The organism is Pyxidicoccus xibeiensis, assembly GCF_024198175.1.
GTDB lineage: Bacteria > Myxococcota > Myxococcia > Myxococcales > Myxococcaceae > Myxococcus > Myxococcus xibeiensis.
Genome location: NZ_JAJVKV010000009.1, coordinates 1 through 57,671, shown reverse-complemented (window position 1 = coordinate 57,671; position 57,671 = coordinate 1). Strand labels below are relative to the sequence as shown.

46 protein-coding genes and 1 rRNA gene are annotated in these 57,671 nt (G+C 70.4%); 20 read left to right on the top strand and 27 right to left on the bottom strand.

From position 1 onward, the window contains the following. Window positions 1–42: 42 nt before the first annotated feature. The 3 genes from LXT23_RS33115 to LXT23_RS33105 are packed head-to-tail and all read left to right on the top strand — an operon-like array spanning window position 43 to window position 2,807. A complete protein-coding gene (locus tag LXT23_RS33115; RefSeq protein ID WP_253984381.1) occupies window positions 43–618 on the top strand; it encodes a hypothetical protein in 576 nt (191 codons plus the stop codon). Window positions 619–636: 18 nt separating this feature from the next. Further along, a complete protein-coding gene (locus LXT23_RS33110) occupies window positions 637–2,019 on the top strand; it encodes a hypothetical protein (protein ID WP_253984380.1) in 1,383 nt (460 codons plus the stop codon). Next, window positions 2,016–2,807 carry a hypothetical protein gene (locus LXT23_RS33105; protein WP_253984379.1) on the top strand — a complete coding sequence of 264 codons (792 nt, stop codon included), beginning with the start codon at window positions 2,016–2,018 and terminating at the stop codon, window positions 2,805–2,807. Before LXT23_RS33110 ends, LXT23_RS33105 begins: the two co-directional genes overlap by 4 nt. 28 nt (window positions 2,808–2,835) lie before the next feature. Here the strand turns inward: LXT23_RS33105 and LXT23_RS33100 are convergent, their stop codons facing one another. From LXT23_RS33100 to LXT23_RS33075, 6 genes are read right to left on the bottom strand one after another with little or no spacing between them, the layout of a single operon-like run. Next, complete coding sequence (locus tag LXT23_RS33100; RefSeq protein WP_253984378.1) at window positions 2,836–3,534, bottom strand: RluA family pseudouridine synthase; 699 nt, start codon at window positions 3,532–3,534, stop codon at window positions 2,836–2,838. Then, window positions 3,531–5,009, bottom strand: coding sequence for a M16 family metallopeptidase (locus LXT23_RS33095; RefSeq protein ID WP_253984377.1), 1,479 nt, complete (start codon window positions 5,007–5,009; stop codon window positions 3,531–3,533). Before LXT23_RS33095 ends, LXT23_RS33100 begins: the two co-directional genes overlap by 4 nt. Window positions 5,010–5,040: 31 nt before the next feature. Next, a complete protein-coding gene (locus LXT23_RS33090; RefSeq protein WP_253984376.1) occupies window positions 5,041–6,354 on the bottom strand; it encodes a M16 family metallopeptidase in 1,314 nt (437 codons plus the stop codon). A 26-nt stretch (window positions 6,355–6,380) separates the two neighbouring features. Further along, window positions 6,381–7,046 (bottom strand): response regulator, encoded by a 666-nt coding sequence (locus LXT23_RS33085; RefSeq protein ID WP_253984375.1) that lies wholly within the window; start codon window positions 7,044–7,046, stop codon window positions 6,381–6,383. A gap of 2 nt (window positions 7,047–7,048) precedes the next feature. Next, window positions 7,049–9,148: a serine/threonine-protein kinase gene (locus LXT23_RS33080; protein ID WP_253984374.1), complete on the bottom strand. Its 2,100-nt coding sequence runs from the start codon at window positions 9,146–9,148 to the stop codon at window positions 7,049–7,051. Continuing rightward, the gene (locus LXT23_RS33075) at window positions 9,145–9,483 is read right to left on the bottom strand and encodes a hypothetical protein (protein WP_253984373.1); all 339 of its coding nucleotides are present in this window, start codon (window positions 9,481–9,483) and stop codon (window positions 9,145–9,147) included. Before LXT23_RS33075 ends, LXT23_RS33080 begins: the two co-directional genes overlap by 4 nt. Before the next feature lie 71 nt (window positions 9,484–9,554). On the opposite strand from LXT23_RS33075, the gene LXT23_RS33070 reads away from it, so the two are divergent. Both LXT23_RS33070 and LXT23_RS33065 read left to right on the top strand, forming a co-directional pair. Continuing rightward, window positions 9,555–11,267: an HAD-IG family 5'-nucleotidase gene (locus tag LXT23_RS33070; protein ID WP_253984372.1), complete on the top strand. Its 1,713-nt coding sequence runs from the start codon at window positions 9,555–9,557 to the stop codon at window positions 11,265–11,267. Window positions 11,268–11,385: 118 nt separating this feature from the next. After that, complete coding sequence (locus tag LXT23_RS33065) at window positions 11,386–12,669, top strand: glycerophosphodiester phosphodiesterase family protein (protein WP_253984371.1); 1,284 nt, start codon at window positions 11,386–11,388, stop codon at window positions 12,667–12,669. A 295-nt stretch (window positions 12,670–12,964) separates the two neighbouring features. Here the strand turns inward: LXT23_RS33065 and LXT23_RS33060 are convergent, their stop codons facing one another. Genes LXT23_RS33060 through LXT23_RS33045 form a run of 4 tightly spaced genes read right to left on the bottom strand, consistent with a single transcriptional unit; the run spans window position 12,965 to window position 16,245 of the window. Then, entirely contained in the window at window positions 12,965–13,369 is a 405-nt protein-coding gene (locus LXT23_RS33060; protein ID WP_253984370.1) for a hypothetical protein, read from the bottom strand. Window positions 13,370–13,392: 23 nt separating this feature from the next. Further along, window positions 13,393–14,253 carry an aminotransferase class IV gene (locus LXT23_RS33055; protein ID WP_253984369.1) on the bottom strand — a complete coding sequence of 287 codons (861 nt, stop codon included), beginning with the start codon at window positions 14,251–14,253 and terminating at the stop codon, window positions 13,393–13,395. 7 nt (window positions 14,254–14,260) lie between these two features. Beyond that, window positions 14,261–15,433, bottom strand: coding sequence for a DmpA family aminopeptidase (locus LXT23_RS33050; RefSeq protein ID WP_253984368.1), 1,173 nt, complete (start codon window positions 15,431–15,433; stop codon window positions 14,261–14,263). 23 nt (window positions 15,434–15,456) lie between these two features. Further along, entirely contained in the window at window positions 15,457–16,245 is a 789-nt protein-coding gene (locus LXT23_RS33045) for a class I SAM-dependent methyltransferase (RefSeq protein WP_253984367.1), read from the bottom strand. A gap of 221 nt (window positions 16,246–16,466) precedes the next feature. Here LXT23_RS33045 and LXT23_RS33040 point away from each other — a divergent pair, with 221 nt between their 5' ends. Next, window positions 16,467–18,710 carry a di-heme oxidoreductase family protein gene (locus LXT23_RS33040; RefSeq protein ID WP_253984366.1) on the top strand — a complete coding sequence of 748 codons (2,244 nt, stop codon included), beginning with the start codon at window positions 16,467–16,469 and terminating at the stop codon, window positions 18,708–18,710. A gap of 268 nt (window positions 18,711–18,978) precedes the next feature. Here LXT23_RS33040 and LXT23_RS33035 read toward each other — a convergent pair whose 3' ends face one another. The 4 genes from LXT23_RS33035 to LXT23_RS33020 all read right to left on the bottom strand — a co-directional run bounded on the left by LXT23_RS33035 (window position 18,979) and on the right by LXT23_RS33020 (window position 22,529). Continuing rightward, window positions 18,979–21,150, bottom strand: a complete 2,172-nt coding sequence (locus LXT23_RS33035) for a sensor domain-containing diguanylate cyclase (RefSeq protein WP_253984365.1) — start codon at window positions 21,148–21,150, stop codon at window positions 18,979–18,981. Beyond that, entirely contained in the window at window positions 21,147–21,428 is a 282-nt protein-coding gene (locus LXT23_RS33030; RefSeq protein WP_253984364.1) for an FtsB family cell division protein, read from the bottom strand. Before LXT23_RS33030 ends, LXT23_RS33035 begins: the two co-directional genes overlap by 4 nt. A 100-nt stretch (window positions 21,429–21,528) precedes the next feature. Beyond that, the gene (locus tag LXT23_RS33025) at window positions 21,529–22,047 is read right to left on the bottom strand and encodes a TlpA family protein disulfide reductase (protein ID WP_253984363.1); all 519 of its coding nucleotides are present in this window, start codon (window positions 22,045–22,047) and stop codon (window positions 21,529–21,531) included. Beyond that, window positions 22,044–22,529 (bottom strand): Fur family transcriptional regulator, encoded by a 486-nt coding sequence (locus LXT23_RS33020; protein ID WP_253984362.1) that lies wholly within the window; start codon window positions 22,527–22,529, stop codon window positions 22,044–22,046. Before LXT23_RS33020 ends, LXT23_RS33025 begins: the two co-directional genes overlap by 4 nt. A gap of 444 nt (window positions 22,530–22,973) precedes the next feature. On the opposite strand from LXT23_RS33020, the gene LXT23_RS33015 reads away from it, so the two are divergent. The 3 genes from LXT23_RS33015 (at window position 22,974) to LXT23_RS33005 (ending at window position 25,565) form a co-directional block, all read left to right on the top strand. Beyond that, a complete protein-coding gene (locus LXT23_RS33015) occupies window positions 22,974–24,164 on the top strand; it encodes a hypothetical protein (protein WP_253984361.1) in 1,191 nt (396 codons plus the stop codon). Window positions 24,165–24,180: 16 nt separating this feature from the next. After that, window positions 24,181–24,507, top strand: a complete 327-nt coding sequence (locus LXT23_RS33010; protein ID WP_253984360.1) for an FmdB family zinc ribbon protein — start codon at window positions 24,181–24,183, stop codon at window positions 24,505–24,507. Window positions 24,508–24,812: 305 nt separating this feature from the next. Further along, on the top strand, window positions 24,813–25,565 hold the full coding sequence (locus tag LXT23_RS33005) for a hypothetical protein (protein ID WP_253984359.1): 753 nt from the start codon (window positions 24,813–24,815) through the stop codon (window positions 25,563–25,565). A 3-nt stretch (window positions 25,566–25,568) separates the two neighbouring features. Here LXT23_RS33005 and LXT23_RS33000 read toward each other — a convergent pair whose 3' ends face one another. After that, window positions 25,569–26,306: a PHP domain-containing protein gene (locus LXT23_RS33000; protein ID WP_253984358.1), complete on the bottom strand. Its 738-nt coding sequence runs from the start codon at window positions 26,304–26,306 to the stop codon at window positions 25,569–25,571. A gap of 61 nt (window positions 26,307–26,367) precedes the next feature. Beyond that, window positions 26,368–26,643: a hypothetical protein gene (locus LXT23_RS32995; protein WP_163996431.1), complete on the bottom strand. Its 276-nt coding sequence runs from the start codon at window positions 26,641–26,643 to the stop codon at window positions 26,368–26,370. 229 nt (window positions 26,644–26,872) lie between these two features. Between LXT23_RS32995 and LXT23_RS32990 the strand changes: the two genes are divergently transcribed. After that, entirely contained in the window at window positions 26,873–27,079 is a 207-nt protein-coding gene (locus LXT23_RS32990) for a hypothetical protein (protein WP_253984357.1), read from the top strand. A gap of 63 nt (window positions 27,080–27,142) precedes the next feature. Here LXT23_RS32990 and LXT23_RS32985 read toward each other — a convergent pair whose 3' ends face one another. Both LXT23_RS32985 and LXT23_RS50455 read right to left on the bottom strand, forming a co-directional pair. Then, complete coding sequence (locus tag LXT23_RS32985; RefSeq protein WP_253984356.1) at window positions 27,143–29,302, bottom strand: alpha-amylase family glycosyl hydrolase; 2,160 nt, start codon at window positions 29,300–29,302, stop codon at window positions 27,143–27,145. 107 nt (window positions 29,303–29,409) lie between these two features. Beyond that, the gene (locus LXT23_RS50455; protein ID WP_323379113.1) at window positions 29,410–31,836 is read right to left on the bottom strand and encodes a serine/threonine-protein kinase; all 2,427 of its coding nucleotides are present in this window, start codon (window positions 31,834–31,836) and stop codon (window positions 29,410–29,412) included. Between the two features lie 97 nt (window positions 31,837–31,933). Between LXT23_RS50455 and LXT23_RS32975 the strand changes: the two genes are divergently transcribed. The 4 genes from LXT23_RS32975 (at window position 31,934) to LXT23_RS32960 (ending at window position 37,777) form a co-directional block, all read left to right on the top strand. Next, window positions 31,934–33,304 (top strand): sigma 54-interacting transcriptional regulator, encoded by a 1,371-nt coding sequence (locus LXT23_RS32975; protein ID WP_253984355.1) that lies wholly within the window; start codon window positions 31,934–31,936, stop codon window positions 33,302–33,304. Between the two features lie 175 nt (window positions 33,305–33,479). Next, a complete protein-coding gene (locus tag LXT23_RS32970) occupies window positions 33,480–34,760 on the top strand; it encodes a hypothetical protein (RefSeq protein ID WP_253984354.1) in 1,281 nt (426 codons plus the stop codon). Between the two features lie 114 nt (window positions 34,761–34,874). Then, window positions 34,875–36,686 (top strand): hypothetical protein, encoded by a 1,812-nt coding sequence (locus tag LXT23_RS32965; protein ID WP_253984353.1) that lies wholly within the window; start codon window positions 34,875–34,877, stop codon window positions 36,684–36,686. Window positions 36,687–36,811: 125 nt separating this feature from the next. Continuing rightward, window positions 36,812–37,777, top strand: coding sequence for a DUF4382 domain-containing protein (locus tag LXT23_RS32960; protein ID WP_253984352.1), 966 nt, complete (start codon window positions 36,812–36,814; stop codon window positions 37,775–37,777). A gap of 346 nt (window positions 37,778–38,123) precedes the next feature. Here LXT23_RS32960 and LXT23_RS32955 read toward each other — a convergent pair whose 3' ends face one another. From LXT23_RS32955 to LXT23_RS32940, 4 genes are all read right to left on the bottom strand, one after another. Continuing rightward, complete coding sequence (locus LXT23_RS32955; protein ID WP_253984351.1) at window positions 38,124–39,086, bottom strand: hypothetical protein; 963 nt, start codon at window positions 39,084–39,086, stop codon at window positions 38,124–38,126. Between the two features lie 11 nt (window positions 39,087–39,097). Continuing rightward, a complete protein-coding gene (locus LXT23_RS32950) occupies window positions 39,098–39,799 on the bottom strand; it encodes a hypothetical protein (protein WP_253984350.1) in 702 nt (233 codons plus the stop codon). A 6-nt stretch (window positions 39,800–39,805) separates the two neighbouring features. Further along, window positions 39,806–41,614, bottom strand: a complete 1,809-nt coding sequence (locus tag LXT23_RS32945) for a metallophosphoesterase (protein ID WP_253984349.1) — start codon at window positions 41,612–41,614, stop codon at window positions 39,806–39,808. Window positions 41,615–41,703: 89 nt separating this feature from the next. Continuing rightward, complete coding sequence (locus LXT23_RS32940) at window positions 41,704–43,620, bottom strand: patatin-like phospholipase family protein (protein ID WP_256561404.1); 1,917 nt, start codon at window positions 43,618–43,620, stop codon at window positions 41,704–41,706. 520 nt (window positions 43,621–44,140) lie between these two features. On the opposite strand from LXT23_RS32940, the gene LXT23_RS32935 reads away from it, so the two are divergent. Together LXT23_RS32935 and LXT23_RS32930 are read left to right on the top strand one after the other, a co-directional pair. Next, a complete protein-coding gene (locus LXT23_RS32935) occupies window positions 44,141–44,491 on the top strand; it encodes a hypothetical protein (protein WP_253984347.1) in 351 nt (116 codons plus the stop codon). A 104-nt stretch (window positions 44,492–44,595) separates the two neighbouring features. After that, window positions 44,596–45,984: a pullulanase X25 domain-containing protein gene (locus LXT23_RS32930; RefSeq protein WP_253984346.1), complete on the top strand. Its 1,389-nt coding sequence runs from the start codon at window positions 44,596–44,598 to the stop codon at window positions 45,982–45,984. Between the two features lie 52 nt (window positions 45,985–46,036). On the opposite strand, the gene LXT23_RS32925 is transcribed toward LXT23_RS32930, so the two are convergent. From LXT23_RS32925 to LXT23_RS32910, 4 genes are all read right to left on the bottom strand, one after another. Next, window positions 46,037–47,578: a sensor histidine kinase gene (locus LXT23_RS32925; RefSeq protein ID WP_253984345.1), complete on the bottom strand. Its 1,542-nt coding sequence runs from the start codon at window positions 47,576–47,578 to the stop codon at window positions 46,037–46,039. Next, window positions 47,575–48,249 carry a response regulator transcription factor gene (locus LXT23_RS32920; RefSeq protein WP_253984344.1) on the bottom strand — a complete coding sequence of 225 codons (675 nt, stop codon included), beginning with the start codon at window positions 48,247–48,249 and terminating at the stop codon, window positions 47,575–47,577. The genes LXT23_RS32925 and LXT23_RS32920 overlap by 4 nt, the downstream gene beginning before the upstream one ends. Window positions 48,250–48,343: 94 nt before the next feature. Next, the gene (locus LXT23_RS32915; RefSeq protein ID WP_253984343.1) at window positions 48,344–49,285 is read right to left on the bottom strand and encodes a dioxygenase family protein; all 942 of its coding nucleotides are present in this window, start codon (window positions 49,283–49,285) and stop codon (window positions 48,344–48,346) included. Between the two features lie 136 nt (window positions 49,286–49,421). Beyond that, on the bottom strand, window positions 49,422–50,021 hold the full coding sequence (locus LXT23_RS32910; RefSeq protein ID WP_253984342.1) for a sigma-70 family RNA polymerase sigma factor: 600 nt from the start codon (window positions 50,019–50,021) through the stop codon (window positions 49,422–49,424). 230 nt (window positions 50,022–50,251) lie between these two features. On the opposite strand from LXT23_RS32910, the gene LXT23_RS32905 reads away from it, so the two are divergent. The 4 genes from LXT23_RS32905 to glgB are packed head-to-tail and all read left to right on the top strand — an operon-like array spanning window position 50,252 to window position 57,451. Then, window positions 50,252–52,246 carry an alpha-1,4-glucan--maltose-1-phosphate maltosyltransferase gene (locus tag LXT23_RS32905; protein WP_253984341.1) on the top strand — a complete coding sequence of 665 codons (1,995 nt, stop codon included), beginning with the start codon at window positions 50,252–50,254 and terminating at the stop codon, window positions 52,244–52,246. 17 nt (window positions 52,247–52,263) lie between these two features. Next, window positions 52,264–53,919: a maltose alpha-D-glucosyltransferase gene (gene treS / locus LXT23_RS32900; protein ID WP_253984340.1), complete on the top strand. Its 1,656-nt coding sequence runs from the start codon at window positions 52,264–52,266 to the stop codon at window positions 53,917–53,919. Beyond that, window positions 53,916–55,250, top strand: coding sequence for a phosphotransferase (locus tag LXT23_RS32895; protein WP_253984339.1), 1,335 nt, complete (start codon window positions 53,916–53,918; stop codon window positions 55,248–55,250). The genes treS and LXT23_RS32895 overlap by 4 nt, the downstream gene beginning before the upstream one ends. Continuing rightward, entirely contained in the window at window positions 55,247–57,451 is a 2,205-nt protein-coding gene (glgB, locus tag LXT23_RS32890) for a 1,4-alpha-glucan branching protein GlgB (RefSeq protein ID WP_253984338.1), read from the top strand. The genes LXT23_RS32895 and glgB overlap by 4 nt, the downstream gene beginning before the upstream one ends. Window positions 57,452–57,595: 144 nt before the next feature. Here the strand turns inward: glgB and rrf are convergent. Further along, window positions 57,596–57,671: ribosomal RNA gene (rrf, locus tag LXT23_RS32885) — 5S ribosomal RNA — on the bottom strand; the annotation flags it as partial.

The following is a 57,671-nucleotide window of genomic DNA, read 5'->3' as shown; positions in this document are numbered from 1 at the left end:
CATGCCCGGCGCCTCCTGGCCCGGGCCGAGAAACAGACGAACATGGCAATCCATAAAGTCGGCGGTGAGGTCGACGCGCCCTGCACCCGCTGCAAGCTCACCCTCGCGCACACCATCCTGGCGATGGTGGGATCGAAGATCGCCCGGGTGCGCTGCAACACGTGTAACGGGGACCATGTGTACCGCGCCCCGCCGGGAGTCACGGACCGGCCCTCCACCACCGCCACCGCGCGCGCGACCCGCGCCGCCGCCACGGCGGCCGCAAAGGCGGAGAAGGTCATCATCTCCTTCGAGGAGCAGCTGGCCGGGAAGGACTCGGCGAACGCCGCGACGTACAGCCCCAAGGACACCTACCAGGTGGACCAGGTCATCAAGCATCCGACGTTCGGCACGGGCTTCGTGACGGGCGTGCGGGGCGACAAGGTGGACATCACCTTCCGCACGGAGACCCGGACCCTGGTGCACGGCCGTGGCGGCCCCCCGACGGAGCGGCCCGCCTTCAGCCCTCCCAACGCCAGGGCCACGCGCCCGGCGGACAAGCCGCTTCCTCCCGAGGCGACCGAGGCGGCAGCCGAGCCCACGCCGGACGAAGAGGCACCCGCCCCCAGCGGGGATTGACGGGTGGAGGACGGAGGGGTGAAGTCGCTGCCACGGTCCGTGCGCACGAGTCCCCTACCCCTCCTGTTGCTCCTGTTGCTGACGCCGGTGGCGCTGGCGGCCCCGGCCCCCTCCGGAGTGACGGTGTCCTGGACGCCGGCCCGGGTGGTGCTCGGCCAGGACTCCGAGGTGGAGCTGAAGGTCCACGTCCCCCCGGGCTCGGGTCCGGTGCGAGGGGCGGCCTCCTCCGGCAGCTTCGATGAGGAGCGGATGGAGGGTGGCCCGGTGCGCACCTTTCGCTGGACGCCGCCCGCCGTGCGCCACCCGCTGGTGGCCGTCTTCGCCTTCTGGGTGGAAGGCCCCGCGGCGCCCTCCGACGTGGCCATCCTCCGCGTTCCGCTGCTGGGCAAGACGCGGCTGGACGTGTCCACCGCGGCGGGCGCCAGCGTGGTGGTGGAGGTCGGCGGCAGCCGCTTCGGCCCGGTGCGGGCGGATGGCCGGGGCAAGGCGCGCGTGCCCGTGGAGGTGCCGCCCGGCGTGCGCGTCGCGCGGGTGCTGGCCACCCGCGACACGCTCCACACCGACGCGTCCATTCCGCTGGACCCGCCCCAGGAGGCGCCGCTCGTCGCCGCGCTCACCCCGCTCTCCTCGAGCGAGGGCGGCTGGCTGCTGGTCGCCGGCGAGACGGATGTGCGCGCGAAGGAGCTGGAGCTCTCCGTCGACGGCGCGAAGCTGACCCCCGAAGGAGGCGGCGGCTCACCGCTGCGCTACCGCGTCGCGCCGGCTCCGGCGGCAACCACCGTGACGGTGACGGTGCGCCGCAAGGGCGGCGAGGACCGTGCCCGCGCGGTGGCGGAGGTGCGCGCGGAGCCGGCGTACGACGTCGCGGCGCCCGTGTCCCTCGCGCCGGGAGTCATCCGGACGTGGCGGCCTTCCCTCTTCCTGCTCGCGGGAGGCAGCTTCGCGGGAGGCGCCAACACGGGGCCCGGCGGCGCGGTGGGCGGCTCCATCATTACCCCCTGGTGGGAGCGGCTCGCACTGGAGCTGGAAGCAGGGGTGCGCAGCGCCAGCTTCGACGGCAAGGTGGAAGGCCTGGGCGCGGTGCGCTCCCACGTGCTGGCGATGCCGGTGCTCGCGTCGGTGCGCGTCGGATTCTTCCAGCGACACGCGCTTTCGCTGTACGGGCGAGCAGGAGGTGGACTGCTGCCCTTCCGGCATCAGCTCTCCAGTGACTTCCAGGAAGGTCTGAAAGAGAGCAAGCTTTCGGGCATGGGGTTCCTCTCGCTACAGGGGGCGTACCGGTTCGGGCGCTTGAGCGCGCTGGCGGAGGTGCGGGGAGCCTGGGCTCCCGCGCGCACCCCGTGGCTGGATGCGCAGCTCGGTGGCCTGGCGGCGTTCCTGGGAATGAGGTTCGAGCCATGAGCCGTTCCAGCGTCCTGCTTGCCACTGCGCTGCTGTGTGCCTGCGGAACGAGCACGTCGCTGCCGGCCCCGGACATCCTCTCCGTGTCCCCCAACCAGGTCATCGTGCCCCGCGAGCTTCCAGCCGAAAAACGGGACTCGGTGGAGGTCTCCCTCGACGCGGTGATTCCCGTCCACGTGGACTACGGCGAAGAGCGGGTGCGTACCGCGGCCGCGAAGGTCTGGATTGGCCCGGAGGAAGCGTCGGTGGAGGACCTGAAGACGGATGGCACGTTGACCGTCTCGGTGCCGGAGGCGCTCGACGAGGGGGCGTACGAGGTCCGCGTCGTCCTGGCGGATGGGCGCGAGGCGCGCAGGCCCTCCGCCCTCACGCTGCGGCTCCCGGAGGGCACGCCCCTCATCGACCCCCCCGACGCGGGTCTGGACTCCGAGCTCACGGATGGAGGCTCGAGCCCTGGCAGGGACGGGGGAAGTCGCGGCGCGACCCTGGTCGAGGGCGACATCACGGGCTTCACCGTGAACCTGAACGACCTCCAGCAGGACGCCAATGGAGCGGGCACGTACCTCCTCATCGTGAACGCCCTGGGGCCGCGAGCGGCCGAGTTCCAGGGCACGGTGAAGCTGAGCATCAACAAGCAGTACGCGACCGTCACCCCGGACACCCTGGGCCCCTTCAGCAATGGCCGGGGCGTGAAGGAGATCACCGTCGAAGCGAAGGGCGGCAACCTGAAGCTCACGGTGACGGACGAGTTCGGCGCCCAGGGCACCTCCGCCGGCTTCAAGCTGTAGACGCGGCCGCGCCCGCCCGTGGCGCGCGCTACCCCGCCGTGCGGCGCAGCAGCTCCCGCGCCCGCGTCATGTCCCCGGGCAGCGGTGCCTCCACCGCGCGGGCCTCCAGACCGGGCAGCGCGGGCCACTCCACGCGCGCGGCGTGCAGCGGCGTCCGGGCCAGCACCACTGCGTCCCCTTCCCCACCCAGCTCCTTCTCCGTCAGGGGCTCCTCGCGGCCGTACTGGTGGTCCACCAGCAGCGGGTGGCCCAGTGACAGGAGGTGGACGCGAATCTGGTGCGTGCGTCCGGTGAGCGGCTCGGCCTCCACCAGCGAGGCCCGGGCGAACGTCTCCACGGGCCGCACGCGCGTACGCGAGGCCTTGGCGTCCGGCTCTCCCGGCCGGGCCACGCGCATGCGCCCCTTGCGCGCGGCGACCAGGGGTGCGTCCACCAGGCGCGGCGCCTCCACGCGGCCCTCCACCAGCGCCACGTAGCGCTTGCGCACCTTGCCCGTCTCGAAGGCGACGGAGAGCGCACGGTGGACCGCCGCGTCCAGCGCGAAGACGAGCGCGCCGGACGTGTCCTTGTCCAGCCGGTGGACGACCCAGACCTTCTGGCCGCGCTGCGCCTCCAGCGTGTCCCGCAGGGACGTGCCGCCGTCACGCCCGGGGATGACCGGCACCCCGGGCGGCTTGTCCACCACGAGCACGCCCCCGCCCTCGAAGAGGATGCGGGCGTCCGTCACTCGTAGTCCGCCGCGGGCACCACGGTGATGGGGCCCAGGCCCTTGAGCTGCTTCTTCACCTCTTCCGCCCGGCCCAGCACCACCACGGTGGGCGGCTCCGCGAAGCCGTACTTCCGCGCCGCGGCGGCGGCCTGCTTCGGCGTCACCGCGCGCAGCCTGTCCCGGAACTTCTCCACCCAGTCGTCGCCCAGGCCGTGGATGCGCGCCTCGGCGATGCTGCCGGCGATGGAGTCGTTGGTCTCCGTGCGCAGCGGGTAGACGCCGGTGAGGTACGCCTGCGCGTCCGCCAGCTCCTTCGGCTTGAGGCCCTTCTCGCGCACCTTGCCGATCTCCGCGAGCGCCACGTCGATGATCTCCCGCGTGGACGCCGTCTTCGTGAAGGTGGACAGCGCGAAGATGCCGTCCGCCTTCATCGAGTCGAACCAGGTGCCGACGCCGTAGGTGAGGCCGCGGTTGACGCGAATCTCGTTCATCAGGCGCGAGGTGAAGCCGCCGCCCAGCGCCACGTTGAAGGCCGTGGCGGGGAAGTAGTCCTCGTGGCCCATGTGGAAGCCGGGGCCGCCCAGGCGCACCTGGGACTGCGTCTGGTCCGGCTTGTCCACCAGCACCACGCGCCCGGCCTGGGCAATGCGCTTGCTCGGCGGCACGGCGATGGGCGCGTCCGGCCCACCCTCCCAGCCGGCGAAGGCCTCTTCGGCGGCGGCGGCCACGCGCTTCGGGTCCACCGCGCCCACCACCACCAGCATGGCGATCTTCGGGCCCATGCGCTCACGGTGGAAGCGCACCACGTCGTCGCGGGTGAACGTGCTCACGGTGCGCTTGGAGCCGCCCACGTCGTGGCCATAGGGGTGGTCGCCCCAGAGCGCGCGAGTCATCGCCCGATCGGCGATGACGCCCGGGTCGTCCAGGTCGTTGGCGAACTGCGCCAGCGCGCGGTCTCTCGAGTCGTCCACCTCGGCCTTCGGGAAGGTGGGCTCGCGCACCAGCTGGCCCAGCACGCCGAGCATCTGGGCGAAGTGCTCGGCCGGGGTGGTGAGGGCAATGGACATGGTGTCCTCGCCCACGCCCACGCCCAGGCTGGCGCCGACGAACTCCACCGCCTCGTCGATGGCCTGGGCATTCAGCCGGCGCGTCCCCCGGCGCAGCAGCCGGGCGGTGAAGTCCGCCAGGCCGTGCTTGCCGTCGGGGTCGGTGGAGCCGCCCGCCTGCAGCACCAGCCGCACGGACACGAGCGGCAGCGGCCCGCGCTCGGCGGCAAGGACCAGCAGGCCGCTGGACGTGCGGCTCTCGTGCAGCGTGGGCAGGATGAGGGCGCCCGTGGACGGCGCGGCCTTGCGGGCCGGGGCGACCGCCGCGCGCCCGGAGGCGACGGCCTTGCGGGCAACGCGCTTCGCGGCCCGGGCGGGGGCCTTCACGGCGCGGGCGACGGAGGACTTCACGGAGGACTTCAGGGAAGGGCTCTTGCGGGAGGCCATAGGGTGTGAGTCTTTCGTTTTCCGTTCGGGCTCACGCCGCGGAGGGTGCGGGCACCAGCGTCACGACGGAGCGGCGCTCGGGGGCGAAGTACTTCGCGGCAGCGGCCTTCACCTGCTCGTTGGTGATGGAGGCGTACGCGGACGGCAGGGTGAGCAGGCTGCGCCAGTCGCCCAGCAGCGCCTCGTAGTGGCCCAGGGAGTGGGCGCGGCCGCTGTTGGTGGCCAGCCCGCGGATGTGGTCGGCGCGCAGGTTGTTCTGCGCCTTCTGCAGCTCGCGCTCGGTGATGCCGTCGCGGGCCAGCTTCTCCAGCTCCGCGTACAGCGCGGCCTCCACCTTCTGCGGGTCCGCGCCCGGCTTGAGCTCCAGGAAGAAGAGGATGGTGCCCGGGTCGATGCGCCAGCTCCAGTCGAGCATCACCGACACGGCCAGCTTCTGCTCGTACACGAGCGAGCGCGACAGCCGGCTCCCCTCCCCCTTCGTGAGCACGTACTGGGCCACGTCCAGGGCCAGGGTGTCCTCGTCGCGGGCCGCGGGGCCCAGGAAGCCCAGCATCACCGCGGGGGACTGGGCCGGGTGGCGCACCACGGCGCGGCGCTCGCCCTTCTGCTCGGGCTCGGCGTTGAGCACCTTCGCGGGCGTCGGCCCCCGGGGGATGTCGCCGTAGTAGCGGCGCACCAGCGCGAGCGTCTTCTTCGGGTCGATGTCCCCGACGATGTAGAGCACCGCGTTGTTGGGCGCGTAGTACGTGCGGAAGTACTGCTGGCAGTCCTCGCGGGTGATGGCCGCGATGTCCGCCGTCCAGCCAATCACCGGCCAGCGGTACGCGTGGGCCTTGTACATGAGCGAGCCCAGCTCCACGTCCATCATCCCGGTGATGTCGTTGTCGATGCGGACGCGGCGCTCCTCCTGCACCACCTCGCGCTCGCTGGCCAGCGACTCCTCGGAGATGCGCAGCGAGCGCATCCGGTCCGACTCCAGGTCCAGCACCGTCTCCAGCGCCTCGGCGGCGAAGTCGTCGTCGTACACCGTGAGGTCATGGGACGTGTACGCGTTGGAGCGGCCGCCGCTGGACTCCAGCTTCATGTCGAACATCTTGGGGCCGTACTTCTTGGCCCCGTTGAACATCATGTGCTCGAACAGATGGCTGATGCCGGTGATGCCGGGCCGCTCGTTGCGGCTGCCCACCTGGAAGAACGTGTAGAGGCTGACGACGGGCGCCTGGTGGTTGGCGAGCAACCGCACCCGGAGGCCATTGGGCAGCGTGGCCTCGTGGACATCGAACAGGGACTCGAGGGCGGGATCCGCCGCGCGAGCGGGGGGAACGCTGGGAGAAGCCTTGCGCATAGGACCCCACCGTATACACGGAGGGGCTACAGATCCACGACACCTGCACGCAGGGCCAGGACGACTGCCTCCACGTGGGAGTTGACGCCCATCTTCCGGTAGATATGTGACAGGTGCGTCCGCACGGTGCGGCGCTCCAGCGTCATCACCTGCCCCACCTCCGCGTTGGACAGGCCCTTGGCCACGTAGCGCAGCACCTCGAACTCCAAGGGAGTGAGGGCCCAGGGGTTGTCTGCCTTCTTCTCCGGCGTGGCGGGTTTCGCCTGCACGGACTGGAAGTAGTTCCAGAAGCGGCGGGCGATGATGGGCTCCAGGACGGTGCCGCCCTCCATCACCTCCTGGATGCCGGAGCGGATCTTCTCCGGGCCCACGCGCTTGACGAGGTAGCCGGACGCGCCCGCCTGGATGGCCTCGTACACCTTCTGCTCGTCGTCGAAGGACGTGAGGATGAGGACCTCCACCTCGGGGGCGCGGCGCTTCACCCGCTGCGTCACCTGGATGCCGTTGATGCCCGGCAGCTCCAGGTCCAGCAGCACGAGCTGCGGGCGCAGCTGGAGGATCTCCTCCACCGCGGCCTCGCCCTCCTGGGCGGTGCCCACGATCTCCAGCTCGGGAAAGGTGCCCAGCACCTTCACCAGGTTCTTCAAGAGCTGGGGCTGGTCCTCGACGACGTAGATGCGGGTGCGGTCCATGGTCACCGTCTCGGAACCTTGAAGGAGTCCACCAACACCTTGCGGTGCTGGCCCCGGGTGAAGCGCAGCTCCACCTCGTGGGGCTCGCCGGTGGCGACGGACACCAGCCGGATGATGCGCGTGCCGGACTGGATGGGGTAGCGCGACAGGGGCGTGCGCCGGTTCACCCGCGTCCCGTCGATGTAGACGCGCGCCGGCACGTTGGTGGTGATGGTGACGTAGGCGCGCTGGGACTTCGGGGGGACCTTCGCCTCGGGGAGGTCATCCTCGGGGACGTCGCGCGGCGCCTCGGACGCGGCGGCGGAGCGCTCGGGCACGGCGGCGGGAGGCAGCCGCGGCGGCGGTGGCAGGATGGGCGTGGGTGGCGGCGGGCCCGCGACCAGGTCGGGGTCGGGCGCCTCTTCGACGGGCGCCTCGGTCTCGGCCCCGGACGCGCCTCCGAGCTTCCACGCGGCGATGGCGAAGCTCACCAGGCCCACCAGGGCGATGGCCCCCGCGATGGCGACCATCTTTCCGCGCCGGTCCTGCGCGCGGGACAGGTTCTGCTCCTCCGTCATCAGGCGCCGGGACGCCTGCACCACGGCATGGTCCGTCGCCGAGGGAGGCGGCATGGCCATGTCCTCGCGCTCCCGGGGACCGGCGCGAGCCGTGGCGGCGGAGAACGGCTCGGGCAGCGGGCGCGGGGCGCGCTCGGCGGGCGGCGGGGACGGGCGGCGGGGACGGGCGGCGCGGCGGCCGGACGTGGAGACGGAGACAGACAGCTCCTCGTCCTCCTCGGGCGGGCTCGGGCTGGAGAAGTCCTCCACCACCTTGAAGCGGGGGTTGCGCCCGATGCGCGTCTGCTCCTTGCCGCCCGCTCCGCCCTGCGGCACCTGCTGCCGACGGGACTTCTGGGGCGCGGCGCCCGGCGGGGCCTCCCAGCCTGCCTCCAGGGGGCCGGCCTGTCCGGGGCCGGTGGTCTCCCCTTCTTCGACCACTACGGGAGCCAGGCGTGGCGCGGGGACCTCGGGCTCCTGCGCGTAGTCCTCCGGGCGGTACTCCTCGAAGGCGGGCGAAGCGGATTCCTGCGTCTCCGCGACAGCCTCTTCCTCGGACAGCGAGCGGCTGTACGGCGCGCGCTGGACGATGGACGCCTCGAGCTCCTCCGCGCGGAGGTCATCCATCTCCGCGCCGGAGATGGGCTCCAGGGTGAAGGGCTCCTTGAACACCGGGGGGCCGAGTGCGGCGACGCTGACCTCGTTGGGGAACAGCTCGCCGACGAAGCGGCGCACGTCGTCGATGCCGGGCATGCCGCCGCTGGCGGAGAGGAAGTTGCGCAGCGCGGCCGCGAACTCGCCGCACGCGCGGAAGCGCCGCTGGGGCGTGGGCTCGAGGGCGCGGAGGATGATGGGGTCCAACCGCCCGTTGAGGCGACGGTCCACGCGGCTGGGCGGAGGCAGCGCCTCGCTGCGGCGGGTGGACACGCCCTTGCTGCCGGGCACCACGGGCTCGCGCTGGGTGAGCAGCTCGTAGGCGATGGCCCCCAGGGAGTAGATGTCCGACTGCACGTCAGGCGTGTCTCCTCGAGTCACCTCGGGCGCGCGGTAGGTGCCACGGCCGCGGTTGCCGAAGGTGCGCTTGAGCGTGGGAACGGCCATGAGGGCGCGCAGCGCGCCGAAGTCGCAGACGGCGGGGTTGCCGTCGCGCCCCAGCAGCACGTTGCCGGGCGTGAGGGCGCCGTGGACGACGCCGGCGTCATGGGCCTGCTGCACCGCCTCCAGGAGCTGGATGACGATGTAGAGCGCCACGGCGGAAGGGAGGATGACCTCCTTGGTGTGCAGCCGCTGCAGCGCGGTGCCCAGCATGAAGCCATCCATGTCCTCACGGACGACGGCGAGCCGCTGGCGCACGACGCCGATGTCGATGACGTGGAGGATGCCGGGGTGGCGCACCGGCTGGAGCAGCCGGGTCGTCTCGGCCAGGTCCAGCGCGTAGGCCGGGTCGGAGGTCTTCGGGTGGAAGAGCTTCACCACCACCTCCACCCCGGGGAGGTGGAGCGCCTCGTACAGCTCCGCGAGCTCGCCGTTCTCGATGCGGCCCGTCAGACGGTAGGTGGCGCTCATCGCTTCTTTCGCGCCGGGCGGCGCCGGGACACGGCGGAGAACTCGAAGCCACACCAGACGCACGACTCGCCGCGTCGGCCCCTGGGCAGCTCCAGGGTACAGCCGGGGCAGCGCGGCCGCGCGCGGGCGGCGGGGGCGCGCGAGGGCTCGTCGGCCCGCCTGGGCGACGTCCGGACGGCGGAGGTCCGGACGGCGGGCGTCTGGGACGTGGCGCTCACGCGGAGCCGGGCCTCCAGGCGGCGCACCCGGTCCTCGAGCACGGCAATCCGGGCGGACAGGCGCGCATGGACGTCCTCGAGAGTGTCCGAGGACCGACGTCGGGCAGGCGAGCGCATTGCAGAGGGTGAGCGTGCCACGCCCTGTTGGAACCCGGCAAGGACAGAGCCGAAGGGGGTACGCGCGTGGTATGAGTGGGTGTTCCGTGGCTCAGACCCTTTCTCCATTCCGTCCCATCCCGGGCGGTCCCTCACCGGACCCGCTTCACGGGAGCTTCCGTTCCCCCTTCAATCGTGCGCGCGCCGAGGATGCCGCGCGGAGGGCCGAGGACCTCCTGGCCGACGAGGGGCTCACGCGGCTGTTGACGCTGCCTCGCGAGCGGCGGGACGTGGTGGCGCGGGCGCGGGAGATCTTCGTCAACCGCAACCTGCGCATGTCCAGTGTCGAGCTGATTGGCTTCGACATGGACTACACGCTGGCCATCTACCACATGCGCCGGTTGGAGCAGCTCTCGTTCGACATGACGCTGGCGAAGCTGATCAGCGAGTACGGCTATCCGCCGATGGTGGGCGGCCTGCTCTACGACCACCACTTCGTGATGCGTGGGCTGGCGGTGGACCGGCTGAACGGGAACATCCTGAAGATGGACCGGTTCGGCCACGTGGGTCGGGCGTACCACGGGCTGCGGCCGCTGAAGCCGGAGGTGTGGCGCGAGCTGTACCGCAACAAGCGCGTGCGGCTGCGCAACCCGCAGTTCGCGTGGAACGACACGCTGTTCGCGTTGCCGGAGACGTGCCTGTTCGCGGGCATCATCGAGCTGATGGAGTCGATGGGGCAGCGGGTGGACTACGGCAAGCTGTACGACGACATCCGCGAGGCCATCGACACCATCCACCGGGACAACTCGCTCAAGCGCGAGGTGCGCAAGGACCTGGGGCGCTACGTGTTCCTGGACCCGGAGCTGGGGCCGGCGTTGCACAAGCTGCGCTCGGGTGGGAAGCGGCTGTTCCTGCTGACGAACTCGGCGTGGGACTACACGGACGCGGTGATGCGGTACCTGCTGGACGGGCAGCTGGCGGAGTACCCGAGCTGGCGGAACTACTTCGACGTGGTGGTGACGGCGGCGGGCAAGCCGGGCTTCTTCTCCGAGGGCAAGCCGTTCCTGGAGCTGGACGCGTCGACGGAGGAAGGCCGCGTGATTGGCGAGGCCACCGTGTCACTGGACCGGGGCAAGGTGTACTCGGGCGGCAACCTGGCGCGGTTCGAGGAGCTGACGGGCTACCGCGGGGAGAACATCCTCTACGTCGGCGACCACATCTACGGCGACATCCTGAAGTCGAAGAAGTCGTCGCTGTGGCGCACGTGCATGGTGGTGCAGGAGATCGAAGATGAGATCACCTACACGGACTCGCGGCTGGATGAGATTGGAATCCTGTCGCAGGTGGAGGTGGTGCGCGAGCGCCTGGACGACGAGGTGAACCACCACAAGACGCTGCTGAACACGCTGGAGCGGCGGCTGGAGCGTGAGCAGTTGCCACAGGCGGACCGGCTCGCGGCGGAGGAGCTGCGCAAGCAGACCAAGTCGGAGCTCGATTTGATGCGGCGGGCGCTGAAGAACGCGAACGAGATTGCGGACACGCTGGAGGAGGACGTCGAGGAGGGCTTCAACCCGTACTGGGGCCTGCTGTTCAAGGAGGGCAACGAGAACAGCCGCTTCGGGTACCAGGTGGAGCAGTACGCGTGTCTGTACACGAGCCGCGTGTCGAACTTCCTGCACCACTCGCCCATGCAGTACTACCGCTCTCCGCGCGACAAGATGCCGCACGAGCAGGCCGGTGCGCTGTCGGCGCGGCTGTCGCCCATGGGCGGCGAGGGGCCTCCGAAGGGCGCGGGGAAGGACTGAGCGGCGGGCTCACACGGCTGTCGTCCAAACGTGGCGGACTCTTGACGCAGGAGTCCTGAAGACGAGGTGCAAGGTGCGCACGCTTTTCCCCGCTCTCCTGCAAGGAGCCGTGCGCATCATGACCCCGACGAGGTTGATGACACTCGCCGCTGTGACCCTGACTGCCTGCGTTGCCGCCCCCGCTGTCGTCTCCGCGCGGGACGGTGACTTCGACTCGGACCGCAGGCCTTCGCGGCGGCTGAACGTCCAGGTCGGTCCCCGCCCCTACTTCCTCGTCGACGACATGGACGAGAGCCCGCTCAAGCGGAAGCTCCAGCAGTGCTCCGAGGGGCCGTTCTACAAGACGGACTTCTCCATCGGCCACCGGGGCGCCCCGCTACAGTTCCCGGAGCACACGAAGGAGTCCTACGAGGCCGCGGCCCGCATGGGCGCCGGGGTCCTCGAGTGTGACGTCACCTTCACGAAGGACCGGCAGCTGGTCTGCCGGCATTCGCAATGTGACTTGCACACGACGACGAACATCCTGGTCATTCCCTCGCTGGCGGCGAAGTGCACGCAGCCGTTCCAGCCAGCAAATCCGGTGACGGGGCGTCCGGCCTCGGCGCAGTGCTGCACCAGCGACATCACGCTCGCCGAGTTCAAGCAGCTCTGCGGGAAGATGGACGCGTCCAACCCGGCGGCGACGACGGTGGCCCAGTACCTGGGGGGCACGGCGGACTGGCGCACGGACCTGTACTCCACCTGCGGCACGGTGCTTTCGCACAAGGAGAGCATCGAGCTGTTCAAGAAGCTGGGCACGAAGTTCACGCCGGAGCTGAAGGCGCCCAGCGTGCCCATGCCGTTCCAGGGTGAGTACACGCAGCAGCAGTACGCGCAGCAGATGATCGACGAGTACAAGCAGGCGCGCGTCCACCCGAGCGACGTGTGGCCGCAGTCGTTCGACCTCAACGACGTGCTGTACTGGATCCAGCACGAGCCGCGGTTCGGCAAGCAGGGCGTGTACCTGGACGGCCGCTACGAGATTCCCGGCACCATCTTCGACCCGAACAACCCGACGACGTGGGTTCCCAGCATGGATGAGCTGGTGGACTCCGGAGTGAAGATCGTCGCGCCGCCCATCTACGTGCTGCTGACGCTGGACGCGGAAGGGAAGATCGTCCCCTCGGCGTACGCGAAGGCGGCGCGGGCGGCGGGCCTGGACATCATCACCTGGTCGTTCGAGCGCGCCGGCCCGCTGAAGACGGGCGGCGGCTTCTACTTCCAGTCCGTCGCACCGGCCATCAACAACGATGGCGACATGATGGTGGCGCTCGACGTCCTCGCCCGGCACGTCGGAGTCATCGGCATCTTCAGCGACTGGCCTGGCACCGTGACGTACTACGCGAACTGCATGGGGCTGTAGTCGCGGCGCCTACCCGGTTTCAGCGACCGCTCGCTTGACAGGCAGGTTGTACTTATAATTCAATCTTCCAATCCAGTTGCGGATGGCCAGCTTGGCATCCGTACTTCTGGAGCTCACGCCTCACACCAGGAGCACAACATGCAGATCAAGACCAAGGTTCGCGGTGGTCCCCGTGGTTGCGGCCCCATCATCATCGGGCCCTATGAGGCGATTCCGTAGCACCACCCGCACCTGACCCGGTGCAGTGGATCGAATCGCCAGTGGGCGGAGCCTCCGCCTGCTGGCGATTTTCGTTTTACCCGGCCCTGACGAACTGGAAGGCCCAGTCGGCTTCAGCGCGCGGTGGATTCCGGCGCCTGGCTCCGAAGCGGATATCGAAGGCGGCCATTCCATCAGCGGACAGCTGAATCGAGGCACGGAACGGCCATTTCACCTGGTCGATGCTCCAGATGTAGCCGCTCGAGCTGAACCGGTCGTCCTCTTCGGCGCGGAGCTCCTCGAAGATGAGGCCATCGAACCAGCGTCCGTGCTGAGTCCACTCAGCGTCAGTCGTGAGGAGCTCGGCCACCCACCGCTCCAGGAAGTCCGCGAGCCTCCGCTCCGCGATCTCACGCGCGCTTGCATCGCTGCTCTCCGAGGCCACCTTCCAAGCACGTGCGGAGTCGGCGACCTGCTCCTCCAGTTTCATGCCAGTGGTCACGGGACTTGCTCCTCTTGATCGCGCTACGGAGGCGGCTCCATGCCCATGCGCTCGTACAGCGCCCGCTGGAGCGCCATCGTCAGCGGCCCGGGCTTCCCCTCCCCTACCTTCGCCCCGTTCACGGCGATCACCGGCTGCACGTCCGTGGTGGTCCCCGCCAGGAACACCTCCTGGAACCGGTCCCGCTCATCCAGGCGCACCGGCCGCTCGTGCACCGTCATGCCCAGTCCCTGCGCGAGCGAGATGACGATGTCTTGCGTCACGCCCGGCAGGATGTGCGGTCCCTTCGGGTGCGTGTGCAGCGCCCCGTCCATCACGAAGAACGCGCTCGTGGACGCGCCCTCCGTGATGACTCCGTCGCGCACCAGCAGGGCCTCGAACACACCCGCCTCGCGCGCCTGCTGCTTCGCCAGGATGTTGGGCAGCAGGTTCACCGTCTTCAAGTCGCACCGCGCCCAGCGCAGGTCCGGAAGGGTCATCGTGCTCACGCCCTCCCGCCGCTGTGTCCACGGCACCTGGAACGGCGACGCGGACAGGTAGAGCGTGGGCGGAGTCCCCGCCGGCGGAAACGCATGGTTGCGCGGCGCCGCGCCCCGCGTGAGCTGCAGGTACACCGTCGCCTGCCGGCCCGTCAGCCCGTTCGCCTCCAGCAGCTCCAGCGAGAGGTTCTTCACCAGCTCCCGGGAGAACCCCTCCGGCGTCTGCAGCTTCAGCTCTTCAATCCCCCGCTGCAGCCGGTGCCAGTGCGCTGCCTCCGCGAAGAGGCCGCTCGGGAGCGCCCGCGTCACCTCGTACACCCCGTCCCCGAAGAGGAAGCCCCGGTCCTCCACCGAGATCCGGGCCTGCTCCAGCGGAAGGAACTCCCCATTCAGATAGACGTGCATGCGTGCCTCACTCGCCCTGCCCGATTCCGTGGCGCCGCAGCACCTCGCGCACCCGGGACAGCGGAATGGCCTCCACCGTCTGCCCACTGCCCCGCACCGTGGTGGCCATGAACATCGAATTGTAGATGGCCTCCTCCGTCGCCTCCACCACCGCCTGGAACAGTGGCGACAGCGCATCGTTCCCCAGTGTCTCCCCTGTCAGCTTCTCGGCACCGAACGGCCGCCGCACCGCCGCCGCCGTGGAGAACGCGATGACGTAGTCCCCGGACCCGTTCGACGCCGAAGACCCCGTCCGCCCCAGCCCCAGCGTCGCGCGCTCCGCGAGCCTCCTGAGATTGCGGTGATCCACCGGCGCATCCGTGGCCACCACGATGATGATGGACCCGTCCCCCCGCTCCTCCACCTCTTTCTGGAACGCATAGCGCCCCAGCGCCTTCCCCACCGGCGCCCCCATCACCTGCAGCACGCCACCGAAGTTCGACTGCACCAGCACGCCCACCGTGTACCCACCCAGCTTCGGAGGCAGCACCCGCGATGACGTACCGATGCCACCCTTCCACCCGAAGGCCACCGTCCCCGTGCCCGCCCCGACGCTCCCCTCGGCCACCGGCCCCGAAGTCGCCTGTGCGAGCGCCGCCCGGACCTCCTTCTCGCCCACGGGCCGCGTGCGGATGGCGTTGAGCCGTCCATCGTTCGTCTCGCCCACCACCGGGTTGATGGAGCGCACGTCCTCCATCCCCGGTTGCTCCAGCATCCACGCGACCAGCCCGTCCGCCACGCGCCACACGCACAGCGTGCACGTGAGCAGCACGGGAGACTCCAGCTCTCCCAGCTCGTTCACCTGCGTGCTGCCCAGCAGCTTCCCGAAGCCATTGGCCACGTGGATGGCGGCCGGCACCCGCTCGCGGAACAGGTTGCCTCCGTGCGGAAGAATCGCCGTGACTCCCGTCCGCACGGACTCACCGGCCACCACCGTCGCATGCCCCACCCGCACACCGGCCACATCGGTCAGCGCATTGAGCGGCCCCGGCGCGAAGATGCCCGGAACCACCCCGAGCGCCCGCGCACGCACCCGCGTCTCCTCGGGAGTCTTCTCCACCTTCTTCTCCTTCGGGGCAGCCGCGAACACCGGCCCCACCGCCAGCAGCCCCATCAGCCCGAGCACCCTCCACCGCCGCATCCACCACCTCCTGTGAGGCACCGTCACGGCAGCGCGGGAGCGGGCCCCAGCCGCCCCCAGACCACATCCGTGAACCGCGAGCCCGGCTCCTCCGCGAGCCCGAGCTTCTTCAGGTCATCCGTGTACTTCGCCCCCTTCACCACCACCCACCGCCGCGCCACGCGCTGGCCCTCGGCCAGCGTCTCGGGCGTCAGCGGCGCGTGCTCGGCGAAGCGCCGCAGCACCTCGAACGCGGGCTGTGCCTTCTTCGGCTTCGCGAACATCGGGTCGAAGAACACCACGTCGAACGACTGCGCCGGCAACGTCTTCAGGTACTCGCGAGCATCCGCGTGCAGCACCTCGATGGGCGCCGAGTCCGCCCCCAGCTCGTAGCGCCTCAAGCCCTCCGCGGCGACCACGCCCAGCGCCAGGCTCTTCTCCAGCCCCACCACGCGCCCCGTCGGCCCCACCGCCAGCGACGCCACCAGCGCGTCCTGCGCCAACCCCAGCGTGCAGTCCAGCACCGAGTCCCCGGCCCGAAGCTCCGCCACCCGAACGAAGGCATCCGGCTCGCCTTCCCGCAGCCGCATCCGCCGCAGGTGCGCCATGCCCGCGTGGAACCCGAACGAGCCCTCCGGATCCCACAGCGTCACGCCGTCTCCGCCCACCACCAGCAGCGCCTCCACCTTCGTCCCCAGCCACGGCGCGATTCCCTCCTTCGCCCGGCGCGGCATGAAGGGCAGCCCCCAGCGGCTCGCCACGGCGCGCGCCTCACGCACCGTCGTCGCATCCACCTTCGTGCTGGTCGTCACCGCCAGGGGAACCAGGGCCATTCGCGCCGCGCATCCTGCACGACCTCGCGGCGCACCGGGCGCTTGAACGCACCGCGTCGACGCGCAGCGCAAGTCCCAGCCCACAGTCGCACACCCGACAGGCGCAGGGGGGCTTACCGAAATTTATAGGAATTCTTATCTGGCTGGCCTAAATCTGAACTTCCTTCGGACGATGGAGAATGTCCCCTTCCACCGTGCGAAGTGGCTCGCTGGAGGACCTCATGCGCAACAGAGCAGCAGGACTGGCTGTCGTCGTAATGGTCACCACTTTATTGGCGTTCGACTCGTTCGCCGCCACGTACGGAGCAACGCAGTCAGGCTCGTCCGCCATCTTCTACGTCGACACCACGTCGTGGGCGGACATCCACTACGTGAAGAACAATCAGGGGCAGCTCAACTACCGGATGGGCATCACCAACGGTCGGAACGAGCACACGGTGACGGGCCTCGTCGCGGGCGACGTCATCGACTACTCGTTCACGTACTGGGACGTCTCCTGCAACTGTGCCCGCGACACCACGTGGGCGCGTTATACGCACGGTGGCACCCCGCCCCCACCGGTAGACGCAGGCACGCCGGACGCGGGCCAACCCCCGCCGACCGATGCCGGCACGCCGCCCCCGCTGGGCACCATCGTCCCGCTCTACAACAGCGGCACGTCGCTGGAGCCCGCCACGGTGCAGAACACCGCCACCGCCATCATCACCCGCGTCGGTGACCGCGTGAGAGACCGTCACGCGCGCGAGGACGAGTACCAGGCCTACGACCACTACCTGTCGCGCTACTTCGAGAAGCGCACGCACACCGTGGAGATCGTCGACGAGGTCGCCAAGGGCGGCAACCGCATCGTCGTGAACCTCTACACCATCTACCCGTACGACAGCCCCGACTTCCGCGCGTTCTTCCGCGGCCTCAACACGGTGGCCGAGTACTTCCACAACGCCGACTTCACCACCGTCAACGACTACCACTACACCGCCAGCGTCAACTTCAACGCCAAGGAAGGCCGCGCCATCCGCGTCGGCGACCGCATGGAGATTGAAGTGGGTGTCTTCCTTCGGCAACCGGTGGAAGGCCGCTTCAACTACTACTCCACGGCGATGCTCTACATGGTGGGCTCGGGCGGCATCGTCCCGTTCGAGGTCTCCGGCGCCACCGAGGACTCGTTCCCGATGCCGGAGGCCGGGTGGCTCGGCGGCCGCACCACGCAGAACCAGCCGCTGTCCAACGAGCCTCGCAACCGCTTCCTGCAGATGGCGCTGAACATGGCCCCCGTGAATGCGCAGCCCTTCGTGGACGGCCGGCGCATCCACCACACCAACTTCGCCGACGGCAGCCACTCCGAGCCGAACAACCCCATCTTCACGGAGCAGGCGAACAAGCTCGGGCCGAACTTCGTCGCCAACTCGTGCGTGTCCTGCCACGTGCAGAACGGCCGCGGCCTGCCTCCCGCCGTCAACACCTCGCTGTCGAACTACGTGATGAAGGTGGGCAACTCCACCGGTGGCCCGGACGCGTTCCTCGGCACCCGGCTGCAGCCCCGCCGCACCAGCGGCACGCCCGAGGCGGACGTCCGCATCACGGGCTGGACGCTGACCAACGGCAACTTCGCCGACGGCACGGCGTACCAACTGCGCCGGCCGACGTACGGCTTCACCAACGTCACCCCCACGAACTACTCGGCGCGCGTCACCCCGCAGCTCATCGGCATGGGCCTGCTGGAGGCCGTGTCGGAGAGCGCCGTGGCCGCCCTGGCGGACCCGAACGACAGCAACGGGGACGGCGTCTCCGGCCGCATGCAGACCATTCGTGACCCGGAGACGGGCGAGACGCGGCTGGGCCGGTTCGGCTGGAAGGCCGGCGCGGCGAAGGTGCGGCACCAGGTCGCCGACGCGCTCCGCAACGACATCGGCGTCACCACCCCCGTCTTCCAGACGCTGGACTGCGGGCCGTCCCAGCAGGGCTGCTCGGGCAGCAGCACGGAGCTGAACGACACCGACCTGGGCAAGCTGACGCGCTACATCGCCCTGCTGGGCGTGCCGGCGCGGCGCGACCTGCGCGACGCCACGGCGCTGCGCGGTGAGACGCTGTTCAGCAACGCGGGCTGCGCGAAGTGCCACGCGGCCAGCCTGACCACGACCAGCTTCCACCCGAACGCAGAGCTGCGCGGGCAGACCATCCGCCCGTACACGGACCTGCTGCTGCACGACATGGGCTCGGGCCTGGCGGACAACCTGGGCGAGGGCATCGCCACCGGCGCCGAGTGGCGGACGCCGCCGCTGTGGGGCATCGGCCTGACGGCCGGCGTCAGCGGCGGTGAGGCGTACCTGCACGACGGCCGCGCCCGCAACCTGACCGAGGCCATCCTCTGGCACGGCGGTGAGGGCCAGGCCGCGAAGAACGCCTTCAACAGCATGAACGCGTCCGACCGCGCCGCGCTCCTGCGCTTCCTGCAGTCGCTGTAGTCGTCACCCGGGAGGGGGGCCAGGCACCGCGGCCCTCCTCCCGGCCTTCACGCCGCTCCGCCCGGCGCGGCCTCGCCCAGCCTGTCCGGCTGTCCGACAGGCTGGGACGCAGCGCCCCCGGGAGCCGCGCCACCTGGCGGCGCGCAAGGAGGGCCTTCAGCCTCGAGGCGTGTGCTCACGGCGAAGGCACGGGACGGGCGCCGGGCGACACTCCGGAGGCCTGGCGGGGCCCGTCAGTCACATGCACCCGGGAAGCCCACTTGAACCGTCAGGACGCCTCGGCGGCGGCGGCGGCGAGCTTCCGGCCGCCCTGCATCTGCGCCACCGTGACGGACTGGTTCCGGCCGTTGCGCTTCGAGTGGTAGAGGCACTGGTCGGCGAGGTCGATGAGCTGCTGCTTCTCCATCCCGTTGTCCGGGAAGGTGGCGATGCCCAGCGACATGGTGATCTTCAGCGGGCCCATCTCGGTCTGGAAGATCTCCGCCTTCACGGCCTCGCGGATGCGCTCGGAGATGGTGTACGCGCCCTTCGCGTCCGTCTCCGGCATGACGATGACGAACTCCTCGCCGCCGTAGCGGGCGACCACATCCGTGTCGCGCGCCAGCGACTTGATGATGCGCGCCACGCCCTTGAGCACCTGGTCTCCCGTGGGGTGGCCGTAGGTGTCGTTGACGCTCTTGAAGTGGTCCACGTCGGTGAGGATGACCGAGCACTTGCGCTGGTAGCGCCGCGCCTGCGCGAGAATCTCGTCCGCCTTCGTCTGGAAGGTGCGGTGGTTGAACAGGCCGGTGAGGCCGTCCGTGGTGGCCATCCGCTCCATCTGCTCGTAGAGCTGCGCGCGAAGCACGGCCTGCGCGGCCTGGATGGCGATGACCTCGATCATCCGCAGCACGTCCTGCTCGAAGGCCGCCTTCTTGCGCGAGCCCGCCACCAGGGTGCCGAGGATGCGGTCTCCCGCCACCAGCGGGAAGATCTTCAGCGCGCCCAGGCCGCGGATCTGCGTCTCGTCGTCGAAGATGATCTGCCGGTCCATCGCCTTGATGTCCCGGCCCGGCAGGGGCGCCCCGTAGCGCACCACGTTGGCCACCAGGCCGTTGTTGTCGACGAAGGTCTGCCCCTCCAGCGCCTTGCCCTGCGCCGTCACGCCCGACATCCGCACCACGCGGTGCATCCGCTTGCCGTCCACCTCGGACACCAGCGTCACCGCGCAGAAGTCCAGGCCCGCCAGGTGCCGGGTGCTCTCCAGCACCGCCACGAACACCTGGTCCGGGCTGCCCGCGCGGTTGAGCTCCTCAATCGCGCGGAAGAACCGGTCCTTCTCGTCGCGCGTCTTGCGGATGTAGCTCATCACCCGCTCCACCTCGATGGAGCGCAGCACCTCGCCGGCGATGATGGACAGCAGCTTCTCGTCCTGGTCGCTGAACGGCTCGTTCGCCATCCGGTCCGCGACCAGCACGCCGCGCACCAGGCCGCTGCCCTCGATGATGGGAACGGCGAGCAGCGCCTGCACGGACGGGCCGCCGCTCTCGTAGTGCGTCACGCCCTTGAGCCCCTGGGGCGAGTTCATCCGCACCGGCGCCCGGCGCTTCAGCACGCCGCCGATGATGCCCTCGCCCGCGTTGAAGCGCTCGCGCTGCACGCGCTCGGAGCCCGAGCGGCAGTCGTACAGCTTCAGGCTCCGGTCGTCGGACGTCAGCAGGAACGCGGCACAGGTGTGGGTGCGCAGGCCCGTCTCGGCAATCTCCAGCGCCGCCTGCACGGCGCCCTCGATCTCCTTCACCGAGGCCACCAGCCACTTCTCGTCGCTGCTCATCCCGCTGAAGCTGTCCTGCGTGCCGCTGGACACCAGGCGGAAGGTGCGCGCGCGCTCCTCCACCTCGCGGATGCGCTTCTGCACCGCGTCGCTCTCCGCCCGGCGGGCCGCGGCCATGCGCGTGGCCAGCACCAGGTGGTACAGGCCGGAGAACAGCGCCAGGAAGGCCGCGTGCGTGGCGAAGCCGGACACGTTGGGCACGGGCCCGACGAGCGTCACCAGCGCATCGAACACCAGCGCCACGCCCAGCAGCGTGAGGCCGGAGTTGCGCTGCATGAAGGCGACCAGGAACGCCATCAGGAGGTAGACGATGGGGAACAGCTCCCCGCCGCCGATGGCCACCACCACGAAGGCCGCGGCGATGAGCCCGCCGCCCAGCTCCAGGTCGTCCCGCAGGTCGATGACGGCGCCCACCGAGCCGCGCATGGCGCGGCGCCACGCGGCCACGGCGATGCCCACCAGCAGGAAGCCCACCAGGGCCGCTTCAATCCACTCCAGCGTGTGGAGCCCGCGGAAGCCTCCTCGCGCCAGGTGGATGAACGTGGCCAGGGCGGCGGCGGCGGGAATGGCCCGCACCGCGTGACGCAGCAACCTTCCGGGAGACGGAAACGAGGTCAGCGACGTCATTGGGACTCCAGGTGGAAGACGATCTCGCCCGGCTTCACGTAGCCGAGCTCCTCACGCACCGCGCGCTCGAGCGCGGCCGGGTCCTTGCGCAGCGCCTCGATCTCCAGGCGCAGGGCCTCGTTCTGCGCGGCCAGGACGCGGTTGCGCTCCGTCACCGCGTCCACGTCCTGGCGCAGCGAGAGGTAGCGACGAAAACCCTTCCCGTCCGCGACGGAGAAAAGGCTCAGCGCCATCGCCACTCCCACCGCCACCACCAGGAACTTTCGCCTCGCCATCATGAACGCCGCGAAGGTACCAGCGACCCCCTGCCCCGCAAGAAAACCGCTCCAGGCATGTAGCACCCGGTGCTCCGGGGCCGGACACACGCGTGAAGGGCCTTCAGTCCTCCGCCAGCAGCTTCTCGATGGCCTTCGCCACGTCCCCGTGGCCTTCCACGCCCTGCCACCCGGCCACGGCGCGGCCACGGCGGTCCAGGAGGATGGTGGTGGGCAGCGCGCGGATGGGGCCGAAGGCGGTCTGCCCCTGGTGCATCAGGTCATCCGCCACCAGCACCGGGTAGCGCAGCGCATAGTGGTCGGCGAAGGGCTGGAGCACCTTCGCGCCCTCCAGGTCCATGCCCACCGAGACGACCTGGAACCCTCGCGCGCCGTAGTCGCGCTGCAGCGCCTCCAGCGTGGGCATCTCCGCGATGCAGGGGAAGCACCACGTCGCGAAGAACGAGACGAGCACCACCTTGCCGGGCAGCGCCCGCGGGTCATGCCGGGTGGGCCCCACCGAGGGCAGGGACAGCGCCCGGAGGAAGGCGGGCCCGGCGTCCACCGGCCTCGTGCCGCGGCAGCCGGACAACCCCGCCACCAGCACGGCCGCGCACACCCAGGCTCGGGCCGTGGACTTCATGCCGCCGTGGTCGGAGCCGTCCCCGCGGCGCGCTGGCAGTCCTTGCACAGGCCGTACAGCTCCATCTTGTGCGACGTCACCGCGAAGCCGTGCTTGCGAGCCACCGCCTCCTGCATCGCCTCGATGCGGTCGTTCTCGAACTCGACGATGGTGCCGCAGCGCGTGCAGATGAGGTGGTCGTGGTGCTCACGGCCCGCCGCCGCCTCGTAGCGCGTCTGCCCGTCACCGAAGTTGCGCGCGTGGGCCAGGCCGCACTCGTTGAGCAGCTTCATGGTCCGGTACACCGTGGCCACCGACACCTTGGTGTCCTGCTCGCGCACCTTGTTCCACAGCTCCTCCACCGACAGGTGGCCGCCCACCGAGAAGAAGGTGTCGATGATGAGGCTGCGCTGGCGCGTGCTCTTCAGCCCGTGCTGGGCCATGTAGCGCGCGAGCACCTCGTCCTTCGACTCGTCGGTCTCGTGGCGATGGCTATGGGTCATGTGAGATCCTTGAGACGCCTCGCGGGTCCGCGGCTGCATCGAAATCCCTCGGGATGGGGCCGGGAGCGCCCGGCCGTCCGTTCCTGTTGTAACCGGTCCGCCAGGCCACCGCGACCTGCGTACGCCCCCCACCGGATACTGCCCCCCACTGAAGAAAGCCTCAGGAACAACTGTTCGTCTCCAGACGCGGGGGTCCTGATACTCCTGGAAGCCCTGACCCGCAACGCCCGACATCCGGCATCAGGGAGCGCCGGCCCTCACGCCCGTCCGCTCCCTCGGCTTGCACCCGCCGCTGGCTGTTTAGATTGGATCCGGACTGGCTCATTGACACCTGTCTGGTGCCGAAGATAGAGGCATCCGCCCTCGTAAACGAGCATTTTTCCGTTACTTTCCATGACCAGCCCCTGGCAGAGAAGACGACAGCCCGACGACGTCCCCACCCCTGTGGCGGTTGCCGTCTCGGATTTCTGCCGGCGCGCGAAGTCGCCGGCCCCCGCTCCGGAGGTCCGCGAGGCGCTTGCCCTGCTGGCCGAGGACGATGACTTCCGCGTCCGCACCCTGACGGACGCCGAGCCGGAGGCGGCCCCCCTGGGCCCCTTCGCCGTGGTGGACATCCTCAACGGTACCGCCGCCTCCCTGGCCGCCCAGCGACAGGCCTGCGGCTTCTATGACGTCGCCCGTGAGCTGGCGCACGTGAGGGAGGAGAAGACCCCGCCCCCCGCGGCCCCGGCCCCCGACGTCCCCACCTTCGCCCTCACCCCGCAGGCCGCCACGTTCGTGGACGGCGGCGACGGCAAGCCGGCGAAGAAGGGCGGCAAGGCCGCGAAGGAGGCCGCCGTCCAGGAGCGCATCGCCCCGAAGAAGCGCGCCACGACCGACGCGGACGCGGATGAGGGGACCGAAGCCCTGCCCCCTGAGGGCGCGGACGAGCCGACCTTCACCCGCCGCGACCTGCCCCGCCCCCGCGGCCGCTTCACCCGCGTGGAGGCGCCCCGCTCGCCCTTCCTGGAGCTGACGCGCCTGTCCGGCAAGGAGGTGCTGGAGGGCGCCCTGGAGGCCGCGGAGCACCGCTTCGCCCTGCTCAAGCACCTGTCGCAGCGCTTCAACGGCCCTCGCGGCGAGCTCACCCTCGTCGACGTGGAGGGCGTGCTGAAGGAGCACGGCCTGCTGGACGCGCTGGTGGAGAAGGAGCGCCGCCAGGTGCTGGGGAGCTACTCCGACCAGCGCGGGGCCTCCGGCCGCGTGGCCTGGTCCCTGGGGCTGAGCCCGCCGGAGCTGCAGCGGCTGGTGTCGGTGCTGGGCCTCACCGAGGAGGTGGAGGCCGTGCGCGAGCGCTTCCGCCGCGAGGCCCTGTCCACCCAGCACCTGACGCACCGGCTGGACCTGCTCGGCCGCGAGAAGTACCTCGCCGACCTGGGCATCCAGCGGAAGTTCACCGATGCCCTCCGCAAGGAGGTGGAGCGCCTGGTGGCCGACGAGCTGCCCGAGGCCACCGAGCTGCACGGGCTCGCCGACGCCCTGGGACGCAAGCACGGCGCGCCCACCGAGCTGGTCTTCCGCGCCTTCGAGCGACTCGGCCTGGCGGACGGGCTGCGCAAGCGACTCCTCGCCAGCGCCTCTTCTTCAACACCCTGACAAGGCACCGAGAACCATGCCCATCTACGAGTACTCCTGCCAGAGCTGTGGAAAGATCATCGACGTCCTCCAGAAGATCTCCGACCCCGCCCCCGCCGTGTGCAGCGCGTGCGGCGCGGAGAACTCCCTGTCCAAGGTCGTCAGCCGCTCCAGCTTCGTCCTGAAGGGCGGAGGCTGGTACTCCGACCTGTACAGCTCCACCAAGAAGGACGGCGGCTCGTCCTCGAGCGACTCCTCGTCCTCGAGCAGCTCCTCGTCGTCGAGCAGTACCTCGTCGAGCAGCACGGCCAGCGCGCCCAGCACTCCCGCGCCGGCCGCCGCGGCCTCCGGCGACAAGAAGTAGGACCGTCTCGCAAGCGGCGGAAAATTCGCCCGGGGCTTGAGGCCGGGACACACTCGTGTCCCGTGCCCTTCCCTCCTTCCAAGCGTCCTCCCCGCCACTGCGCGCTGTGCGGTCACCCGGAGCTGACGGACGCGCGCGGACTCGGCCGGTTCCTGCTCGTCGCGGACCCCCTTGGCCGGGGCCCCGTGTGCCCCTCCCAGCGCGGGTGCCGGGGCGGCAAGCGCGCCGAGCCCCCGCAGTCGTCGCTGACGCAGGCCTCCCGCTGAGCTAAGCAGGCCCCCTCCCGAACCGCGTGGAGGTGTGCCATGCCGCCCGTTGCGCTCCGACTCCCTTCCCTCTCCGTCTTCCTGCTGGCCGCGCTCAGCGCCGGCTGCGCCTCGTACACCCGGATGCCTCCGGAGGCCCGGACCTCGCTGAACCAGGCCTTCACCGGCCCCGAGGCGGAGCAGTACCTGCGCATCTCCAGCCACGTCACCCCCTTCTTCGGTGACGCCTCCAAGCGCCTGCTCACGCCGTACGCCCCCGAGGACGTGCGCCTCCTGGACGACACCAAGGGCAAGCCCATCAACCCCGGCGCCGTGGAGCGCATCCTCCCCGCCGGGACGAAGCTGCGAATCCTCCGGGTGGAGTTCCCCACCTCGTGGGTGGTGACCGAGCGCGTCCTCTACACTCCGCGCACCTGGCCCTGGGTGTACCTCGCCGAGGAAGGCGCGCCCCAGGGCAGCCCGCCCCTGATGCTGGTGCTGCCGCCCAACCTGGAGCGCGCGGAGGACTTCCGCTCGGAGCTGGAGAAGTACCTCGCGCCCCGGGACGTGAAGGCGCAGTTGGAGGCGCTGCCCGCCGCCGTGCGCGACGCCGTCCTCGAGAAGCGTCTGGTGGCGAACATGCCCGCGGACGCGGTGCGCATGGCCTGGGGCCCGCCGGAGACGGTGCGCCGCTCGCTGGAGGGCACGGCCAAGAACGAGGAGTGGACGTACCCGGGCGGCCGCCGCAAGGCCTTCCTCTCCGACGGCCGGCTCGTCCGCGCGGAAGAGGCCGGCAAGCCGCTGCTGCAGTAGCGACTACCGGCGGCGGCGCTTGCCCCCACCCCGGCCGCCGCCGCCACCCCCGCCGCCCGACTTGCGCGCGGCCTGGGCCTCGCCCGGCCGGGTGAGGCGCGGCAGCTCTCCGGCCATCACCGGCCAGAACTCGCCCTTGAGCAGCTCCTGCACCAGCTCCACCTGCGTCTTCACCTCGCGCTTGAAGAAGGTGGCGCCCCGGCCCACCTCGTCCAGCGAGCCGCGCGCGTCGCTGCCACCGGTGCACGGCAGCTTGAGCGCCTCGGCGGCCTCCACGGCCAGGTCGTTGGCGGTCTGCTTCACCCGGGCGTTGTAGCCCTCCACCGCGCTCAGGATGTTGAGCGAGCGGATGAAGTCCATGGCCGGGTTCTGCGAGTCCCTGTCATACGGCCGCGCCGCGACGATGGCCGCCCCCAGGGACTTCACCTTGGGCAGGCACTCGGCCGCGCTCCACGGCTTCTCCCGGTTGCTGCCCCACAGCTGCACCGGCTCCGGGGCCAGCTCCGGCTTCGGGAAGAAGCACAGGTACTGGCCGCGGTCCGTAATCAGCTCCAGCCCGACGAAGACCTTCAGCTTCGCCTGCGCACCCAGGTCGAACAGCTCGTCACAGCCGTCCTGGGTGTTCGTCTCGGTGAAGGCCACCCCGTCCAGGCCGAACATCGCGGCCCGCTCCAGCACGGCGCGAGGGTTCAGCTCGCAGCCCTTGGAGAGGTAGGAATGGGCGTGCAGGTCGATGAGCATGGGCGCCGTCCCTAACAGGCCACCCCAGGGCCTGTCGAGCGAGCAGCGCCCGCTCCACGGCTCAGGCGAACGCGTAGGACTGGAAGGTCCCCTGCTTGGCCTGCGTGTTCTTCTCCTCGTAGGTGCGGATGAGGTACCCCATCAGCATCAGCGAGGACGTGTTCTCCAGCACCCGCGACGGGTCCTTGGAGATGAGATTCGCGCTGTAGTTCAGGAAGAACTGGGCCAGCTCCTCGCCCGCTTCCTTGACGATCAGCGCGTTCAGCGCGGTGGGCTCCATCGTCCGGATCGTATTGATGAAGTCTACCGCGAGGTCCTTCTTCGTCTTCATATCCACGGGCCTGTCCCCTTCCCCAACGCCGCCTCGACTCGCGACCCCTCTGCCCCGAGCCCCCAACCACCAGGTGCGACTTGGGCAATCTAGGCACGCCCCCCGGCCTGCAAACCCCCGCAGCCGGGCGATCAACACCCAGGCTGCGGGGAAGCCGGGTTTTTGACACCTCTGGAAACCCCGTGCGATAACCCCCTATTGTTCTTAGTCAGCACCGCACAAGGAGTGGCAGGCGATGTTCACGGGCGTGAAGGTCTTCTCCGCCACCAAGGCGAAGGAGCGCGAGGAGCTGGGTGAGAACGTCACCCGTTGGCTGAAGAGCAACTCGGATCTGGAGATTGTCGACCGCGTCGTATGTCAGTCGTCGGACAACGAGTTCCACTGCTACACCCTCGTGCTCTTCTACAAGCACGGGAAGCCGCAGCAGCCGCAGCAGACCTGATTCGGAGGCTCCCGGCGGAAGGGGCGGCCTCCCCCTCCCTCCGAGCAGCCTCCTCCGACAGCCCTACTCCTGCTTCGGCAGGTACAGGGAGCTGCTGCGCGGCGGCACCACCAGCACCGTCTCGGCGCCGGCGAGCTGCATCGTGCGGCCGCTGAAGAGGTCCGCGTAGGTCGCGTCGCTGCCCGCCAGGCTGCCCTGCAGCTCCAGGACCACGGTCCGCGGCAGGTTGCTCCGATTGATGGCCACCACCGCGCCCTTCCCGTCCGGCAGGTCGCGCTGGAAGACGTACAGCTCCCGCTCCACGCGCAGGGTGCGCCGGGCCCCCGTCTGCAGCACCGGGTGGGCGAGCCGCGCCTGGCCCAGCGCCTTGACCAGCTGAAGCAGATCCTGCTCCAGCGGCGTCACCGTGGAGCCGAAGCGCATCATCCGCCGGTTGTCCGGGTCGCCCGCGCCCGGCATTCCAATCTCGTCGCCGTAGTAGACGAGCGGCACGCCCGGCTGGGTGAGCAGGAAGGTGAAGGCGAACTTCGCCTTCTCGAAGGCGGCCGGGTCCGTCACGGTGGCGGGCGGGCGGGCGTTGCTGAAGGGGTCGCCGCCTTCGCCCTCGAGCTGCTTCGCCGCCTGGGACATGAAGCGCGCCACGTCATGGTTGCCCAGGAAGGGCGAGTTGAGGGTGCCGGGCGCGTAGTAGACCTCGTTCTCCCGGACGGCCACGTCCACGCGCTCCAGGCTCTGCCCGTCCGCGAAGGCCTCGCGCAGCGGCCAGTACAGGGGGAAGTCGAACTGGCCGTTCAGCTCCCGCTCGCTGATGTAGCGGGCAATCTGGTTGCGGCCGTCGGCGCCGACGAACGTCTCGCCCACCAGGTAGAACTCGGTGCCCGTCATGGCGGTGATTTCCTGCAGCCGCCCGCGCAGGGTGCGGCCCGCCACCTGGTCCATGTGCTTCACGGCGTCCATGCGGAAGCCGTCGAAGTCCGCCGCCTCCAGCCACCACAGCGTGTCGTCGATGAACCGGTCCACCATGTCCGACGAGCGCCAGTTGAAGTCCGGCAGGTAGTTGGTGAACCGGCACGTCAGGCGCTTCTCCTCCCAGTCACAGTCCTGGGTGCCGCACACGCAGCTGCCGGAGGTGTTGAACCAGCCGTCGGCCTGGTGCTGGACCCAGTACGGGTGCTCCTGGTGGACGTGGTTGAGCACCAGGTCGGCGATGACGCGGATGCCCCGCTTGTGCGCGGCGGTGGTGAGCGCGCGCAGCTCCTCCAGCGAGCCGAAGCGGTGCTGGGTGGTGCGCGGCTGGGACGGCCAGTAGCCGTGGTAGCCGGAGTAGTACTTGCCTCCGGTGCCGATGAACCGGCCCTCGGGGTTCTGGTCCACGGGGGAGATCCACAGCGTGCGCACGCCGAGCGCGTCGAAGTAGCCCTCTTCGAGCTTCTCGGTGATGCCCGCGAAGTCTCCGCCCTGGTAGTTGGCGATGGGGTCCACGTCCGGCGTGGGCCTGTCATTGTCCGCGCGGGCGTTGCGGAAGCGGTCCGTGAAGGCGAAGTACATCAGCCCGGACTCCCAGCGGAACTTCTCCGGCTCCACCCAGAAGGGCAGGTACAGCGGCGCGGCCTCGCGGCCCGCGGAGTCCTTCGCCATCACCTTCACATGGTGCTTGCCCACGCCCAGGCCCTGCACGCCGAGGGAGAAGCGGCCGGTGGACGCGTCATACGCGTCCGGCTGCACCTCGCCGTCCAGCGTCAGCACCATCTCCTCGCGGGCCGGGCCCACCTCGTCCGTGCCGTCGTGGTAGGCGACCTGCACCTCCAGCGAGCCGTCCGGCGTCACGGAGAAGCGGCCCAGCTCCAGCACCGGCTGGCGGCAGTCCGGCACGCTCAGCCGCGAGTACTCGTCCGCGCGCACCCACCGCGTGTACGGGTTCTGGGGGTCCAGCAGCGTCTGGTCGCCCACGACGAAGCGGTAGCCGTAGTCGCGCGACTCCAGCCCCTCCAGGCGCGCCGTGTACACGCCGTCACCCCGGTCCTGCATCTTCAGCGGGCTGGACGAGAACCCGTCCCACTCGCCGCTGACGGACACGGTCCCCTGCCGCAGGGACTGCTGCGGGGCGTAGGTCAGCGTCACCTCGCATTTCCGGACGGGGATGGAGTCTTCGGAGTCACCACAGGCGGCGGCGGCCAACAGCGCCGGCAGCGTCAGGGCGCGGGGGAAGCGGAAGGGCGTCATGCGGCCACCTTTCTACGGGAGGCCCGCTCGCTTTTCCAAGCCCCCGGGCCAGAACGACTTGACTCGGTGCGTCGAAGGTCGGATTCCGCCCGTTCCGCCCTGCCTGGCTACTGCTTTTCGTAGCTCTCCATGAAGCTGAGGACCTGGCTGGCCTGGGGGTGGGTTGCCGGGGCCAGCTCCAGGAAGCGCCGGTAGTGCTTCACGCTCTCCTCCTGCTGGCCGACGCGGGCCGCCGCGGAGCCCAGCAGCAGGTGGCAATCGGCGTTCTTCGGGGCCTGGCTCACGCACTCCTGCGCCCGCTGCCGGGCCGCATGGTACTTCTTCGCCTTCAGCAGGGCCCGCACGTTGGCGATGACGGCGCTCGCCGTGTCGCCCTTCGCGGTGGGTTCAGCCGGGGGCGCTTCCTCGTCGTCCAGCGCCTGCGCGGAGCTCCGGGGCGCGGCCTGGCGGACCACCACGGGGCCCCACTCGGACAGCGGCCGTGACTTCTCGACGCGGACCCGCACCGCGCCCTCGTTGTCGGACGGCTCATCGTCGACGAAGCCGCAGGCCACCCCGCGCATCCCCTTGATGCGCACCTCGTCGCCCTGGGACAGCAGGAAGCGCCAGGCGCGCTCCGGGGCCTGCTCCTCGGGCCGCTCGTGCTGCATGCAGGCCACCGTGAGCGCCGGGCCCTGCTCGCGCCCCCGGGTGAAGGCGCCCTCGCCCACCGGCTCCAGCGTCAGGAGATACGTGTCCTGGGGCAGCAGGCCCGACAGGACGAAGGCCCGCTCCACCGAGGCCGTCATCCACTCCGGATGGACGACGATGTCCTTGGCCTTGCCCGTGCGCGAGCTCGTGGCCGTCACCTGGCGCTCGGGCAGATTGCCCTCGGTGAGGGGCGGCCCCACGGTGAAGAGCATCACCCCCGAGGCGCCGCGGAGCACCTCCAGCCGGCGGGACACGGTGCCGACCGCGGAGGCGGCGGCCACGTCCTTGCCCGTGAGGAGATAGAAGAGCGTGGGCTGGGCACTGCCACGGTCGGCGGCGGCGACCACGGTGGTCTCCTCCAGGCGCCAGTCCCCCTCCGCGTCCAGGGATGCCAGAGCGGCGCTCCCCGAGGAGACCCGGATGACGTGCTGGCGGGCCTCCAGCTGGAAGGAGTCCACGGGCCAGGTGGCCCCGACCGGAGCCGCGGGCTGCGTGGAGGGCTTCGGAGCGGCGGAGGCCTGCGTCGGCGCGGGCCGGGGGACGTGCAGGAAGGTCGGTGGCGGTCCGGAGGGCCGCGGCTCTTCCGGCGCCATCCAGTCGCTCTTGAGCCGGGTGAACGTCACGTACAGCAGGCCCAGGATGGCCAGCACGGCCACGCCGGCCACCGCCGTGGACATGCCGATGCCGTCCTGCAGCAGCCCGCCCTCCGCCTCGGGGGGCCCCTCCCCGTCCGGCGCGGCCGCGTCCTCCTCGAGCTCCGGCGTCTCTCCCGGGTCGCTCTTGTCGGTCCTCGCCGTCCGCCGCTCGCTGGACAGCTGGCGGAGCTCCACGTCCGTCGACTTCGGCATGGGCGGGGCGGTGCGCCAGACGGACAGCTCCTCCACGAAGGAGGCCGGCACGCGGGTGTCGCGCCCCTCCTCGGCCATGTCCGGGCGGAACAGCTCGCGCATCAGGTACGCCACGGACATGTCGGAGAAGCGCGGCGCGGACGTGTAGAGGAACCCGGCGAGCGCATCGCCCAGGGCGTGGGCGGACTCGAAGCGGTCCTCCTTCTTCAGCGCGAGCGCCTTCTGGAGGATGGCATCCAGGGCCTGGGGCACGTCCGGATTCACGCTGCGGGCCCGCGGCATCGGCTCGCCGCGCGTCAGCCGGTGCATCACCACGTGCGCCTGGCCCTCCAGCGGCAGCCGCCCGCAGACCATGTTGAAGAGCACCACGCCGGTGGCCCAGACGTCGGTGCGCGCATCCACCTGCTCCCCGCGGGCCTGCTCCGGCGAGAAGTAGAGGTACTTGCCCTTCACCACGCCGGGCGCGGTGTCGAAGCCGCGCAGCAAGCGGGCCTTGGCGATGCCGAAGTCGACGATCTTGACCTGGCCCTCGTAGCTGATGAGGACGTTGTCGGGAGAGATGTCGCGGTGGACGATGCCCAGCGGCGCACCGGCGTCGTCGGTGCGCGTGTGCGCGTAGTGCAGGCCCTTGCACATGGCCAGCGCGATGAAGCTGGACACGGGCGCGGGCAGGCAGGTGAAGCCGGAGCGCAGGGCGCGCTTGATGATGCGGTGGAGCGGCTGGCCGTCCACGAACTCCATGGCCAGGAAGTAGTCGCCGTCCACCTCGCCGAAGTCGAAGACCTGGGCGATGGAGCCATGGGACAGCGTGGCGGAGATGCGCGCCTCGCTGATGAACATGTTGAGGAACGCCTCGTCGTTGGCGTACTCCGGCAGCACCTTCTTGATGAGCACGGGCTTGGTGACGCCGGCGGCGCCCATCAGCCGGGCGCGCCACGTCTCCGCCATTCCTCCGCGGCCGATACGGGCCTGGAGCTCGTAACGTCCGAACTGCATGCGCGGCTCGTTTGCCATTGCGGGCGTACCGTACTGCCCCGGTGGGGTGGCTGCCGAGCCCCCTTCCGCCCTCGGACCCCGTGCTATGTTGCCCGCCGTGGCGCGCCTGGGAGATGACGACGGGGACGAGCAGGTCCGTACCGATGCCATTCCGGCCATCCGTGCCGCGCGGGTGCGCATGCGGCTGGTCGTGCTGTCGGGCACGGATGCCGGTAAGGGGTATCCACTATTGCCCGGGCGCTATCGCATCGGCTCGGAGGCCGGCTCGGACATCGTGCTGCCGGATCGCGCGGTGTCCCGGCAGCACCTCATCCTGGAGGTGAAGGATGACAGCGTGAGGGCGGTGGACCCGGGCTCGCGCAATGGCTCGTACTGCGAGGGCATGCGCTTCTCCGAGCTGGAGGTCCGGCCCGGCGCGGTGCTCACGCTGGGCACCACGGAGCTGAAGCTGGTGCCGGAGCACGAGAAGTCGCGCGCCATGCCGCTGTCCACGCGCGACACCTTCGGCGGGCTGGTGGGCACCAGCCGCCGCATGCGCGAGGTCTTCACGCTGCTGGAGCGGCTGGCGTCGGGCGAGTCGGACGTCCTCATCCAGGGCGAGACGGGCACGGGCAAGGAGCTGTGCGCGGAGGCCATCCACGCCGAGAGCCCGCGGGGCCGGGGCCCCTTCGTCATCGTCGACCTGGCGGGCATTCCCCCCGCGCTGCTGGAGAGCGAGCTGTTCGGCCACGTGAAGGGCGCCTTCACCGGCGCCAACGCGGACCGCGCGGGCGCCTTCGAGCGTGCGCATGGAGGCACCCTCTTCCTGGACGAGGTGGGGGAGCTTCCCCTGGAAGTGCAGCCGCGCCTGCTGCGGGCGCTGGAGCGGCGGCAGGTGAAGCGGGTGGGCGCCAACGACTACCGCACCGTCGACGTACGGGTGGTGGCGGCGACGCACCAGGACCTGGAGGGCGCGGTGAAGGCGGGCCGGTTCCGGGGAGACCTGTTCCACCGGCTCGCGGTGCTGCGGGTGATGCTGCCCTCGCTGCGCGAGCACCCGGAGGACATCCCCCTGCTCATCGACACCGTGCTCAGGCGCATGGGCCGGCCGCCCAGCGCGCTGTCGGACCAGACGCGCGCCCTGCTGGCCCAGTACCCGTGGCCCGGCAACGTGCGCGAGCTGCGCAACGTGGTGGACCGCGTGGTGAGCCTGGGCGAGGAGGCGCTGCCGGACATCCCGGACGTGCCCCGCCGCTCGAAGGACCTCGTCGAGGACGACGACCCCGAGAGCACGATGCCCATGGCGCTGGACCTCCCCTTCAAGGAGGCCAAGGAGCGGCTCATCGAGGGCTTCGAGCGGGACTACCTGCGCACCCTGCTGGACCGCTGCGGGGGCAACGTGTCCCGCGCCTCGCGCGAGGCCGGCATCGACCGCGTCTACCTGCGCAAGCTGCTGCGCAAGCACGGCCTGGACATGTCGCCTCCCTGAGCACGCGGCGGCCGGCACGGGGACGCGTCTTCCAGTCCGCATTCCCGTGCGACTCCGGGGATGCTGGGCCTTCGCGGGGTGGATGACCGCGTCCGCAGGAGGATGACGCCGGCTCGCACGCCGGGGCTGTGAACCTTGTGAGCCCCTCCCCCGTGCACAGCCTTCGGGAGCCGCCATGCTCCCCTCCTCTCGTCGCCCTCCGCTCACGGCCCTGTCCCTGCTCGCCGTGCTCCTGTCCCTCGGCTGCGGAGCTCGCGCCGTGGACGAGGTTCCTCCGGGCCCGGCCCCGCGAATCTGGACGCTGCGACACCTGAGGGACCAGGTGACCTCGGGGCGCGCGCTCCCGGCCGGCCCTGGCGCCTTCGCCGCCACCGCGTGGGTCACCGCGCGAGGACAGCCGCTGCCGCAGTGGTCGCCGCCCTACCACCGCCAGGCGCGGCACCAGGCGCCTGACCGGGACGGCTTCAACATCCTCCCCGCCTTCAGCGAGGGGCGGCCGGCGGCCTTCGCCGTCCTCGAGGTCTGGGAGCACGTCCCGGAGGTCTGGGTGCAGCCCTGGTACGTGCTCGTCACCCGCTACGACGCCGCGCAACCGGATGCGCACCGGCTGGAAGGCGCGCTGCCGGTGGTGGACATCGGCGAGGACAGCGTCTTCTACAGCCCCTTCTGGGAGCTCACCTACGTCGTCGTCCCCGAGGGCACGCCGCCGGACCGCTACACGCGTGCGGTGGACCTCTACTCCGCGGGGCTGCCCATGTACCGGGGCGGAGGGCTGCTCGCGCCGCTCGGCCCGCTGGACGTACCGCCCGCGGTGGCCGAGGGCGGCGGCGCCCCGCTGCGGCCCCTCTCCGGCGAAGAGGTGGGCACTCCCGCGACGGGCGAGGTGTGGCTGCGCGGCCGGCGCGTGACGTACCTGGACTTCGGCACGCGGGCCTTCACCTGGAGCACGAAGGCGGAGCGCTACGGCGTGGTGGATGAGGCGGCCCTCTACGTGTTCGCGCTCCCGGACGCGAGCGGACGTCCGGTGTCGCTGGGGCTTCCGGCGGTGCTCGGCACGGGCCCGCGTGGCTCGGTCCGCCGCGCGCGGGTGTCCGACTCCGGAGCTCCACGCTTCGGCGGGCTGACGCGTCCGCACCTCGCGCTCCTGCCCCCCGGCGCGGGCCCGTTCGTCCCGTCCGAGCTGGCGCTGCTCAAGGCGTCCCTGCGCGAGCGCGGCGTCACGGTGGTGGACGCGCACCCGACGGTGGAGCACCTGGCCGAGGCGAAGGACTACGTGCTGCGCGTGGCGCTGAATCCGGAGTGCTTCAAGGACCTGGTCGGCTTCCCCCAGGTATGCCGGTGGATGGACTCACAGGCGGCGGTGGAGGCGAACCTGGAGCCGTCCGCACTGCTGCCCCAGGACGTGCTCTTCACCTCTCCCATGCTCCAGTTCGACGGACGCAAGCTGGGGCCTTGAGCGGGCCGCGCTGTCCGCTGGTCGTCAGTGGCGAGGGGCCCCGCGTGGATTCGCGCGCCCGCGCTCTGGTACCCGTTGGCACCACACGTCGGATCCCCCGCCGAGAACGTGTCCGTGCCCACTCCCCTTCCCTTGCGTCCTCCGCCGCAGCGGCTTCCCGCGTTCGTCGTGGAGGGAGTGTGCCTCCTCGCGCTGCTGCTGGCCTGCGTGAAGCTGGGGCGCGGCGTGGAGGGCGTGCTCGACCTGGGCCTCTGGGATGAGGCGGACTACCTCCACCGCGCGTTCCTGCTGCCGGAACGCGGACTGCCGTCAGCCGAGTGGGGTCCGCTCTACTCGCTCTGGTACTTCGCGCTCTCGTGGGTGTGGCCGGATCCGGTGGACCTCTACTACGGCAACACCCGGCTGCTGCTCCTGCTCACCACGGTGGCGAGCCATGCCCTGCTGCGCAGCGTGGGCGCGCGGCCGTGGCATGCGCTGGCGGTCGCCTCCGTCTATCTGCTCTCCATGGCGCCGCACGTCCTGCCGCGCCCCACCCTGCTCGCGCTGCTCGTCATCCTCGTCGCGCTCAGCCTCGCGGCGCGGGCCCGCTCGGCGGAAGCCGCGGGGGCGGGCATCGGACTGGGGCTGCTCGTCGCGTCGTTCGCGCGCCCCGAATACTTCCTGGCCTTCCTGCTGGTGTCCGCGCTGCTGGGTGTCCTGCTCGCGCGCACCGCGTGGAAGGCGCGTGCGCGGAGGCGCGAGGTCGCGCGCACGGGGGCGGCCTATGCGCTCGGCGCGCTGGCCCTCCTGGCCCTGCTGGGCAACCCGTTCGCCGACACGACCCACCGGCGCTTCTACGCGTTCTGCCAGCACTTCGCGGACAACCACGTCCGGAGCACCGGCCTGGCGGTGAACCCGTGGGACCAGTGCGAGCAGGTCATCCGCCCGGTGTTCGGCGACGTGTCCTCGGTGGGCGCCGCGGCCCGTGCGAACCCGGGCGCGTTCCTCTCTCACCTGAGGCTCAACCTGGAGCGCTATCCCAGGGCCTCGCTGAAGCTGTTCACCGCGGGCTACGGCGGCGTGTCACCGCTGCCGGGACGCGGCCCCCTGAAGCGGGAGCACCTGGGCCACCTGCTGCTGCTCGCCGTGGCGGTGGGGCTCCCGCTGGGAGTGCTCGCCTGGAACGCGAGGCAATGGGCGACGGCCCTGCGACGGCCTCGGGTGCTCGGGCTCGTGGCGGCGGCGCTCGTGGTGCAGCTGCCGGCGCTGCTGTCCGTGGTGCTCATCCAGCCGCGTGAGCACTACCTCGTGATCCAGGGCGTCCTGGTGCTGGCCGTCCTGGCCGCGCTGGCCTCCGCCGTGGAGTCGGGTGTCGAGACGCCGCCGGCCCCGAGCCCTCCGGAGGGAGTCCTCGAGGGCCCTGGGGGTCTGATGCTTTCCGCGGTCATGGCGGGAGTGCTGGTGCTGTCGGTACCGGACCTGATGAAGCGCCAGGGCACGTCTTCCGCCTCCGCGCCGGCGGGCCGTGCGCTGCTGCACCGGGTCCAGGCCATCCGGTCGCTCGGACAGGGAGCACGCGTCGCTCCGGGAGAAAGCGTCGCCGTGCTGGACTCGCGGGGAGGCCTGGCCGTGTACCTGGGTGTGCCGTACCGTCGCGTCCCCACGTGGACGAAGCGCGCGGACGAGTCCCTGTCCACGTACCTGCGCCGCGAGCGCATCGAGGTCGTCTTCCTGAACGGCACCCTGCGTGAAGACCCTGGCTTCGCGAAGGACCCGGAGCTGGAGTCGTTCCTCTCGGAGCCCGGCGCGTTCGGCTACGCCACGAGGCGCATCCCCGGCACGGACGAGCTGCTCGCCGTCCCCGAGGCCTGGGCAGTCGAGAAGCGCCCGGCCCTCTCCCGACCTCCGCCCTCCGTGAGGGGCGGCGCTCCTCCGCCCGGGACCTGAAACTCTCCAGCCTCACTGGACGTGGTCACGAGCGGCGGGGCCGTGGCCGTTCGCTGACGGGCCGGGTCTGTTCCAGCCGAAAGCCTCGGAAAGTGAACGAGGCCTCATCTGGAGCCCACCTGCGTATGCGCCTGATTCCACAGCTGCGTCCCATGCTCATGGCCCTGCTGGCCATCACCCTGCTGCCCTTCATGGGCTGCGGTGGCGACGAGGGCAAGGTCACGCTGTTGATGACCGATGCACCGGGAGACACGTTCAAGACGGCCGTGGTGACCATCTCGGAGATCTACCTCCAGGGCGATGGTGACGACGGCGATGACGACGAGAAGGCCGGCAATGACGACAAGGGCGGCCGCGTGGTGCTGCGCTCCGAGCCCGTCACGGTGAGCCTGCTGGACCTGGCGAACAAGACGGCGGAGCTGGTGTCGGAGGCGGAGGTCCCCAACGGTGACTACTCCGAGATCCGCTTCGTCATCACCGGCGGCTACGTGGAGGTGAACAACGCGGACGGCACGACGTCCATCTTCGCCTCTTCCCGCGACTACGCGGGGCTGCCGGAGGGCGCCAAGGTGGACGGCGACCTCCACATGCCGAGCTACGGCTCTTCGGGCCTGAAGGTGAAGTTCACGGAGAAGCTGACCATCGAGGGGGAGCAGAAGGTCCTCCTGGTGGACTTCGACGTCGCGCAGAGCTTCGGCAAGGAGGCCGGCAACTCGGGCAAGTGGGTGATGCGTCCGGTCATCAAGGCGGCCGAGGTGACGGCGTCGGGCAGCATCAATGTGACGCTGACGAAGGACGCGGGCGTGTCGCTGCCGACGGTGGACGGGCATGCGGTGACGCTGGGCGACTTCCGCGCGGTGATGATCAACGAGGCGGGCAGCCGCGAGGAGCTGCCGCTGGAGGACACCAACGGTGATGGCACGTTCGAAGCGAGCTTCAAGTTCCTCATCCCCGGTGGCTTCACGGTCGAGATTGAGGCGCCGGAGGGCGTGGGCTTCACGACGACGCCGAACGGCCCGGTGGCGGTGGAGCTGGGCTCCGGCAAGAACGTGACGACGGCATTCACGCTCACCCGCGCGCAGCAGGAGTAGCGCGCAGAGCGTCTACAGGTGCAGTGGGTCGGCGCGGGGCCGACCCGGACGAGGCGTCGGGGCGTGCTCCCCGGCGCCTCGTTTTTTATCCGGACGCCGCAAAACCCCCGACATTTCCGAACAGCACCGCCCCCGAGGCGCTCCGGTCTCGCCTCACCATCTCGAGCACTCGAGCCAGGCTCCGGGACGGTCGAGCTGTCTCGCCTCCCAGCCGGGTCGGGCCGCTTCGCCGCCCCCCGGAATGAGCGTTCCTTCCAGGCTTCGAGGCCCGGACCGAGACCCGGACGGGGACGTGGACGACGGAGTCACCGCCCCGGCATCAGGCCAGGGCGCTGCACGCTCGGCCTCAGTAGACGACGAGCGGATGCGGCGGGTGGTAGCTGACGATGGTCAGCACCGGGATGCGCGGCGCCTCGTCCTCGGTATCGGCGCCACCGGAGGTGACGCGCATGCCATCGAACCGGGCGAGGATGACGTAGTCGCGGCGGGTCTCCAGGAACGGGTCCGCGCGCGACAGCCGTCCGAGCGCCTCGCGCCCGGTCTCATCCGAGACGTTGTCGTAGTGCTTCCGCGTCAGGGCGCGGTCCGTGCGCTGGCGCGAGCTCAGCGAGCCCCCGACCCGCCCCGGACCGGTGAGCTGCGTCTGCCCCCCCAGGTCGCCGGAGAAGAAGGACGAAGTCTCTGCGCGCTCGCTGTAGCCCACCGGCGTATCCGTCTCCACCGAGCCGAGGGCGTGCTCCACCAGCCACACCGTGGGGCGCTCGTCGGCCGTGCGCTGGTCCGCCACCTGGGCGCGCAGCAGCACGTAGCGACCCTTGTACGTGTCCGGCCGGTCCATGGCCGACGACAGCGAGAAGATGGGAATCCTCCGCTCCTGGAGCAGCCGCAGCTCACCCGCCACGCTGCCGCCGCGCTGGGCCACCACGCGGGCAATCAGCGACGCGCCCTCGGGCCGGACGCGCAGGTCCTCCGCCCAGGCGGTGCCCAGCAGCGCGGAGAGCTGCGTGAAGGGGGTGTGCTCGACGCACGCGCGGAGCCCGGCCCAGGCCTCCTCACGGGACTGGCCCTGGAGGCGACGCGCGGCGGCCTCGCAGAGGGCGGGATTGGGGAAGCGGGCGGCGAAGCCCTTCGGGTCCGACACCGCGCTCGGCGCGGCGGGCTCGGGCGACGAAGGCGGCGGCGGGGCGATGAGCGAGTCCCGGCGGGGAGGCTCCTCGGTCCACGTCACATGGGAGTGCGAAGCGCCGCAGCCGGCGGCGAGCGAGCCCAGCAGGGCCCAGGCGGGGAGCGACCAGGGATGACGGAACATGGGCGTGACTCCTAGAGCGAGGCGGAGCCGGAGCTGGAGGACTTGGAAGGACGCTGCTGCACCGTGGGCGACGTGCGCGTCCCGGGAGGCGGCATCGGCAGCGCGAGCGAGCACGCATCGGCGCACCGGTCGCTCAGGCACGCGAGCGTGGACGGGGCCGCCAGCTGCTGGGAGACGTCGGCGTAGCAGCGGTCTCCGGTGCCGGGGCAGCCGTTGCGCGCGGCACACTCGCAGCACGGAGAGGCCACGGTGGCCATGAACTGCACCTCCTGCAGCACGCTGGAGAGCGCGCGGTAGCAGGCGCGGGCGCCGGGAGCGAAGCGGCCCTTGTCGTCGACGACGGGCTCGTTGCCCTCCAGGCCGCACTGGTCGACCGCGGTGGTGAACCGCTTCGCGCACAGCGTGGTGAGCTTCGCGTCGGGAAGGCCGTCACGGGCGGTGCCCACGGCCTCCGCGCACAGGGCGCGCGCGGCGTCCTGGAAGAGCTTGCGGTTGGCGTCGTCCTGGTCCGCGCCGCGAGGCACGGAGGACAGGTCGGCCTCGAACACACACTCCTTGCCAGCGCGCAGGGTGTCGATGGTGCAGGCCCACGCGGTGGGAGAGTCGTCAGCGACGGGTGGAGCCGCGAGCGCCTCGGGAGGAATCGCCGGGGCATTGCCGTCCGGCGCCGAGCCGAGCAGGAGGAGGGAGACGAGGATCGCCTTCATGGACATGGCAGGTTAGGACGTTGCGCCCTCGGGCACAAACGGCCCCGCCGCGGACTGTTCCATGCTCCCCTTCCCTACCTTGGTGGGAGGGGCCTTCGTCCGCCCCACGACGATGGGCGGCTCGATGAGCTCCGGAGGCGTGGCCCGGGTGTCCTTCGGGTCGGCGACCCACTCCGGCTCGCGCACCGTCTCCCCCGGCTTCCAGGCGCGCGGCACCCGGCGGATGCCCACCGGGAAGATCCACAGCCGGCCCTCCCTGTCGACCTTGAGCCGCAGGAAGTTCTTCCAGTCGGGAATCGACAGGGAGGAGAAGGCCTCGTTGGGGTGGCAACCGAACACATTGAGGGAGATCAGCAGGTACACCCCCATCAGGGTCGGCCCGGCCAGGAAGCCACCTGCGAACAGGAACAGGCCGCTGACCACGTCCCGCCCCAGGGTGTCCGTCCCGCCCAGCACCGTCCCCGACAGCGAGGAGGCGGCCCACGCCACCAGCAGGGCCGCGATCAGGTGGGATACGCCATGGAGCGTGCCCGCCACCCGCTTCCACCACTCTCCGCGGCGGGAGTCCGCGAAGCCGACCAGCCCCAGCACGACCAGCACCGCCATCAACATGGAGCCGGTGTTCTGGAGGGCGACCTCCAGCACGGCCGCGAGCGAGCGCGGCCCGGATATGGCATTCAGGTCGGCCGCGAGCCCCCAGCCGAGCAGCAGGTAGACGACGCCCATGAACGCCCCGAACCACGGGTTGTGCCAGGCGAACCCCAGGTTGCGCCAGGTGATGCGCCGGGACACCTCGCGAGGGGGAAAGCTCTGCTTGAGCTCGTAGCCCTCTGGCCGCGAGTCCACGCGTGGCAGGTGCGTGGGATGGAGGAAGGCGCCGCCGCCGCCCGCGACGATCTTCTGCCGTCCCTCCGCATTCTCATGGCGCCGGTAGTGGTGCAGGTCCCCCGCGAGGAAGACGCTCACCTTCTTGCCGAGCACCAGCTCCTGGAGGAACTCCAGGTTGTTGTCCAGGAAGGCCCGGCCCGCGTGGGGCTTCACCTGCTGGTGGATCCACGCCGGCTCCGCGTTGCAGAGGATGACGCGCTCCCCATCGCCAATCTTCTTCGCGACGCCCTCGAAGAACTCCACCTGGGCGGCGTCCACGTCGGACTCGAGCTGCATGTCCGTGCCCAGCAGCCACCAGCCCTGCGGCAGCTTGAGCGCGAAGTAGCTGCGCCGCTGGTGCGTCCGCCAGCCATTGGACTCGCGGCCCTGGCAGAACAGGCGCAGGAAGGACACCAGGCCGTCGTACCAGTCGTGGTTGCCGGGCACGGCGAACAGGTGCGGCGGAGCGCGGCGGTGGTGCAGCGCGGCCTCGTAGGGGCGCACGGTGCGCACCTGGTACTCGTCCACGCTGGCGGTGGGGTACACCGCGTCGCCGCCGAAGACGAGCACCTCCCCTCCCCGCGTCTCGTGGGTGGCGCCGGTCGGGTCGCGCAGGGTCAGCTCCGGCTGTGTCACGGCCAGGGCCACGGCGTAGGTGCTGTCCCAGCCGTCACCCATGTCCGACACGTAGTCGAGCCACAGCTCGTCGCGCTTCCGGCCCGCCTCGTCCACGGAGAAGTCGAAGAAGAGGGGCTGCGGCGAGGCGACCGCGTCCAGCAGCCGGCGGTCGGCCTGCTGGCCGATGGTGGTGGACAGGAGCGCCTTCATGCCCGTCTTCGCCAGGACGCTCGGGTCGTACCAGGACACCATGCGCCGTCCTGGTGGAGCGGAGGGACGGCGCGCACGGTCCCTCCCCGGGACGGCAAGGACGTCAGCGGTGAGCGTCTCGGACATGGTGGCTCCTCCCAGGGTTGGAGCGTGGAGTGCCGCTCCGTGACGGAGCCATGGCCCCGGACGTCCGGCCGCCCGGCCGCGCCCCCCCCTCATGCCGGAGGTGGTGGGGCAGCTGCCCCCTCGGTCGTCATCACCGGCTCGGGAGCCAGTCCCGGCCGGGCTCGTGGCGCGTATACGTCCCACAGCGGCCCCAGGAAGAAGCGTCCGAAGCGAGCCATGGCGGACAGCCCCGCGCTTCCCCGGCGAGCCGGGTGCATGCTGGAGATGAGCTGGAGCAACTGCTCCACCCCCATCGTCAGGATGCCCGCGCCCACCACGGGGCCCCGGGCATCCGGCCCTTCATACAGCCGGCAGGACAGTCGGGTGGTGTCCTTCCACAGCCGCGCTCCGCTGTCATCGCGGATGGCCCGGGTGCCTTCGAGGTAGTGCTCGCGCCCGGCGTGGGCGAAGCGCAGGCCATAGGTCATCCGTCGCGTACGCGGGTCTTCCCGGGAGCGGAAGAGGTTGAAGCTCCCCTGCCGTACGGGGAGGTCCTGTCCGAAGGGCGCGTAGCTGAGCCGGGCCACCAGCCGCGCGGAGTGGCGCACGTCGCTCACGAACGCGTCCATGTCATCCACGCTGATGGTGAAGTGGACGGTGAGGGGCACGGCCTGGGGATGGAGGGCGCCCTCGGCGGGGTCCGTGGGGCCCAGGGCGAAGGGCCCGGTGAGCGACTCGCGGAAGGTCAGGTCGGGAGCGGGCTCCGTGGTCAGCGTCATCTCCGGAGTGAGCGGCAGTCCCTGCTCACCGCGCACGGCGAGATAGCGCCACGCATCCGAGTAGCCCATGTCGATGAGCGAGCCGGCGCTGACGCGCTCGTCGTAGAGCTCCGTGTCGAGCGGGAGCGGGCGCTCGGGCTTCACGAGGTGGACGGCGATGGGGCGGCGGTGGCCCATCACCTCTTCGCCGGCGAGGATGCGCTCGTTGAGCTCCTGCACGCGCTCGAGCTGCTCGTAGAGCGCGCCGTTGGCGCTCAGCTCCATCAGGTGGGAGTACTGCTGAAGGAGGCCGTGGCCATAGTGCGGCGTGTTGCCGATGCACCACAGCACCCAGATGACGTCGGCGCCCCGGCGCACCGCTTCCATCAGGTTGCCATCCTGGATCCACAGCGAGTCCGTGTAGAGCGTGCCATCGCGGTTCACGGGCGGCATGAGGATGGGAGGAGAGAGCCCTCCCACCACCAGGTCCAGGTCCACGCGCGTGTGGGGGATGACCTCGTTCACCTTGCGGGCGAAGTCACAGACGTTGAAGGTGCCCTCCAGGGAGGTGCTTGCGCGAATGGCGGCCGGATCCACGCCCAGGTGCGGCAGGACGCGCCGCACGAGCGCCTCGGCGTCGCCCAGCGCCTCCACATCGAGGAGATCCCGCGCCTTTCGTGGCGTCGCGTAGGAGAGCAGGTCCTTCACGGGGAGGGTCCGCCACCGGTCGCAGATCTCCCGCGGCGACAAGCCAGACAGCAGCATGGCGAGGTTGAGGATGCCGCTCGACGTGCCATCCGCGTGCTGGAAGACGACGCCCGCGTCGGCCAGGGCGCGAATCGCCCCTGCCTGCCAGGCCACGCGCATGCCTCCACCCACCAGGATGAGCGAGCGCTTCCGCCCGTCCCTGCTCTGGGCAAGCTGGGCCGGAGCGACGGGCGCGGACGGAGCGACAGGCTGTTCATGCGGAGGACTCACGACGGGCGAGCGTGCCCTGGAGCCTCTGTTCCCACGCCGTGGCTCAGCAGCCCGCGGCGAAGGGAGCGCCTCGGCCGGCCGTGCCGGCGACTCCCTCCCCGTGCGTCGAAGGAGTGCCAGGGGCAGTCGTGCGAAGGAGCGTTTCTTCTCGTGTCGTGGGATGGAGGTGGGCGCCCGTCCAGCAGTGCCCGTTTCGTCATGCCGAGGGGCGTCGCCAGCCGAGCGTCGCTCCACCCCGGCCCCCGCTCCTCGCGCATCATCCGTGCGCCGAGCGCCCCGGCGTCTCAGCATGAGGTAACCGAGCGACAGCGCACCACCGAGCAGGTTCCCCGCCGCCAGCCCCAGCGTGAGCGGCGCGAGCCGGCGAGGCGGAGCGGGAGGCACCGGTCCCCTGCCCGGCTCCTCTGACGAGACATCCGCCGAGCCCTGCGGCTCCTGAGAACGCTCGGCCCCTACGGGGATGGACGGTTCGACTGGCATGACGCGGGCCCCACGTCTCGACTCTCGACCAGGCCGTTCGCGGTGATGACTGCTTCACGGCGGGCCTGCCCCTCTCCAGCGGCTCTGCGTCAGCCAGGGGAACCTGAAACAAACGTGGGGAGCACGTGCATGGGGTGCAACCCCGGCACGCCCACCGCATCGAGGGCCAGCACGGCGCCCTGCGCTTCACAGCGCCCTTGCCCATCCGTGCTGTTCGCCCACCAGCATCCCGCGGCCATCACCGACGCTGCGCCTTCGAGCGTCGCCACCGTTGTCGCCCCGAGCCCCGCGGCCCATGATGCCCGGGTCCCGTTGTGCGCGAGGTGGACCGGTGAGCGAGCAGGACACGACCTGGAGGCCCTACGAGGACGGCGGTTCCCTCGGCTGGATGGGCTCGCAGGGCGGCACCATCGCCCGGGACGAGGACCTCGCCGGGCAGGCGCGTCTCACGTACGAGCAGGACGACTCCCGCTCCTTCCACGCCATCACCTGCTCCGTCACGGGCTGGCTCCTCCATCACCGCTTCTTCGACAACGCCGCGGACGCGCTGGCCGCCTTCGATGCCATGAAGCCCGCGGTGGAGGAGCTCCGCGCCCGGCTTCCCGAAGGAGGCCCGAAGTCCTCCGCCGACGCTCGCGCGGGAGGCCCGCTCCTGGCCGCCTTCATGGCCCGCTTCTCCTGACGCCCCGCGTCGGAGGGCCCGGGTCATCCGTGCCTCGCCGAAAGTGTCCCGGCGTTCACGTTAAGGTGCAGCCCTCCTGCACCTTTCCGTCCCAGGTTGCCTCCATGCGTCCATTCCGCTTCATGACTCCGGAGTGTCTGCGAGCGTGTGCCGTACTGCTCGCGCTGCTGTGTACACCGGCTTTCGCCCAGCCCGGGCCGAGCTCGGTCACCATCGTCGGCAGCTTCCAGTCCGAGCTCGGCTGCGCGGGTGACTGGGAGCCCGCCTGCGCCAACACCTGGCTGGAGCGCGACGCGGAAGACGGCATCTGGCGCAAGCTCTTCACCGTTCCGGCAGGTGAGCAGCGGTTCAAGGCCGCCATCAACAACTCCTGGGACGAGAACTACGGAGCGAACGCCCAGTTGGACGGGCCCGACCTCGTCTTCAGCCACACGGAGCCGGCCGGGGTGAAGTTCTATTACGACCCCGTCACGCACTGGATCACGAACTCGACGCTCACGCCCATCGCCGTGCTCGCGGGCTCGATGCAGTCCGAGCTGGGCTGCCCGGGCGACTGGGACCCGGGCTGCATGATCACGTGGCTCAAGGACATCGACGGTGACGGCACGCAGGAGCTGCGCATCCCCTCGCTTCCCGCGGGCACGTACGAGCTGAAGGTCGCCCATCACGAGAGCTGGGACGAGAACTACGGCGCGAACGGTGTTCCCGGCGGCGACAACATCGTGTTCACCGTGCCCGCGACCGACCAGGAGATCCTGTTCAGCTACAACAGCTCCACGCACCTGCTCACCATCCAGGTGGGCACGCCGGACGCCGGCCCGGGCGACCTGGATGGCGGCACGGACGCGGGCTCCGCGACGGATGCCGGTTCGGATGCGGGTCCCGGCGACATCGACGCCGGCCCGGGTGGTGGCACTGACGCGGGTCCTGGCGACATCGACGCGGGCCCGGGCGGAGGCACGGACGCAGGCCCTGGTGAGAGTGACGCGGGCCCGGGCGGAGGCACGGACGCAGGCCCTGGTGAGAGTGACGCGGGCCCGGGCGGAGGCACGGACGCAGGACCTGGCGACACTGACGCGGGCCCGGGCGGAGGCACGGACGCAGGTCCTGGCGACACGGATGCGGGCTCGGGCGGTGGCACTGACGCAGGTCCTGGCGACACAGACGCGGGCTCGGGCGGAGGCACGGACGCAGGTCCTGGCGACGCTGATGCTGGCAGCAACACCGACGCAGGCGCAGGCGATACCGATGCGGGCACCAACACGGATGCGGGCACGGGCGATGCTGACGCTGGCACCCAGGTCCCTGACGCAGGCGCGGGCAACGCGGATGCCGGCACCTCCCCGCCCCCGCCGGGTAATGACGAGGAGACCACAGGCTGCAATTGCGGCGCGAGCACTGGAGGCGGTGCGCCCCTGCTGCTCCTCGGAATGTGGATGGGCCTGAGCTTCCTCCAGGCGCGCCGACGCGCCCGCCTCCAGTCGAGAGGCTGAGCGGAAGCATCCGGAGCCTCCAGGTGCATCACCGACCTGGAGGCTCACGTCCTCAGCCCGCCTCGGAAACCTCCCCCTCCATCCCGACCTCGAGCCCTCCGTACTCCGAAGGCGCCAGCGTCAGGACCCAGCCATGTACGTGCGCCACGTGCTGGGTGATGTGGAGTCCCAGTCCCTGCCCCTGGGTGCCCCGCGTCCGAGCGGCATTGCCGCGGAACCCACGTTCCAGCAACCGCGCCCGCTCTTCCTCCGGAATGCCGGGACCATCATCGATGACGCGCAGGTGGAAGCGTCCCTGGCGCGGGCTCTCCAGGACGACCGCCACGTGGCCCTCTTCCCGGCCGTGGTGGATGCCGTTGAAGACCACGTTGCTTACGGCCTGCTCGATGAGGGTGACGTCGCCCCGCACGAACACGGGAGCCTCGGGCACGCCACTCTCCAGCGAGATGCGCCGCTGGCGGGCAATGGGCTGGTGCCGCCCGAGGACCCGGGCGATGACGGCATTCAGGTCCACTGGCGCACGCTGCACCTGCGGCTCCCCCGCTTCCAGTCGCGCCGCCGCCGCCAGGTTGTGCACGAGTGAAGCGATGTAGTGCGCCTCGCCCATCGCCGATGCCATGACCGCCGAATCGGGAGGCTCTCCTCGGCCGGTGCGCTGCTGCATCGCGGACAGGTGTCCCTGGAGCACGGTGAGCGGCGTCATCACGTCGTGCATGGTGTTGGCCAGGAAGTCCCGCAGGGCCTGCTCCCGAGCCTCCTGCTGGGAGAGCTGACTCTGAATCTCCGCACGGGCTTCCTGAAACGCGCGAGCCAGCTCCGCGACCTCGTCGTTGCCTCGCACGGAGACGGGCGCCTGGTAGCGGCTGACGGCGGAGGCGCGGACCTCACCGGTGAGCTGCCGGACGCGCCGCACCACGGGCCCCAGCGCCACCACCACGGCGAGGACCGCGAGCAGCGGCACGAGCAGCACCTCGGGAGGAGGCAGCCCATCCGTCGGTGAGCCAGGCGGGGGCACCCTCCGAGCGAGGATGAACGCGCAGGGCCCACCGTCCCAGGGCATGCGCAGCAGCAGGTCCAGCACCGGCCGGCCGTCCTGCGTCGAGCGATGGAAGACCGAGCCCTCCCCCGAGCGCACCGCCGCCAGCATCGCCTCGGTGAGGACGGGAGCCCTGGGGTTGCGGGACACGAGCTGCGAGTCATAGGGAAAGTGGAGCACGCCCGGAGGTGGCCGCCCAGGCTCGCCGCCCGGCCCCGGTCCACGGTCCTCAGGCGGCGGCCCACGGTCGCCGCGAAAGGGCGGACGGTCAGGTCCCCCAGGGGGAAACCTCCCGTCCCGCTCGGGAGGAGGCCCGCCTGGCTCACCCGGAGGCGGAGGCCGGTCCCCCCGAGGCGGAGGTCCCCGTCTCACCGTCCAGGACTCAGGGAATGCCTCGCAGCGCTCGCGCTCTCCGGCCTGCATCCTCGCGAGCGTGGACGCCTCGAGCACCTCCTCCTCGGAGCGCTGGCGCAGGGACTGCTGGAAGAAGCTCAGCCCCGCGACGACGGGCACCGTCACCGCGACCACGGTGAGCGCCAGCCGCAGCCGCAGCTTCACGAGCCATCCCCGGGAACGAGGCGGTAGCCCACGCCCCACACCGTCTCGACGCCGTGCATGGCGCCGAGCTTTCGCCGCAGCCGCGAGACATGCACGTCCAGCGTGCGCTCGGTGCCCTCGCGCTCGGGGTCCAGCACATGCTCCACCAGCCACTGCCGCGTCACCGCCTCACGGGGGCGCCGGGCGAGCGCCGCGAGCAGCGCGAACTCCACCCTGGTCAGCTCGACGGGCTGGCCCTGCACGGAGACCTCGTGTGCCTGGAGGTCGATGCGCAGCGCCCCCACCTCCACGACGGCGTCCGCCTTCTGGAGCAGGGGCCGGCGGAGGCGCGCACGCACCCGCTCGATGAGCTCCTCCGGCCAGAAGGGCTTGGTCATGTAGTCGTCGGCGCCGAGCTTCAACGCGCGCACCTTGTCGAGCGTGTCGTTGCGCGCGCTGAGGATGAGGACGGGCACCTCGGAGAAGGTCCGGAGTGCCTTGAGCATGTCCATGCCATAGGTGCCCGGCAGCATCAGGTCGAGCACGACGAGGCTCACGTCGGGCAGCCCGCCGGGCGTCAGCAGCCGGCCCTCGCGCCACCACGTGGGCTCGAAGCCCGCGCCCCGCAGGTGCTCGACGATCTGCGCGCCGAGCTGCGGATCATCCTCCACCAGCAGGATGCGCTCACCCATGTCGCTCGTCTCCTCTCCCGCTCCGGAGTGTGCCATGAGCGCCGCCGGACCTGGCTCCACCCTCGGAGAAGGGTCCGCACGCCATCATCCGGCCTCAGGGCCGGGGTCCCATGCCCCCATCGAAGCCGGGAGGCGGCGGTCCCCCCGGGCCACCCGGACCACCACCGCCGCTGCCGCCAGGAATCGAGCACTGCGCGTTGGAGAGCGACGAGCGGATGACCAGGGTCTTCCAGGCCAGCATCGCACCGTCGTCCATGCGCTCGGTCTGGAACACGTAGTCGGAGACCGCGTCGGCCGAGACGACGGTGTCGTTCTGGTTGGTCGTGTCTCGCGCGCCGCGCGTGTTGTAGAGCGGCTGGTTGCCGACGATGTCGTCGCTCAGGTCGTCCTCGAAGAACAGCTGCGACGTCACGTACTCGCTGCCGTTGACGCGAATGGTGAAGTGGATGTGGATGGTGCGGCTGCTGTACCAGCCGGGGAAGCACGTATCGAAGTCCACACGGCCGTTCGCATCCGTCGTCTGGACACCGCGGAACCACCGGGCAGCCCGGGCCGTCGCGTCGCCCGAGGTGCAGAAGTCGCTGGCATCCTCGCCCGAGTAGAGCCCCTCGGGAGCCGTGTGCCAGATGTCGACGGACGCGCCCTGGATGGGATTGCACGCCTCGTCCACCACGCGCAGCGCGAGCCGCACGGGCAGGCCGTCATGGCCCTCGCTGATGTCCTTGCGCTCGATCGTCGTCGCGTAGCAGGGCCCCAGCGTCGCGGCGCAGGTCAGGGCGCAGGGGGTGCCGGGCCCGGAGGTGAACGGGTTGGGATAGGACGAGGCCAGGGTCATCGCGGCCGTGCCGCCAGTCGCCCAGCTTCCGGTGGAGCCCGTGCCGGCATCGATCCCGGTGCCAGTGTCGCCGTCGGTCCCCTCGCCACACGCCAGGGCCAACCGGGCGAGCGGCAGGGCCGCGAGCGTCAGCCCCAGGCCGCGTAGAACGCGCCGACGCGTCAGGGGCTCCGGTGTGGTCTTCTTGGCGTCGCTGCTCATCAGGTCTTCCTCCGAGTGTCGGTGATGTCCCGCCCGGCTGGCTGGGCGGGACACTCCTTCTCGTCGAAAGACCTTAAGAAGACCGTAAGCCCTGCCGGCGGTGCCCGGCCCGGGCGTGGACGCCCGCCCGCCCGGTCTACGAACCGGGAGCGAGCTCCCTCAGCAGGTCCCCCAGCTTCTCGAGCGCGAGCCGGGCCCGCGTCTTCACGGTGCCGAGCGGGTCACCGGTCCGCTCGGCAATCTCCCGCTGGGACAGCCCCTCGAAGTAGGCCAGCTCCACCACCTCGCGCTGCTCCGGAGGGAGCTGCTTCAGCGCCGCGAGCACCCGGCCCCGGTCCTGCCCGCGCGAGGCGGCGTCATCCGGCGCGGTGGGCGTCGCGCTCACGGGAGGCGCCTGGTGCGACGCGCCCTCCACCACGCGGGACATGGTGCCCATCGCCCGCAGCCGGTCGATGGCGCGCGTCCGGGCGATGGTCGTCACCCACGTCTCCATCCCTCCGCGCGCCGGGTCGAACTCGCGTGCGCGCCGCCAGACCTCCAGGAAGGTCTCCTGCAGGACCTCCTCCGCGTCCGCGCGCGAAGGCAGCAGGCGCAGCGTGACGGCGAAGGCCCTGGCGCCACAGCGCGCGTACACCTCGCGCATCGCCGGGCCGCTGCCCAGGGCGACCTGCTGGAGCAGGGCCCTGTCAGCCGCCGGGTCGCTCGCTCGGGGGGCGGTGGGGTGGGAAGGCGCCATGGAAGTCCCGGATACCGCATCCAGCCAGGCAGATCCCAGCTTCAAGTGATGACGACCGGCAGCAACCGGGCACCCGAGCCGAAGTGCTTTTCCTGGGTGGGCACCCTCCACTCCCATCCCTAACGTTCACGAGCCAACGCGGCCAGCGCGGAAGCCGTCCGTCATCAACGCCCCCGCGATACGCCGCCCGGCTTCACCGAACCCAAGACCTATAAGGGCCGCCAGCCGATATGACCGAACGAATCGGAAGCGTGTTCATCGAGGGAGTGAGACCCGAGCTCGATGCGGGCCGCTACGCCATCAAGCGCGTCGCCGGGGAGAGCCTCACCGTCAAGGCCGATGTCTTCAAGGAAGGCCACGACGTCCTGGTCGCCGTCGTCCGCTGGCGCCAGCTCACTCCCAAGGCGCAGCAGACCGACTGGCGGGAGGTGCCCATGCGCTTCCTGGGGAACGACCTCTGGGAGGCCGACATCCCCCTCGCCCACAACGGACGCTACCAGTACACGATTGAAGCATGGCCGGATCTCTTTCGGACGTGGGTGTCCGAGCTGAAGAGGAAGGTCGACGCCGGCCGGGATGTGAAGAGCGAGCTGCTGGAGGGGGCCGCGCTGCTGGAGGGCGCAGCCGCTCGGGCCCGCGCCGCCAGCGCGGAGGATGCGCGGGTGCTGACGGAGGCCGCCGTCCGACTGCGCCAGCCGCCGGAGCCGGACCTCATCGCGGTGGCGCTGGCGCCGGAGCTGGCCACCATTGCGTCCCTGTACCCGGACCGCACCCTGGCGAAGCGCTACGACAAGGTGCTGGAGGTCTTCGCCGACCGGGAGAAGGCCCGCTTCGGCGCCTGGTACGAGTTCTTCCCCCGCTCCGCGAAGCGTGACGGCCGCACGCACGGCACCTTCAAGGACGCGGAAGGCTGGCTGCCCTACATCCAGCAGCTCGGCTTCGACGTCATCTACCTCCCGCCCATCCACCCCATCGGCCGCACCGCGCGCAAGGGGAAGAACAACAGCCTGAAGGCGGCGGCCGACGACGTGGGCAGCCCCTGGGCCATCGGCGCGTCGGAGGGCGGCCACAAGGCCATCCACCCGCAGCTCGGCACGCCGGCGGACTTCCGCCACTTCATCGAGGCAGCCCAGGCGCACGGCATCGAGGTGGCGCTGGACCTGGCCTTCCAGTGCTCGCCGGACCACCCGTACGTGAAGGAGCATCCGGAGTGGTTCCAGAAGCGGCCGGACGGCACCATCAAGACGGCGGAGAACCCGCCCAAGCGCTACGAGGACATCGTCAACTTCGACTGGATGGGCCCCGCCCGCGAGGCGCTCTGGACGGAGCTGGAGTCCGTCGTCCTGCACTGGGTGAAGGAGGGCGTGCGGACCTTCCGCGTGGACAACCCGCACACCAAGCCCATCCAGTTCTGGGAGTGGCTCATCCGCCGCGTGCAGGACGCCCACCCGGACGTCCTCTTCCTCTCGGAAGCCTTCACCCGTCCCAAGGTGATGAAGGCCCTGGGCAAGGTGGGCTTCACCCAGTCGTACACGTACTTCACCTGGCGCCTCTTCAAGGACGAGCTGCAGGACTACCTGGAGGAAATCACCCGGCCGCCGGTGTCGGACTTCTTCCGCGGCAACCTGTGGCCCAACACGCCGGACATCCTCCCGGAGCTGCTGCAGAACGCGGGGCCCGGGGCCTTCCGCCTGCGCGCGACGCTGGCCGCCACCCTCTCCTCCGCCTGGGGCATGTACTGCGGCTTCGAGCTGTGCGAGGGCCGCCCGCTGCCCGGCAAGGAGGAGTACCTCGACTCGGAGAAGTACCAGCTCGTCGCGTGGGATTTGGACCGGGCCGGCAACATCAAGGACTGGATTGCGAAGCTCAACGCCGCGCGCCGCACGCAGCCGGCGCTGCGCCAGTACGACACGCTCCAGTTCTTCGAGACGAACAACGAGCGCGTCATGTTCTACGGCAAGCGCTCGCCGGACGGCGCCAGCACGGTGCTGGTCGCGGTGAGCCTGGACCCGTACGCGCCCCAGGAGGCGCTGCTGCATGTGCCCATGGAGTGGCTGGGCGCCAAGGCGGACGAGACCTATCAGGTCCACGAGCTGATGTCGGACCAGCGCTCGCTCTGGCAGGGCCCTGACGTGCAGGTGCGCCTCACGCCCGAGCAACCCGCGGCCGTCTGGGCCGTGTACCGCTTCCGTCGCACCGAGCAGGCGTTCGACTACTACGAGTGACATCACCTGAGAGGCGTATGGAAATTGATCCCCTCTGGTACAAGAAGGCGCTCATCTACGAGCTGCACCTGCGCGCCTTCCATGACTCCAACGGCGACGGCCACGGGGACATCCCGGGCCTGATTGAGAAGCTGCCGTACCTGCAGGACCTGGGCATCGACTGTCTCTGGCTGCTGCCGCACTACCCGTCGCCGCTGCGTGACGACGGGTATGACATCGCGGACTTCTACGGCATCCATCCGGACTACGGCACGCTCGCGGACTTCCAGCGCCTGGTGGACGAGTCCCACAAGCGCGGCATCCGCATCATCACCGAGCTGGTGGTCAACCACACCAGTGACCAGCACCCCTGGTTCCAGGAGGCCCGCAGCGACCCGAAGAGCCCCAAGCGCGACTGGTACGTCTGGAGCGACACGGACGACAAGTACAAGGGCACCCGCATCATCTTCCTGGACACCGAGCGCTCCAACTGGACGTGGGACCCGGTGGCCAAGCAGTACTTCTGGCACCGCTTCTTCAGCCACCAGCCGGACCTCAACTACGACAACCCCGAAGTGCAGGAAGCCATGCTGGACATCATGCGCTTCTGGCTGAACATGGGGGTGGACGGGTTCCGCTGCGACGCCGTGCCCTACCTCTTCGAGCGCGAGGGCACCAACTGCGAGAACCTCCCGGAGACGCACGCCTTCCTCAAGCGCCTGCGGAAGACCATCGACGCCGAGTACCCGGGGAAGATGCTGCTCGCGGAAGCGAACCAGTGGCCCGCCGACGTCCGCGTCTACTTCGGCGAGGGCGACGAGTTCCACATGGGCTTCCACTTCCCGGTGATGCCCCGCCTCTTCATGGCCATCCGCAAGGAGGACCGCACGCCCATCGTCGAAATCATGGAGCAGACGCCGGAGATTCCGGACAACTGCCAGTGGGCCATCTTCCTGCGCAACCACGACGAGCTGACGCTGGAGATGGTGACGGACGAGGACCGGGACTACATGTACCGGGAGTACGCCACCGACCCGCGGATGCGCATCAACCTGGGCATCCGCCGCCGGCTCGCCCCGCTGATGGACAACGGCCGCAGGCGCATCGAGCTGATGCACAGCCTGCTGTTCACCCTGCCCGGCACGCCCGTCATGTACTACGGCGACGAGATAGGCATGGGGGACAACATCTACCTCGGCGACCGCAACGGCGTGCGCACCCCCATGCAGTGGACGGGAGACCGCAACGCGGGCTTCAGCCGGGCGGACTACGCGCGCCTGTACGCCCCCGTCATCGCCGACCCGGTGTATGGCTACCAGTCCATCAACGTGGAGGCGCAGGAGCGCGTGAAGTCCAGCCTCCTGCACTGGGTGAAGCGGATGATTCGCATCCGCCAGCGCTACCCGGTCTTCTCCCTGGGGAGCCTGCGCTTCCTGCAGACGGAGAACCGCAAGGTGCTGGCCTTCATGCGCGAGTACGAGGGGCAGACGGTGCTGGTGGTGTGCAACCTGTCGCGCTTCGCCCAGCCGGCGGTGCTCGACCTGCGCGACTGGGAGGGCAACGTCCCGGTGGAGCTCATTGGCGAGACACCCTTCCCCCGCATCAGCAACCTGCCCTATCAGCTCTCCATGGGCCCCTACATGTTCCTGTGGTTCCGGCTGGACAAGCCGGCGCCGGGAAGGAGCCTGCCGTGACGACCTTGGACCTGACGAAGCTGCCGGAGTACCTCAAGCAACAGCGTTGGTTCAGTGGCAAGGCTTGGCCCATCAAGCAGGTCTCCGTCCTGGACCACGGCACCGTCGAGCACGGGGGCTGCTCCTTCACCCTCGCCGTGGTGGAGGTCCTCTACGAGCTGGGCCACCCGGAGCGCTACCTGCTGCCGGTGAAGCCCGCCGCGGAAGGCGTGCGCGACGCGCTGGAGGACGACGAGTGCCTGCGGGGCCTCTACTCCATCCTGCGCGAGGGCGGTGGCGTGCCTTCCGCGTCCGGCCGGGTGGTGGGCGAGTGGATTGGCGGGCCGGAGGACCTGATGGCCCTTCCCTCACCGCTGCCGGTGCGGCGGCTGCTGGTGGAGCAGAGCAACACCTCGGTGGTGCTGGGCGAGAAGGTCATCCTCAAGATCATCCGCAAGCTCGAGTCGGGGGTGAACCCGGAGTACGAGGTGGGCCGCTTCCTCGCCACGAAGACGGGCTTCCGGGCCACGCCCGTGCTGCTGGGCGCGCTGCACCTGGAGGGGCCGGCGGGCGCCAACATCGCGGTGGCCCACCGCTTCGTCCCCAACGCCACGGACGGCTGGAAGTACACGCTGGAGCGGCTGCGCCAGGAGCGGGCCCTGGGCGAGCGCTTCCTGGGAGAGATGCGGGAGCTGGGCATGCGCCTGGGCGAGCTGCACAACGCCTTCGCGTCCGCGTCCGCGGAGGACCCGGCTTTCACCCCGGAGCCGCTGCTGCTCGAGGACCTGCAGCGCTGGAGCGCCTCCATCGTGGGCGAGCTGGGCGTGACGCTGGCGGATGCGGGCCGGGTGCACCCGGACCTGATGGACCGGCGCGAGGCGCTCGTCGAGCACGCGAAGCGGCTGGCCCACGTGCCGCCGTCCGGGCAGAAGATTCGCATCCACGGGGATCTGCACCTGGGCCAGGTGCTGCGGGCCAACGAGCAGTGGCTCATCTTCGACTTCGAGGGCGAGCCCTCGCGCAGCTTCACGGCGCGGCGGGAGAAGTACAGCGCGCTGCGGGACGTGGCGGGGATGATTCGCTCGTTCGACTACGCGGAGGCCACCGTGGCCCTGGAGGGCGGCGAGCCTCAAGGCCGCGTGGCTCCCAGCCGCGACGCATTCCTGGAGGGCTACCGCCAGGCGACTCGCGGGGCGTCCTTCCTGCCCTCCGACAGCACCACGTTCGAGGTGATGCTGCGGGCGTTCGAGCTGGAGAAGCTTCTCTACGAAGTGAGATATGAGCTGCAGAACCGGCCGGATTGGGTGCGAATCCCCATCCAGGCCCTCTTGCGCATGGAGGCATCCAAGTGAGGAAGCCAGCCGACAAGGCACAGGTCGACGCGGAGCTTCAGCGCGTGGTGGAGCTGAGGCATCCGGAGCCGCACTCCATCCTTGGCATCCACCCAGACGGGGACGGCGTGGTGATTCGCGCCTTCCGCCCCGACGCCGTGGCCATCCACGTGCTGCCCGAGTCGGGCGGCCGCGTGGCGATGAACCACCGGCTGGGCGGCGTCTTCGAGGCGCGCGTCAACGGCAAGGACGAGTCCTTCCCCTACCTGCTGGAGGTGGAGTACCCCGGCAAGAAGGTCTTCCGGCTGAGAGACCCCTACAGCTACCTCCCCACCCTGGGGGAGATGGACCTCTACTACGCGGGCGAGGGACGGCACGAGCGCCTCTGGGAGCGGATGGGCGCGCACCTCATCCACCACAACGGCGTGCGCGGCACGTCCTTCGCGGTGTGGGCGCCCACGGCCGCCGGCGTGTCGGTGGTGGGGGACTTCAACAACTGGGACGGCCGGCTGCATGCCATGCGGCGCATGGGCGCCTCGGGCATCTGGGAGCTCTTCGTCCCCGAGGTGGGAGACGGCGCGCGCTACAAGTTCGAGATTCGCCCCGGCCACGGGGGCACGCGAGTCCTCAAGTCAGACCCCTTCGCCTTCCGCGCGGAGGTACCGCCCGCCACCGCCTCGGTGGTGCACGACCTGGAGCGCTACTCGTGGGGTGACTCGGCGTGGCTGGAGGACCGCACGCGCAAGACGGACGTGCAGCACCAGCCCTGGAGCGTCTACGAGGTGCACCTGGGCAGCTGGCGCCGCGTGGTGGAGGACGGCGACCGGCCCATGACGTACCGCGAGCTGGCACCCGCGCTGGCCGAGTACGTGAAGTACCTGGGCTTCACGCACGTGGAGCTGCTGCCCGTCTCCGAGCATCCGTATGGGGGCTCCTGGGGCTACCAGGTGAGCGGCTACTACGCGCCCACCTCGCGCTTCGGCCACCCGGACGACTTCCGGTACCTGGTGGACTACCTGCACCAGCAGGGCATCGGCGTCCTCGTGGACTGGGTGCCCGGCCACTTCCCCCGGGACGCGCACGCGCTGGGCCAGTTCGACGGCACCTCGCTGTACGAGCACGCGGACCCACGCAAGGGCGCGCAGCCGGACTGGGGCACGCTGGTCTTCAACTTCGGCCGCAACGAGGTGCGCAACTTCCTCATCGCCAATGCGCTCTTCTGGATTGAGGAGTACCACATCGATGGCCTGCGCGTGGACGCGGTGGCCTCGATGCTCTACCTCGACTACAGCCGCAAGCAGGGCGAGTGGATTCCCAACCGCTGGGGAGGCCGGGAGAACGAAGAGGCCATCCAGTTCATGCGCGAGCTCAACGAGACGGTCCGCCGCAAGCACCCGGGCGTCGTCGTCATCGCCGAGGAGTCCACCGCCTGGCCCAAGGTGAGCGCCCCCGTCAGCGAGGGCGGCCTGGGCTTCCACTTCAAGTGGAACATGGGGTGGATGCACGACACGCTGTCCTACTTCTCCAAGGACCCCGTGTACCGGCAGTACCACCACAACCAGCTCACCTTCGGCCTGCTGTATGCCTTCAGCGAGCACTTCATGCTGCCGCTGAGCCATGACGAGGTGGTGCACGGCAAGGGCAGCCTCTATGGCCGCATGCCGGGAGACCCGTGGCAGAAGCTGGCCAACCTGCGCTCGCTCTTCGCGTGGATGTGGGCCCACCCGGGCAAGAAGCTCGTCTTCATGGGCGGCGAGTTCGGCCAGCCCGCGGAGTGGAACCACGACAAGAGCCTCGACTGGCACCTGACGCATGACCCGGGACACCAGGGCGTGCTGAAGCTGATGGCGTCGCTGAACCGCATCTACAAGGAGCTGCCGGCGCTCCACGACGCGGACAGCGAGCCGGTGGGCTTCCAGTGGCTGCAGCCGGACTCGGCGGCGGTCAACGTGCTGGCCTTCGTGCGGCGCTCGCGCCAGCCGGGGCGCCACGTGGTGTGCGTGGCCAACCTGTCGCCGACGGTGCGCGAGGGCTACCGCGTGGGCTTCCCGCTGCACGGCAGCTACGTGGAGCTCCTCAACACAGACTCCGGCGAGTACGGCGGCTCGAACCTGGGGAACATGGGACAGATCCACACGGAGCCGACCGGGTGGGACGGGCAGCCGGCCTCGGCCACCCTCACGCTGCCCCCGCTGTCCGTGCTCTGGTTCACGCCAGGCTGAGGCCCACCGCGGTGCTGGGCGTCCCCGCGCTGGCGGGGCGCCCTCCCCGCCAGCCGAGACGGCTCGGGCGCAATCGCAACCACAGACACGCAGAAAAAAGAAAACCCCCGGTACCCAGAAGGGTAACGGGGGTCTTCAAAAAGAATCCGGCAGCGACCTACTCTCCCACGCGGTTTCCCGCGGAGTACCATCGGCTCTGGAGGGCTTAACTTCCGTGTTC

Coding starts and splice junctions, on each gene's coding strand:
- LXT23_RS33115 (WP_253984381.1), top strand. CDS start 43: ATGGCAATCCATAAAGTCGGCGGTGAGGTCGACGCGCCCTGCACCCGC.
- LXT23_RS33105 (WP_253984379.1), top strand. CDS start 2,016: ATGAGCCGTTCCAGCGTCCTGCTTGCCACTGCGCTGCTGTGTGCCTGC.
- LXT23_RS33095 (WP_253984377.1), bottom strand. CDS start 5,009: ATGGCCTCCCGCAAGAGCCCTTCCCTGAAGTCCTCCGTGAAGTCCTCC.
- LXT23_RS33090 (WP_253984376.1), bottom strand. CDS start 6,354: ATGCGCAAGGCTTCTCCCAGCGTTCCCCCCGCTCGCGCGGCGGATCCC.
- LXT23_RS33085 (WP_253984375.1), bottom strand. CDS start 7,046: ATGGACCGCACCCGCATCTACGTCGTCGAGGACCAGCCCCAGCTCTTG.
- LXT23_RS33080 (WP_253984374.1), bottom strand. CDS start 9,148: ATGAGCGCCACCTACCGTCTGACGGGCCGCATCGAGAACGGCGAGCTC.
- LXT23_RS33075 (WP_253984373.1), bottom strand. CDS start 9,483: ATGCGCTCGCCTGCCCGACGTCGGTCCTCGGACACTCTCGAGGACGTC.
- LXT23_RS33070 (WP_253984372.1), top strand. CDS start 9,555: ATGAGTGGGTGTTCCGTGGCTCAGACCCTTTCTCCATTCCGTCCCATC.
- LXT23_RS33065 (WP_253984371.1), top strand. CDS start 11,386: ATGACCCCGACGAGGTTGATGACACTCGCCGCTGTGACCCTGACTGCC.
- LXT23_RS33055 (WP_253984369.1), bottom strand. CDS start 14,253: ATGCACGTCTATCTGAATGGGGAGTTCCTTCCGCTGGAGCAGGCCCGG.
- LXT23_RS33050 (WP_253984368.1), bottom strand. CDS start 15,433: ATGCGGCGGTGGAGGGTGCTCGGGCTGATGGGGCTGCTGGCGGTGGGG.
- LXT23_RS33045 (WP_253984367.1), bottom strand. CDS start 16,245: ATGGCCCTGGTTCCCCTGGCGGTGACGACCAGCACGAAGGTGGATGCG.
- LXT23_RS33040 (WP_253984366.1), top strand. CDS start 16,467: ATGCGCAACAGAGCAGCAGGACTGGCTGTCGTCGTAATGGTCACCACT.
- LXT23_RS33035 (WP_253984365.1), bottom strand. CDS start 21,150: ATGACGTCGCTGACCTCGTTTCCGTCTCCCGGAAGGTTGCTGCGTCAC.
- LXT23_RS33030 (WP_253984364.1), bottom strand. CDS start 21,428: ATGATGGCGAGGCGAAAGTTCCTGGTGGTGGCGGTGGGAGTGGCGATG.
- LXT23_RS33025 (WP_253984363.1), bottom strand. CDS start 22,047: ATGAAGTCCACGGCCCGAGCCTGGGTGTGCGCGGCCGTGCTGGTGGCG.
- LXT23_RS33020 (WP_253984362.1), bottom strand. CDS start 22,529: ATGACCCATAGCCATCGCCACGAGACCGACGAGTCGAAGGACGAGGTG.
- LXT23_RS33010 (WP_253984360.1), top strand. CDS start 24,181: ATGCCCATCTACGAGTACTCCTGCCAGAGCTGTGGAAAGATCATCGAC.
- LXT23_RS33005 (WP_253984359.1), top strand. CDS start 24,813: ATGCCGCCCGTTGCGCTCCGACTCCCTTCCCTCTCCGTCTTCCTGCTG.
- LXT23_RS33000 (WP_253984358.1), bottom strand. CDS start 26,306: ATGCTCATCGACCTGCACGCCCATTCCTACCTCTCCAAGGGCTGCGAG.
- LXT23_RS32990 (WP_253984357.1), top strand. CDS start 26,873: ATGTTCACGGGCGTGAAGGTCTTCTCCGCCACCAAGGCGAAGGAGCGC.
- LXT23_RS32985 (WP_253984356.1), bottom strand. CDS start 29,302: ATGACGCCCTTCCGCTTCCCCCGCGCCCTGACGCTGCCGGCGCTGTTG.
- LXT23_RS50455 (WP_323379113.1), bottom strand. CDS start 31,836: ATGCAGTTCGGACGTTACGAGCTCCAGGCCCGTATCGGCCGCGGAGGA.
- LXT23_RS32970 (WP_253984354.1), top strand. CDS start 33,480: ATGCTCCCCTCCTCTCGTCGCCCTCCGCTCACGGCCCTGTCCCTGCTC.
- LXT23_RS32960 (WP_253984352.1), top strand. CDS start 36,812: ATGCGCCTGATTCCACAGCTGCGTCCCATGCTCATGGCCCTGCTGGCC.
- LXT23_RS32955 (WP_253984351.1), bottom strand. CDS start 39,086: ATGTTCCGTCATCCCTGGTCGCTCCCCGCCTGGGCCCTGCTGGGCTCG.
- LXT23_RS32950 (WP_253984350.1), bottom strand. CDS start 39,799: ATGTCCATGAAGGCGATCCTCGTCTCCCTCCTCCTGCTCGGCTCGGCG.
- LXT23_RS32945 (WP_253984349.1), bottom strand. CDS start 41,614: ATGTCCGAGACGCTCACCGCTGACGTCCTTGCCGTCCCGGGGAGGGAC.
- LXT23_RS32940 (WP_256561404.1), bottom strand. CDS start 43,620: ATGCTGAGACGCCGGGGCGCTCGGCGCACGGATGATGCGCGAGGAGCG.
- LXT23_RS32930 (WP_253984346.1), top strand. CDS start 44,596: ATGCGTCCATTCCGCTTCATGACTCCGGAGTGTCTGCGAGCGTGTGCC.
- LXT23_RS32920 (WP_253984344.1), bottom strand. CDS start 48,249: ATGGGTGAGCGCATCCTGCTGGTGGAGGATGATCCGCAGCTCGGCGCG.
- LXT23_RS32915 (WP_253984343.1), bottom strand. CDS start 49,285: ATGAGCAGCGACGCCAAGAAGACCACACCGGAGCCCCTGACGCGTCGG.
- LXT23_RS32910 (WP_253984342.1), bottom strand. CDS start 50,021: ATGGCGCCTTCCCACCCCACCGCCCCCCGAGCGAGCGACCCGGCGGCT.
- LXT23_RS32905 (WP_253984341.1), top strand. CDS start 50,252: ATGACCGAACGAATCGGAAGCGTGTTCATCGAGGGAGTGAGACCCGAG.
- treS (WP_253984340.1), top strand. CDS start 52,264: ATGGAAATTGATCCCCTCTGGTACAAGAAGGCGCTCATCTACGAGCTG.